Raw genomic sequence first — 42,261 nt, 5'->3', positions numbered from 1 at the left:
GCGCGGGGACGGGGTAGGCGCCGTGGGTCGCGTGGTTGGCCGGGTCGGAGGCGGCGCCGTGGGCGGCGCCGTGGGCGGCGCCGTGACCGGCGCTGTGGGCGGGCGGGCGCCGGTAGGCGGCGGGACGGCTGGCGACCGCGTCGGCGTACCTGTTCCAGGTCTCCGCCTCGGCCGTGCGGCCCTGCCCGCTCAGCAGCGTCGCGAGGTTGCGCATGGCGGCCGGGTCGCCGGCCTGGGCGGCCTGCCGGTACTGCCGCTCGACCAGCGCCTCCGCCTCCCCCTCGGCCAGCGCGGGCGCGGGGGTGCCGGGCCGGGGCCGCGCGGGCGCGGTGCCCCGCGCCGGTGCGGGCCGGCGGACGTCGCTGGAGATGAGCCGGTCCAGCAGGGTCTGGGCGGACGGACGGTGCGCGGGGTCCTTGGCCAGGGCCGTGCGGACCGCGGCGAGGAGCGAGCCGTCCAGCCCGGACAGGTCCGGCTCCCCGCTGACGATCTGGTGGATGACCGCCGGGAGCGAGTCGCCGCCGAAGCACGGCCTGCCGGTCGCGGCGAACGCCACGGTCGCGCCCCAGGCGAACACGTCGGACGCCGGGCCGGCGCCCCGCCCGTCGAGCTGCTCGGGCGCCATGAACGCGGGCGAGCCGACGATGCCGCCGGTCGCGGTGAGCCGCGTGCCGTCCAGGGACCGGGCGATGCCGAAGTCGATGACGCGCGGCCCGAACGTCGACAGCAGCACGTTGGCGGGTTTCAGGTCGCGGTGGACGACGCCGGCGTCGTGGATCGCGGTCAGTGCGGTGGCGATCCCCACCGCGACGGCCTCCAGGTCGGCGCCGCGCAGCGGGCCGTCCTTGCCGACGGCGGCCCTGAGGCTCGGCCCGTTGACGAACTCGGTCACGAGGTAGGGCGGGTCCGCGGCGGGGTCGGCGTCCAGGACCGGCGCCGTGCAGAACGGCCGGACCCGCTGCGCCGCCGACACCTCGGCCTCGAACCGCGCCCGGTACCGCCGGTCGGCGGCGAACTCGCGCCTGATCACCTTGATGGCGACCTTGCCGCCGCGGTCGTCCAGCCCGGCGAACACCGTGCCCATGCCGCCCTCGCCGATACGGTCCACGACCCGGTAGGGGCCGATGTGTACGGGCAGGTCAGGCTGCGACACGGAGGCGTTCTCCTCGGGGACGGGACCTCGGCCCCACAAGCCTGGCATATCGGGATGCCCGCACGGGGGCGCCCTTTCCATGCCGAAGATCTTTCGAGGTCTTTCGTCAGCACATACTTACGAGTATGGTTTCCGTACTATGGAGTATGGCGAGGAGATCGTGCGGCGGGTGCGGGAGCTGGCGCCGGTACTGGGCGAGCGGGCCCGCGCGGCCGAGGAGGCGCGGCGGCTGTCCGACGAGACCGTCGCCGACCTGGCCGGGACCGGGCTGTTCCAGATGCTCGTGCCGGAGCGGTTCGGCGGGGGCGAGCAGGGGTTCGGCGCCATGGTGGCGGCGTGCCGGGAGATCGGCGCGGGCGACGCCTCGGCGGGCTGGCTGAGCGTCATCTACACGCTGCACAACTGGATGATCGCCCTGCTGCCGGAGGAGGCGCAGCGGGAGGTCTGGGCGGACCGGCCGTACGCGCTGGTGCCCTGCACCCTCGCGCCGAACGGGACGGCCGAGGCCGTCGGCGGCGGGCACCGCGTCACCGGGCGCTGGTCGTGGGGCAGCGGGGTCATGCACGCCGACCACGTGATGGTCATGGCGCTGGTCACCGTGGCCGACTCGATCGAGCCGCGGCTGTTCCTGCTGCCGCGCGAGGACGCCGAGGTCCACGACGTGTGGCACACGAGCGGGATGCGCGGCACCGGCAGCAACGACATCGAGATCAAGGACCGGTTCGTGCCGTCGCACCGGTCGGTGCCGCTGGCCGACCTCACCGAGGGCAGGTCCCCCGGTTCGCAGGTCCATGACGGCGCGCTCTACCGCGTCCCGCTCGTCCCGGTGTTCGCGCTCACCGGGGCGGCGCCCGTGCTGGGGGTGGCCGAGGGCGTGCTCGCCCGCTACGCGGAGCGGATGCAGGGACGGGTGATGGCCTACACCGGCGTGAAGCAGCGCGACCTGATGAGCGGCCAGATCCGGCTGGCGAAGGCCACCGCGGACCTGGCCGCCGCGCGCCTCCTGCTGGAGGACGCGGTGCGCCACCTGACGGAGACCTACGAGTCGGGCGGCGGCTATGGGATCGCCGATCGCGCCCGGTCCCGGCTGGTGGCGGCGCACGTGGCGGGCGTCGCCCGTACGATCGTGAACGAGCTGTGCGCGTTCGGCGGGGCGAGCGTCCAGTTCACGGACTCCCCTTTCCAGCGCGCGCAACGCGACGTGAACACGATCTCGGCGCACGTGGTCTTCGACGCCGACGCCACGTACGCCCTGTACGGCAGGACCGCGCTGGGAATGGACCCCGATCCCATGACCCTGGTCTGAACGGAGAGCGGTGGGCGGGACGACGAGCCGGGCGCGCGTGGCCCGGCGGGACTGGATCGAGGCGGCCTACCAGGAGCTGGCGCGGGCCGGCGAGCGCGGGGTCGGGATCAACGCGCTGGCCGCGCGGCTCGGCGTCACCAAGGGCAGCTTCTACTGGCACTTCAAGGACCGGTCGGAGCTGATGCGGGCGCTGCTGGACCGCTGGGCGCACGAGCGCACCGACGAGGTCCTCGCCCTCGCACTGGGCAGCACGCCCGACCCGCGGGAACGGCTCCGGCGCATCCAGGCGCTCGGCCGCGAGGTCGCGCCGGTCGACTGGGCGATGCGGCTGTGGGCCCAGCACGCCCCGGACGCGGAGGAGGCGGTACGGCACGCCGACCGGGCGCTGCTGGGCCACATCACCGCGTGCCTGGACGAGCTGGGCTTCGCCCCCGGCGAGGCCCGGCTCCGCGCGCTGCTGATGCTGCGGGCGTGGGTCGGCGGCTACCTCGTCCCGTCCCCGGACGAGGGCGAGGCACCCGGCGCCGACCGGACGCTCGATATCTTCCTGGCGGACCGCGCTATTTCCTGATTTCGCCGGATCGGTCTTGCGCCCGACCCGACCCTGAACTGTAGTCTGGACAGGTGTCCAGAACAACCGATCGCTTGCTTCTGCTGGACGGGCGGCTGACCCCGAGCTCGGGTGGCGGCGCCTTCGAGACCATCGATCCCGCCAACGAGGACGTGCTCGGCACGGCCGCCGACGGCACCCCGGCCGACATGGACCGCGCGATCGGCGCCGCCCGCCGCGCGTTCGACGAGACCTCCTGGGCCGCGGACCCCGCGTTCCGCGTCCGCTGCCTGCGGCAACTCCGGGAGGCGATGCGGCGGCGCTCCGACGAGCTGCGCGAGCTCACGATCCGGGAGGTCGGCGCGCCCCGGTTCCTGACCTTCGGCGGCCAGCTGGACGCGCCGGTGGACGACCTCGGCTGGTTCGCCGGACTCGCCGAGTCCTACGAGTGGGAGCGCGACCTCGGCCGGGCCGAGCCGATGGGCATGCCCAGCCACCGGCGGATCCGCCGGGAGGCCGTGGGCGTCGTCGGGGCGATCACCCCGTGGAACTTCCCGCACCAGATCAACCTGGCCAAGCTGGGCCCCGCGCTCGCCGCGGGCAACACGGTGGTGCTCAAGCCGGCGCCCGACACACCCTGGTGCGCGGCGGTCCTCGGCGAGATCATCGCCGCGGAGACCGACATCCCCCCGGGCGTCGTCAACGTGGTCACCTCGTCCGACCACGGACTGGGCGCGCAGCTCGTCGAGGACCCGCGCGTCGACCTGGTGACGTTCACCGGTTCCACCGCGACCGGCCGCACCGTCATGGCGAGCGCGGCCGCCACCCTCAAGAGGGTCTTCCTGGAGCTGGGTGGCAAGTCGGCGTTCCTCGTGCTGGACGACGCCGACCTCAAGGCCGCCTGCTCGTACGCGGCGTTCTCCGGCATCGCCCACGCCGGGCAGGGCTGCGCGATCACGACCCGGATCCTCGTCCCGCGCGCGCGGTACGACGAGGCCGTGGAGATCACCGCCCGGTCGCTGGCGAAGCTCGGCGCCGGCGACCCCGACGACGACCGGACGATCTGCGGACCGGTGATCTCGGCGCGGCAGCGCGACCGCATCGAGGGCTACCTGAGGCTGGCCGTCGAGGAGGGCGGGTCGTTCGCCTGCGGCGGCGGCCGGCCCGCGGGCCGGGACAAGGGCTTCTGGATCGAGCCGACCCTCGTCACCGGGCTGACGAACGACTCCCGCACCGCCCGCGAGGAGATCTTCGGCCCGGTGCTCGTGATCATGCCGCACGACGGCGACGACGACGCGGTCCGCATCGCGAACGACTCGCCGTACGGGCTGTCGGGCGCGGTGCACGGCGGCGACCTGGAACGGGCGCGGGCGGTCGCGGGGCGGCTGCGCACCGGGACGGTCAGCGTGAACGGCGGCGTCTGGTACAGCGCGGACGTCCCGTTCGGCGGCTACAAGCAGTCCGGCATCGGCCGCGAGATGGGCGTGGCCGGTTTCGAGGAGTACCTGGAGACCAAGGCGATCGCGGAGGGTGTATGAGCGAGCCGGAGGGCGCGGCGCGGTACTCATTACACCGCGCCGACCTACCTCGACTTCGGAGCGCCGGGAGCGAGGAACGAGCGACCAGAGCGACGAGGGAAGGCGGCGCCGAAAGGCGCCCGGAGGCTCGCGGAAAGCAGGGTGTATGAGGTTCGAGGGCAGGGTGGCCGTCGTCACGGGGGCCGCGCAGGGGATCGGGGAGGCGTACGCGCGGGCGCTGGCGTCCGAGGGCGCCTCCGTGGTCGTCGCCGATGTGGACGAGCGCGGGCAGGCGGTCGCCGACGACATCAAGGGCGTCTTCGTGCGGACGGACGTGTCCGACCCGGCGTCGGTCGAGGCGATGGCGGCGGTGGCCGTGGAGCGGTTCGGCGGCATCGACCATCTCGTCAACAACGCCGCCATCTTCGGGTCGATGAAGCTGGACTTCCTCTTCACCGTCGACTGGGACTACTACAAGAAGTTCATGTCCGTGAACATGGACGGCGCGTTGCTGTGCGCGCGCGCCTGCTACCCGCACATGCAGGAGCGCGGAGGCGGCTCGATCGTCAACCAGTCGTCCACCGCGGCGTGGCAGTACTCCGGCTTCTACGGCCTGGCCAAGGTCGGGGTCAACGGGCTCACCCAGCAGCTCGCGCACGAGCTGGGAAGCATGAACATCCGGGTGAACGCGATCGCGCCGGGCCCGATCGACACCGAGGCGAACCGCAAGGCCGTCCCGGGCGGCATGTCGCAGAAGATCGTCAAGGAGAAGATGGCGCTCAAGCGGATGGGCACGCCCGAGGACCTGGTCGGGATGTGCCTGTTCCTGCTGTCGGACGAGGCGTCCTGGGTCACCGGGCAGATCCTCAACGTGGACGGCGGCGAGGTGTTCAGAGCGTGAGCGAAGCGAACCGGGGGGGCGTGAGCCCGGAAGGGGGGCGGAGCGTCGGGTTCATCGGGCTCGGGCAGATGGGCGCGCCGATGGCGCAGCATCTCACCGGGCGCGGCCTCGTCGTCCACGACGCCCGCCCCGAGGCGGTCGCGCCGCTGGTGAAGGCGGGGGCGCGGGCGGCGCGGAGCGTCGCCGAGGTGGCGGCCGCCTGCGAACTGGTGTCGATCATGGTCCGGGACGACGCCCAGGTGGCCGAGGTGGGCGAGGAGGTCATCGCCGCCGCCCGCCCGGGGACGGTCCTGGCGATCCACTCGACGATCCGCGCGAAGACCGCCGAGGACCTGGCCGCGCAGGCGCGGCGCTACGGCATCGAGGTCGTGGACGCGCCGGTCAGCGGCGGCTTCATGGGGGCGAGCGCGGGCAGTCTCGCGGTCATGGTCGGCGGGACGGACGAGGCGTTCGAGCGCTGCCGGGAGCCGTTCGGCGACTGGGCCGACCTCGTCCTGCACATGGGCCCGGTCGGCGCGGGCACGCGCACGAAGCTGGCCCGCAACCTGCTGCACTTCGTGTCGTTCACCGCGGCTGCCGAGGCGCAGCGGCTGGCGGAGGCGTCGGGGGTGTCGCTGCGCAAGCTCGGGCGGGTCGTCCGGCACTCCGACGCGATCACCGGCGGGGCCGGGTCGATCATGCTGCGGCCGACGACCGCGCCGATGGAGCCGGACGACGACCTGTACGACATCCTGCGCCACACCCGGGATCTCGGCGAGAAGGACCTGTCCCTCGCCCTGGAACTGGCCGGCGAGCTGGGGGTGGACACCCCGTTCGCCCGCCTCGCCCTGGAGCGTTTCGGTGCGGGCCTCGGCCTGACGGGAGACACGGATGACTGACAAGGACGAACGGCGCGCACGCGGCCTGGAGATGATGCGCAAGGTCTACGGGTGGGAGATCGAGGACGCGCCCGGCGAGTTCTTCGGCATCACCGTCGACCACCTCTTCGGCGACATCTGGACGCGTCCGGGGCTGAGCATGCGCGACCGGCGGCTGCTCCTCATCGGCGTCCTGGCCGGCCAGGGGCTGAACGACGTCCTCGACATCCAGATTCCGGCGGCACTGGCCAACGGCGAGCTGTCCCCGGACGAGCTGCGCGAGATCGGCGTCTTCCTGACCCACTACGTGGGCTGGCCGCTCGGTTCCAGGCTGAGCGTCCAGATCGACACCCTCATCGCCAAGCACGCGAAACGCGCCGCCCGCGAGGCCGACTAGAGCCGGTCGGCACCCCGCTAGACGATCGAGGGGGACGGATCGGGCATCAGCATCGGCCCGGTCACCCGGAACCGGTCGACGCCCCGCCTGGTGAGGCTGACGCGGAGGTCGATCCAGCCGGGCTGGGAGGCGCCGTCGCAGTCGTACGTCCCGGGCGTGGGGAAGTGCAGGTCGCCGACGGACAGCTTGGCACCGCGCACCCGCACCGGCAGCAGGATCCGCGACCCGGCGGCCAGCGGGGCGACGGAGCAGCCGCCGACGTCCCGGCCGCGCGCCCCGCTCGGCACCGCCACCGGGGCCGGCGGGGCGCACCCGATGATCCCCGGATGCCCGCCGGAGTCGTGGACGCCGGCGGAACGGCCGACGGCGAGCACGTCCACCGCGATCACATCGCCGGGTTCCGCGCCGACCACCACGAGTGGTCCGCACAGCAGGATGTGCTCACCGGGCTCGCGCCCGGGGCACTCCATCCGGACGGAGCCGCCGGTGATGACCTCCGCCACGCCCGGGATATCGGGATGCCAGTGGTCGTGGCCGAGGACGTCCCGGGTTCCGGGGTCTGCGAGGTCGAACAGGGTGGATGAGGACATCGGAGGACGCTCCTTGCATCGGAACACGCGGACGATCTGATCCTGCCGGGCGGCTGTTTCGGCCCGGTTTCCGTGCCCTGAAGCCCGCGTTAGATCGGACGGGGACCATCGGAGAACCCGGCCGCGCCGGGAACCCGGCCTCCGGTGCGGGCGTCGAAGGTCCATGGGTGGTCGCGCTTTCGTTCCGGCCGCGACGATGCTGGTCCTCGCCGGAGCGGCCGGATGCACCGGCTCCCCCGGTACCGCGGACGGGCCGGGGCCGGCACCGGTACGGCTCGTCGCCTACGACGACTGCGCCGCGCTCCACGAAGGGCTGCGTGCGGCGACCGCCGACCGGGTCGGCCCGCACGGGCTGAGCGACGGCCCGCCGCCGGCCGGCCTGCCGGAGGGCGGCCTCGCCCTGAAGGGCCCGCGGGCCGCCGGCGCGGCGCCCGGTGAGCCGCCGCGGCACTCCACCACGAACGCCCACGAGAGGGGCGCGGACGAACCCGACCTCGTCAAGACCGACGGCCGCAGGATCGTGACGATCGCCCGCGGGGACCTCGTCCTCATCGACCCCGCGACGCGCAAGGTCACCGACACCCTGGACCTGCCCGGCAGGGGCGTCCGCGGTGCGGCCCGGCTGCTGCTCAGCGGCGACCGGGTCCTCGTCCTGGACGAGGAGTCCCCGGTGGTCCCGCTCCCCCGGCGGCCGGCGCCGGGCGCCGGGAGCCCGCCCATGCCGCGGCCCCCGGGACCCACGACGCGCCTGACCCTCGTCGACGTCTCCGCCGCCCCGCGGATCGTCGGCACGATGACGAGCCACGCCGACTACCTGGACGCGCGGCAGAGCGGCGGGACCGTACGGGTCGTGCTGAAGTCCGTGCCCGACATCCACTTTCCCGGCGGCAACGGCGTGCGGGAGGCCACCGAGGCGAACCGGAGAGCCGTGGTGACGGCCCCGCTCGACGCCTGGCTCCCGGTGTTCCGCGTCGAGAGCGGCGGCCGGTCGAGCGACCACCGGGTGCCGTGCGACCGGGTCAGCCGACCGGCCTCGTACGCGGGTTCGACCATGCTGAGCGTGCTGACATTCGATCTCGCCGAAGGGCTCGGCGACCCGCAGGCGATCGGCGTCACCGCGGACGGCGGCACCGTCTACGGCAACGGGAGGAGCCTGTACGTCACCGCCACTCCCCCGGACGCGGCCCTGTGGCGGCCGCGCGGGAAGCGGTCCGAAGCACGCACCGACGTGTACAGGTTCGACGTCGGCGGCGCGGGCCGCCCACGCTACGCGGCGTCGGGCTCGGTCAAGGGCTTCCTGCTCAACCAGTACTCCATGTCGGAGCACGGCGGAAAGCTGCGCCTGGCGACGACCACCGGCCGGTTCGCGGCTGACGGCCGGTCGTCGCAGAGTTCGGTGCACGTCCTGGACCAGGCCGGGTCCCGCCTGCGGCAGACCGGACGCATCGACGGGCTCGGCAAGGGCGAGCGGATCTACTCCGTCCGCTTCATCGGGTCCACCGGCTACGTCGTGACGTTCCGCCAGGTCGACCCCCTGTACGTGCTCGACCTGAAGGACCCGCGCCGCCCCCGCCTCACCGGCGAACTGAAGATCCCCGGCTATTCGGCCTACCTGCATCCCACCAAGGACGGGAACCTCCTCGGTGTCGGGCAGGACGCCGACCGCACCGGCCGGACACAGGGCCTGCAGGTCTCGCTCTTCGACGTCTCCGGCGCGCAGCCCCGCAGGGTCGGCAACCACACGCTGCCCGGAACGACCTCGCAGGCGGAGTTCGAGCCGCACGCCTTCCTGTACTGGCCGGACTCCGGCCTGACCGTCATCCCCGTGCACGCCCGGGACGGCGGAACGGCCGAGGCCCTCGCCCTCAAGGTGACCGCCTCGTCCATCACCAGACTCGGAACCGTCCGCCACCCACCCGGCGACCGGGGCGCCGGCATCGACCGCTCCTTGATCATCGGCGACACCCTATGGACGTTCTCCGACCACGGCACCCGCGCGACCAACGCCACCACACTGAAGACGTCCACCTGGCTGCCCTACAACTAACCCCGCCCCACCAGCGACCTCAGCCACGCACGCGAGCGCGTGACCTGACCGGTGCGGCGAAGCCGAAGGCGAGCCGCACCGGTCAGATCGCGAAGCGATGCCGCGCTCGCACAGGTCAGGTCACGTAGCGAGCGCTAGCGAGCGAAGTGGGCCTGGCCTGCAATAAGTTCAGCGCAGGCCGGTGGAGCGCTTGACGGCCGTCTGGATGAGCCGGTCGACCAGTGCCGGGTAGTCGAGCCCGGTCGCGGCCCACATCTGCGGGAACGCCGACGCGGGGGTGAAGCCCGGCATGGTGTTGATCTCGTTGAGGATCCACCCGCCGTCGGGGGTGCGGAAGAAGTCGACGCGGGCGAGGCCCTCGCAGTCGAGCGCGTCGAACGCCTGCACGGCGATGCGGCGGACCTCCTCGATCGCCGCGGGGGGCAGGTCCGGCGGGATGGCCATGCTGGTGGAGCCGTCGAGGTACTTGGTGTCGAAGTCGTAGAAGTCGTGGTCGCCCGCCATCAGCACCTCGGCGGGGAGGCTCGCCTCGGCGGGGCCGTCGTCCAGGCCCTGCAGGACGCCGCACTCGATCTCGCGGCCGTCGACCGCGGCCTCGACGATCACCTTCGGGTCGTGCTCGCGGGCGGTCTCGACCGCCGCCTCCAGGTCGGGCTCGCCGGTGACGCGGGTGATGCCCATGCTCGACCCGGCCCGGGCGGGCTTGACGAACACCGGCGTGCCGTCCGCGAGCCCCAGTTCCTTGATCTCGTCGATCTTGCGCTTGCGTTCGCGCCGCCATTCCCGGTCGCCGACCAGGACGTACGGGCCGACGGGCAGGCCGCGCGCCTGCCAGACCAGTTTCATGAAGCCTTTGTCCATGCCGACGGCGCTCGCCAGCACCCCGGCGCCGACGTAGCGGACGCCCGCGAGGTCGAGGAGCCCCTGGATCGTGCCGTCCTCCCCGTAGGGGCCGTGCAGCAGCGGGAGGACCACGTCCACGTCGCCGAGCGTCTCCGGGACCCGGCCGGGTTCGACGACCAGGAGACCGCGGTTGCCGGGGTCGAACGGCAGCGCGAGGACGCCGCCCGCACCGGTCACCTCGGGCAGCCGGCCGCCCTCGATCGCGAGCGGAAGGTCGGCGGGCGGCAGCACCCAGCGCCCGTCGCGGGCGATGCCGATCGGCACCACCTCGTACCGGTCCCGGTCGATGGCGGCCATCACGGCCCCCGCGGTGACGCAGGAGATCGCGTGCTCGGAGCTGCGTCCGCCGAAGACGACGGCCACGCGGATCTTCGAATCCTGGGACATGACGTCCGACCCTATCGGTGATCAGCCCGGGCGGGCCAAGAGCGGTTCCGGGACGGCGGTCCCGCCGGCCGGTCCGGGTGCCGTCACAGCCCGTACCGTTCGGGTTTCGGGGAGCGGGAGATCAGCGAGATCGCCGCCTCCTTGATCGGCATGCCGTGGTGCAGGACGGCGGTGACCGCCTCGGTGATCGGCATCTCCACGTTGTGCTTGCGGGCCAGCTCCATCACCGCCTCCGCCGACTTGACGCCCTCGGCGGTCTGCTTGGTGACCGAGATGACCTCGTCCAGCGTCATCCCGCGGCCGAGGTTCTCGCCGAAGGTGCGGTTGCGCGACAGCGGGGACATGCACGTCCCGACGAGGTCGCCCATCCCGGCGAGCCCCGCGAAGGTGTGCTCGTCCGCGCCGAGCGCCGCGCCCAGCCGGGCGATCTCGGCGAGGCCCCGGGTCATCAGCAGCGCCTGCGTGCTGGCGCCGAAGCCGAGGCCGACCGCCATGCCGACGCACAGCGCGACGATGTTCTTCACCGCGCCGCCCAGCTCGCAGCCGACGACGTCGGTGGAGGTGTAGACGCGGAAGTACGGCGTCATCGTCGCGGCCTGCAGGCGCCGCGCGGCGTCCTCGTCGGCGCAGGCCGCGACCGCCGCGCCGGGCTCGCCGCCCGCGACCTCGCGGGCCAGGTTCGGCCCGCAGAACACCCCGACCCGCTCCGCGGGGACGTTCGCGACCTCGCCGATGACCTCCGACATCCGCCGGGACGTGCCGAGCTCGACGCCCTTCATCAGGCTGACGAGGACCGCGTCCGGCGGCAGCAGCGTCAGCCAGGCGCCGAGGTTGTGCCGGAGGGTCTGCGCCGGGACGGCCAGCGCGACGAAGTCGGCGCCCGCCAGGGCCTCGGCCGGGTCCAGGGTGGCGCGGACGCCGGCGGGCAGCGTGACGCCCGGCAGGTAGTCGGGGTTCTCGTGCCGCTCGTTGACCGCCTCCACGACCTCGGGGCGGCGGCCCCACAGGACGACCTCGCCGCCGGCGTCGTGCAGCAGCTTGGTGAACGTCGTCCCCCAGGACCCGGCCCCCATCACCGCGGTGCGGTACGTCACGAGTCGGCCGCCTTAGGGTCGCCGGTTCGGGGTCGCGCCGCCTCGGGGACCGCCGGTTCGGGGACTGCGGGCTCGGGGACCGCGGGCTCGGGGACCGTCGGCTCGAACGCCCCGCCCCCCGCCGCCCGGGCGGCGCGGCGCCGCTCCTCCAGGACCAGGTGGTGGTCGTAGCGCTCCGCGGGCGGCTCCTCGCCGCGCAGTTCGCCGAGCAGGCCGGTGATCGCCGCCATGATGTCGTCGGTGGCGGCCCGCAGCGTCTCCTTCGTGAGCGGGCGACCCGCGTACGGCGACAGGTCGACGGGCGGCCCGGCGGCGACCTTCATCGTCTTGCGCGGGAACGGGTGGAACCCCTTCCTCAGCCGCCCGGCGAGGCCCGTCCGCGCGCCCTTCCCGTAGGGCATGAGCTCGTGCGCTCCCCAGTTCGCCACGGGGACGACCTGCGCGCCGGTCTTCAGCGCCATCCGCGCCACGCCGGTCTGGCCGGTCATGGGCCACAGGTCGGGGTCGCGGGTGCAGCTGCCCTCCGGGTAGAACATCAGGCATTCGCCGTCCCGCAGGGCCCGCTCGGTGTCCGCCAGGGCGAGCGACGCGTCGGCCCGGTCGCGGTGGACGGGGATCTGGCCCGTGCCGCGCAGGACGGCCCGGATGAACCGGGTCTCGAAGAGCGTCGACTTGGCCAGGTAGACGGGGTAGCGGCCCGACGCGTACACGAAGTGGGCGAGCGCGAGGGGGTCCGCCTCGGAGATGTGGTTCGCGGCGATGATGACGCCGCCCCGGCCCGGCACGTTGCCCCGGCCGCGCCAGTCCCGTTTCAGCAGCGCGAGAAGCAGCGGGCGCAGGATGACGATCGTGAGCTTCCGCCAGGCCGGCGAATACCCGTGGCCCATGCCCCGTCTCCCCTCCTCAGTCGATCCCTGAGCGAACGCAGGGTGCCCACAAGTGTCGCGGGTGCGTACGCATAGTGTCGAGTTGCCATGTCTACATCACGAAGCAGCGCGTCTCATCTCCAGTGGTCGCTCGTGGTGCCGGTGAAGGTGCTGGCCCGGGCGAAGACCCGCATGTCCGCGGCGGCGGGCCCATACCGCGAGGACCTCGCGCTGGCGGTGGCGACCGACACGGTCGCCGCGGCGCTGCGCTGCGACCGGGTCCGCACCGTGATCGTTGTCACCGACGATCCCCTCCCCGCCGCCGAGCTGGCCGCCCTCGGCGCCCTCGTCGTGCCCGACGTGCCGGACGCCGGCCTGAATCCGGCCCTCGTCCACGGCGCCGGCCGCGGCCGCGAACTGGCCCCCGGCACCGGCATGGGCGCCCTATCAGCCGATTTGCCCGCTTTGCGACCTCTTGAACTCGCCCGTGTGCTCGACGCGGCCTCCGCGGCGCCGGAATCCTTCGTCCCGGACGCGGCCGGCATCGGCACGACCCTGTACACGGCCCGGCCCGGCGTCGCGTTCTCCCCGGCCTTCGGCGGCGAGTCCCGCGCCGCCCACCGGGCCCGCGGCGTCCGCGAGATCCTGCTCCCGGGCACCGACAGCGTCCGCCGCGACGTCGACACCGTCGACGACCTCAGGGCCGCCCTCGCCCTCGGTGCCGGCCCCCGCACCACCGCGGTGGCGGCCCGCCTGCCCGCCTTCGCCTAAGGTTCGGGTATGCAGGCGACGGTGAAGGTCTTCGATGCCTCGACGCGGTCGGGGAGCGTGCTTCTCGACGACGGGACGGAGCTGCCGTTCGACGGTGCGGCGTTCGCGGCGGGCGGGCTGCGGCTGCTGCGGCTCGGCCAGCGGGTGAACCTCGCGATGGACGGCGACCGCGTCTCGGTCGTGACGCTGTCGACCTTCCCGCTGCCGCCGCGGGACTGAAGGCCGCCCGATACGGCAGCGCCCGGGACCGTCAATGGCACGGTCCCGGGCGCTGTCGCGGTGAGGCTACTTCTTGCCTGCCACCAGGTTCTTGAAGTCCGCCCCGGCCTTGAACTTCGGCACGGACGTCGCGGGAACCTCGATGGTCTTGCCCGTTGCGGGGTTGCGGGCCGTACGGGCAGGCCGGTCGGCCTTCTCGAACGAACCGAACCCGGTGATCGCGACCTTGTCGCCCTTGGCGACGGCGTTCTGGATCGCCTCCAGGATGGCGTCGACGGCCTCGGCTGCGGCCTTCTTGCTGCCCAGCCGGTCAGAGATGGCGTCGACCAGCTCACGCTTGTTCATGGGTTACTCCTCTGTTCCCCCCTTGCCCGAACGAAACTAAGGGACCCTCAGCATGGACACAATCACCTGCACGCACGAGTTGGCGTGTCGCTGGCGTTTTTGTCGCACTCGCCCCCGTCTCGCCGGGTGACCGGACCGGATCCGGCCACTGCGCACGCTAACCGACGTCGGGCGTCTCTTGGAAATCGGCGAGGAACGTCTCCAGCCTGCGGGCGGCCAGTCCGGTGTCCCGTTTCGCGAGATCGGTGATCGCCAGGAGGTGCCGGATGAGGCGCTGCCGGTCCTCGGGGGGCAGCGGCGCGACGGCCCGGTGAGCGTCCCGCAACCGCCGTGCGAGCAGCGTCAACTCAGGGTCGTCCCACTCAGGCTGTGTTCTCATGCAGTGCTCTCCTCCTTCGGGCCTGGCGGCCCTCCATCGTCGAGAACTGCGTGCGATCGCGGTGTTCACTGCATTGCCCTTGGCGTCGGGCCCAGGGGCCCTCCTTCGGCGGGCACTGCGCGCGATCGCTGCATCGCTCCGGCTCGCCCGGGGGCTCGCTGCGCGATCAGGTTTCTCGCAAGCTCGAAACCTGCCTTCGGACGCGATCGCGACGATTGAGGTCGGCGCGTGGTTGCGGCGGTGGCTGCTGTTGGTGGTTCCCGAGCATGCTAACCGGGGCCAGAGACCTCTCGGTCTCTGGCCCCGGGCCCTGCGCGATTCAGACGGTGGTGGGGAACCAGTCCCTGCGGGTGGACTCGTACTCGTCGATGGTCTCGGCGTGGCGGAGGGTGAGGCCGATGTCGTCCAGGCCCTCCATGAGGCGCCAGCGGGTGTAGTCGTCGATCTCGAACCGGGCGGTCACGCCGTCCCAGCGGACCTCGCGGTTCTCCAGGTCGACGGTGACCTCCAGGGCGGGGTCCTTCTCGATCCGCGACTGGAGATCCTCGACCTGCTCGCCGGTGAGGACGACCGGCAGCAGCCCCATCTTGGTGGAGTTGTTGCGGAAGATGTCCCCGAAGCGCGGCGCGATGACGACGCGGAAGCCGTACTGCTGCAGGGCCCAGACGGCGTGCTCGCGCGACGACCCGGTGCCGAAGTCGGGGCCGGCGACCAGGATGCCGGCGCCCGCGTACTGCGGCTGGTTCAGGACGAAGCCCGGGTCCTCACGCCAGCCGGAGAACAGGCCCTTCTCGAAGCCGGTGCGGCTGACCTGCTTCAGCCAGACCGCCGGGATGATCTGGTCGGTGTCGACGTTGCTGCGGCGCAGCGGGACCGCGCGCCCGGTGTAGGTGGTGAAGGCTTCCATCGTGGTCTCCCTCAGAGGTCGGTGTCATTCTGGGGGGACGACCCCCCCAGGCCCCCCGGCGGCTGCGCCGAGGTCTCGGGGGGCGGTCAGGCGGCCGGTGACGGCGGTGGCGGCAGCCACGGCGGGCGACACCAGGTGGGTGCGGCCGCCGGGCCCCTGCCGGCCCTCGAAGTTGCGGTTGGACGTGGAGGCGCTGCGCTCGCCGGGCGTGAGCTTGTCGGGGTTCATCGCCAGGCACATCGAGCAGCCCGCCTCGCGCCATTCGGCACCGGACGCGGAGATGACCTCGTCCAGGCCCTCCTCCTCGGCCTGCTTCTTGACCTTCATGGAGCCGGGGACGACCAGCATCCGGACGCCTTCGGCGACCTTGCGGCCCGCCAGCACTCCGGCGACCGCGCGGAGGTCCTCGATGCGGCCGTTGGTGCAGGAGCCGACGAAGACGGTGTCGACCGTGATGTCGCGGAGCGGCGTCCCCGCGGTCAGGCCCATGTACTCCAGGGCGCGCTCGGCGGACTGCCGCTGGACCGGGTCCTCGAAGGACGCGGGGTCGGGCACGGACGCGCCGAGCGGCAGGCCCTGGCCGGGGTTGGTGCCCCAGGTGACGAACGGGGTCAGCTCGGCCGCGTCGATCACGACCTCCCGGTCGAAGACCGCGTCGTCGTCGGTGCGCAGCGACGTCCAGTACTCGACGGCCCTGTCCCAGTCCTCGCCCTGGGGAGCGTGCGGGCGGCCCTTGATGTACTCGAACGTGGTCTCGTCCGGCGCGATCATCCCGGCGCGGGCCCCGGCCTCGATGGACATGTTGCAGACCGTCATGCGGCCCTCCATCGACAGCGAGCGGATCGCCTCGCCGCGGTACTCGATGATGTGGCCCTGGCCGCCGCCGGTGCCGATCCGCGCGATGATCGCGAGGATGAGGTCCTTGGCGGTGACGCCCTCGGGCAGCGCGCCCGCGACGGTCACGGCCATGGTCTTCGGCTGGATCTGCGGCAGCGTCTGGGTGGCGAGGACGTGCTCGACCTCGCTGGTGCCGATGCCGAAGGCGAGGGCGCCGAACGCGCCGTGCGTGGACGTGTGCGAGTCGCCGCACACGACCGTCATGCCGGGCTGGGTCAGGCCGAGCTGCGGGCCCATGACGTGGACGATGCCCTGCCCCGCGTCGCCCATCGGGTGCAGCCGGATCCCGAAGTCGGAGCAGTTCTTGCGCAGCGTCTCGACCTGGGTGCGCGACACCGGGTCGGCGATGGGCTTCAGCAGATCTGTCGTCGGGACGTTGTGGTCCTCGGTCGCGATCGTCAGGTCGGGGCGCCGGACCGCGCGGCCCGCCATCCGCAGCCCGTCGAACGCCTGCGGGCTGGTGACCTCGTGCACGAGGTGCAGGTCGATGTAGAGGAGGTCCGGCTCACCCTCGGCGCGCCGTACGACGTGCGCGTCGTACACCTTTTCGGCCAGTGTTCGGCCCATCACTCCCACCTCACCTGCTGAACGAATCGTCGGCGCCCCATCGCGCCGTGGTCCGGGTCACCTCGACTTGCATCTCAAATTACGAGACGGCAATATCAAGACATGGACAACTCTAGCGGAGTCGGCGTACTTGACAAAGCCGTGCTCGTGCTGAACGCGCTGGAGGCGGGCCCGGCCTCGCTCGCCCAGCTCGTCCAGACGACCGGGCTGGCACGGCCCACGGCCCACCGGCTGGCCGTCGCGCTCGAGCACCACCGCCTCGTCCATCGTGACACGCAGGGCCGCTTCATCCTCGGCCCGAGACTCGCCGAACTCGCGGTCGCCGCCGGCGAGGACCGCCTCCTCGCGATCGCCCAGCCGATCCTGGCGCAGCTGCGCGACCTCACCGGCGAGAGCGCGTCGCTGTTCCGCCGCCAGGGGGACGTCCGGGTCTGCGTGGCCGCCGCCGAGCGCACCAGCGGTCTGCGCGACACCATCCCGGTCGGCGCGGCACTTCCGATGACGGCGGGGTCGGCCGCGCAGATCCTGCTCGCCTGGGAGGAGCCCGACCGGCTGCACCGCGGGCTGCGCAACGCCAAGTTCGAGGCCGCCACGCTGGCGTCCGTCCGGCGGCGGGGGTGGGCGCAGAGCGTCGGCGAACGCGAGCAGGGCGTCGGTTCCGTGTCCGCCCCGATCCGCGGCGCGGGCGGCCGGGTGATCGCAGCGGTGTCGGTGTCCGGTCCGCTCGAACGCCTCAGCCGCTCCCCCGGCCGGCTGCACGCCGCACCGGTCGCGGCGGCGGCCGAGAAGATCTCCGAGGGCATGCGCCGTACCGCGTCGTGACCCCGAACCGCTGACCGGGAGGCCGGATGGACATCGATGAGCCCGCGCTGCGCGAAAGGCTCGGGCGGCTCACGCTTGAGCAGAAGGTCCACCTGCTCACCGGGGACGGTTTCTGGACACTTCGCGCCGTCCCCGAGATCGGGCTGCGGCGGATCGTCATGTCGGACGGCCCGAGCGGCATCCGCGGCACGCGCTGGGACGAGCGCGACACGAGCCTGCTCTTCCCCAGCCCCACCGCGCTCGCCGCGACCTGGGACCCGGAGCTCGCGGAGCGGATCGGGCGGCTGAACGGCGCCCAGGCGCGCGAGCGGGGCGTGCACGTCCAGCTCGCGCCGACGCTGAACCTGCACCGGACCCCGCTCGGCGGGCGGCATTTCGAGAACTACTCCGAGGATCCGCTGCTCACCGCCCGCATCGGTGCCGCGTTCGTCCGGGGCGTCCAGTCCGCGGGCGTCGCGGCGACGGCGAAGCACTTCGTGGGGAACGACTCCGAGACGTCCCGGATGTCCTACGACGCGCGCATCGGCGACGCGGCGCTCGACGAGCTGTACCTGCGGCCGTTCGAGGAGGCGGTGAAGGCGGGCGTGTGGGCGGTGATGGCCGCCTACAACGGGGTGAACGGCGCGCCCATGACCGAGAACCGGCCGCTGCTGACGGACGTGCTGAAGCGGCGCTGGGGCTTCGACGGCGTCGTGGTGTCGGACTGGACGGCGATCCGCTCGACCGAGGAGAGCGCCAACGCCGGCATGGACCTGGAGATGCCGGGCCTGCCGGCCAGCCCGTGGCGGGACGAGCTCGTCCGGGCCGTCCGCGACGGCCGGGTCACGGAGGAGTCGATCGACGACAAGGCGCTGCGCGTGCTGCGGCTGGCCGCCCGGGTCGGCGCCCTTGAGGGCTTCCCGGAGCCGCCGTCGGCGACGACGCCCGCCGACGCCCGCGCGCGGTTGCGCGACGCCGCCGCCAGGGCGGCGGTGCTGCTCCGCAACGAAGGCGTCCTGCCGCTGGCGGCTCCGCGCAGGTTCGCCCTGATCGGGCCGAACGCGGTCCGGTTCAGCGCGCAGGGCGGCGGCAGCGCCCACGTCAATCCCGAGCACGTCGTGTCACCCGTGGAGGGACTGCGGCGAGCGCTGGGCGACGGCACCGAGCTGACCGTTCACCCGGGTGTGCATCCACATGAGCGGCTGGCGCCGATGCCGCTGACCCTGGTGACCGATCCCGGGACGGGCGAACGCGGTGTGCGGCTTGAGTTCCTCGACGCCGAAGGTGCCGTGCTCGGCTCCGAACTCCGCCTGGCAACGCATTTCGTCTTTCTGGGCGGGCCGCCCAGGGGCACGGTTCAGATCGTCGTCCGTGCGCGGATGACACCGGCAGATGATGGCGTCCACACGTTCGCCGTCACCGGAACGGGCGATTTCGAACTGCGGGTGGACGGCACCCCCACGGCCGTGACGCTGGCGCCCGGCCGCGGCGACCCGGCCGAGGCACTGATGCGCCCGCCCGAGCACCGCGTCCAGGCGGAACTGCCGGCGGGCCGTCCGGTCACCGTCGAGCTGCGGCACACCCGCGTGCCGGGACGGTTCGCGACGGTGTTCGGCCTCGGCTACCGCGAGCCGCACCTGCCCGAGGACGACGAGCTCGCCGCCGCCGTGGCCGCGGCCCGCGACGCCGACGCCGCCGTCGTGATCGTCGGGACGAACGACGACGTGGAGAGCGAGGGCTTCGACCGGACGTCCCTCGCCCTGCCCGGCCGGCAGGACGAACTGGTCTCCGCCGTCGCCGCCGCCAACCCGCGGACGGTCGTGGTCGTGAACGCGGGGGCGCCCGTCCTGATGCCGTGGCGGGACGAGGTGGCCGCGATCCTGTGGGCCTGGCTGCCGGGCCAGGAGGGCGGTGACGCGATCGCCGACGTCCTGACCGGCGCGGCGGAACCGGGCGGGCGGCTCCCCACGACCTTCCCGGCGTCCGACGACCGCGTCCTGTCGCCCGTTCCCGCCGAGGACGGCACCCTCCACTACGCGGAGGGGACGGCCATCGGATACCGGCACTACGCGCCCGACCAGATCGCGTATCCGTTCGGGCACGGCCTCGGCTACACGACGTGGGAGTACGGACCGGTCACCGTCGTCGGCGGGGTGGCGGAGGTGACGGTGCGTAACACCGGCGACCGCCCCGGCCGGGAGACCGTCCAGCTCTACGCGGTGTCCGGCGGGACGGCCGGGCCGCTGGCGGGCTTCGCGGTCGCCGAGGCCGCCCCCGGCGAGTCGGTGACGCTCCGCATCCGGCTGGACGAGCGCGTCCGCTCGGCCGCCGACCTCGAAATCACCACAACCCGGACAGACATTGGATAGTGCCGGTCTCCGGGCGGCCCACCCGGATAGCGTTGCACGTCCGGTCGAGAAGGGTACGCGGTGCAGATCTCCGAGCTCAGCGATCGCAGTGGCCTGACGGTCCAGACGATCAAGTTCTACATCCGGGAGGGCCTGCTCCCGAAGGGCTCGGCGGTGAGCGCGACGAGGTCGGAGTACGACGCGCGGCATCTGGAGCGGCTGCGCCTGATCAGCGCCCTGCGCGACGTCGGCGACCTCCCGGTCTCGGCGATCCAGCAGATCATCGCGGCCATCGAGGACGACCGCGTCAGCCTGCACCAGCTGTTCGGCACCACGCAGTACGCCATCGGCCCGCACGTCGCGGCACCGCACGACCCGCACTGGCGCGCCGCCCGCGAGGACGTGGACGCGCTCGTCCGCGAGCTCGGCTGGAACGTCGGCGACCGCGCCCCCGCCCGCGACCTGCTCGCCCACACGTTCGTGGCGCTGCGCCGCCTCGGCTTCCCGATCACCCTCCGCGACCTGCGCCCGTACGTGCAGGCCGCGGCCGAGGTGGCCGAACACGAGATCGACCGGGTCGCCGACGGGACGCCGCGCGCCCGCGCGGTGCACTCGCTGCTGGTCTCGACCGTCCTGTACGAGCAGGTGCTGACCGCCCTGCACCGGCTGGCCCAGGAGGACGCCTCGTCCCGCCGATTCGGCCGGAACTGAACGTCCCCGTTACCGGGTGTTCGCCTCCGGACACGGGAGGCCATGCCGCCTGCGCATGCCTGCCGTGCGAAGCCTTCGCTGGTGACATGGCCGCCCGGCGCCTACCGTCGGTCACGCCACCCCGTCGCATCCGCAGAAGCCCGCCTGGAGGACCTCCCATGCGCGTCAAGATCGGCAATCCCGCCACCGTGCCCGCGCCGCCGAACACCGCCTACTCCCACACCGCCTACGTGACCCAGGGCCCGATGCTGTACGTGTCGGGGCAGATCGCACTGGACGAGAACGGCGAGATGGACGCACCGGGCGACATCACCCGCCAGTCGGAGGTGATCTTCTCGCTGCTGGAGCGGATCCTCGCCGCGCACGGCGCCGGGTTCGGGGACGTCGTCAACATCCGCTCCTTCCTCACCGACCTCGACCTCCGCAGGGGGTACGGGGCCGTCCGCGCGAAGTACTTCACCGGCCCGCCGCCCACGAGCACGACCGTCGAGGTGCCGCGCCTGTTCCACCCCGACGCCCTGCTGGAGGTCGAGATCGTCGCGGCCGTCCCCTAGTCGCGCAGTTCCCCGGCGGCGTCCCGCAGGTCCGCGAGGAACGCGGTGACGGCCGGGGACCTGCGGGCATGGCGCCCGACCGCCGCGTAGACGGACCGGCGCGGCGCGTCGGACGCCACCGCGCACAGGACCACCCCCTCCCGCGCCGCCGCCGACGCGGCGAGGGCGGGCACGAGCGTGACACCGAACCCCGCCGCGACCAGGCCGAGCTTGGAGATCCACTCCGCGACCCGCAGCGGGGTCTCCGGGACGAACCCGGCGGTCTCGCAGCGGACGCGCAGCGCCGCGACGGCCTCGGGGTCGTCGGCGACGATCCACATCTCGTCCGCGAGGTCGCCGAGCGCGACGCGGCCGCGGCCGGCGAGCCGGTGCCCGCTCGGCAGCGCGACGAGCAGCGCGTCGTCGGCGAGCACGACCAGGTCGTCGGCGGCGATCGACGGGAGCTTGTACGTGCTGACCACGGCCATGTCGAGGTCGCCCGCCTCCAGCATGGGCAGCAGCCGCTCGGTCGTCCCCTCGCGCAGCACCGGCCGCACCCCCGGATGGCGGGTCCGGAACCGGGCGAGCGCGCGGGGCACCAGCGCGGCGTTGGCGGTGGGGAACGCGCCGATCCGCAGCGTCCCGGTGTCGAGGCGGCGCAGCCCGTCGAGCGCGCGGGCGGTCTCGGCGAGCCGGTCGAGGAGGCCGCGGGCGTGCGGCAGCAGGTGCTCCCCCGCGGGCGTCGGGCGCACACCCCGGGCACCGCGTGCGAACAGTTCCACGCCGCACACGTCCTCCAGCGCCGCGATCTGCCGGGAGACGGCCGACTGCGTGTAGCCCTCCGCGGCCGCGGCGGCGGTGAACGAGCCGAGTTCGGCGACGGCGACGAACGTACGCAGCAGGACCGGGTCGAGGGCTTCGGCGCGCACACACGCAGCATACGAGGGCCGGATAGGGTCGCCGCATGCCGGAGAGCCGCCCGTTCGTCAGCCTGGCGACCGATTTCGGCGCCGCCTACACCGCGATCTGCGCGGGGGTCGTCTACACGATCGCGCCCGCCGCGAACGTGCTCGTGCTGAGCGACGAGATCACGCCGTTCGGCGTCCGGGAGGGCGCGATGCTGCTCCGCCAGGCGCTCCCGTACCTGCCGGTCGGGGTCCATGTGGGGATCGTGGATCCCGGCGTCGGCACGTCCCGGCGTCCCGTGGCGATCGAGACCCGGCGCGGTGACCTGCTGGTCGGCCCGGACAACGGCCTGCTGGTGCCCGCCGCCGGCGCGCTGGGCGGCGCCGTCCGGGCGCACGCTCTGGAGAACCCGGCGTACCGGCTGCCCGCGGTGTCCGCCTCGTTCCACGGGCGGGACATCTTCTCCCCCGCCGCCGGGCACCTCGCCACCGGCGTCGACGTGGCGGACCTCGGACCCGCGGTCGAGCCGCTGCCGCTGGACGTCCCGTCGCCGGTGGTGGGCGACGGGGAGCTCACCGCCCCCGTCCTCTACACCGACCGTTTCGGGAGCCTCGTCCTCGGTGCGGGGCCCGGCGACCTGACCGCCGCGTTCGGCCCCCTCCCCCATGGGACGCCGCTCGACGTCGTGTGGGCCGCCCCCGCGCCCGGGTCCGCGCGGGCCACGTTCGAGGAGACCTTCGGCGGCGCCGCCCCCGGCGAGCCGCTCGTCTGGATCGACTCGTCCGGACGGGTCGGCCTCGCGGTCAACCAGGGCTCGGCCGCCGAGGCCCTCGGCCTGGCGGGCACCGAGACCATCACCCTGCGCCGCCCGTAGGACCGCCTCTGCGGGAGACTCGTCGCCGTGGAAGATCTCGATGTGGTCGCCTGGGTCCAGGTGTCGGGCGACCGGATGCTGGCCGTCCGCTCCCGCGGCCGTGACCTGCTGTACCTGCCCGGCGGGAAGCGAGAGCCGGGCGAGGACGACTGGTCGGCCCTGTCCCGCGAGGTGCGCGAGGAACTCGGCCTGGAACTCGAAAGGACGTCCTTCCGGGAGCTGGGCGTCGTCCGCGCGCCGGCCCACGACCAGCCGGCCTTCTCCCACGTGCGCATGGCGTGCTTCACCGCCGGCCACCGGGGCGCGATGGCCCCCGCCGGCGAGGTGGACGAGTACGTCTACGTCGGCCGCGCCGAACGCCACCTCCTGGCCCCCGCGGCCCAGGCGGCACTCGACCTCGCCGCCGACAACGGTCTGCTGAGCTGACCAGTCGGAGAACATCCGGAAACCCTTACCAGGCAGTACCGGACGGACCGTTAGCCAACCTGACAATGACCTCAATGCCGCTGTCAACATCCCCCGGATCGACATTCGCGCAGGTGAACCTACTAGGATGCCGCGGTCAGTCAGAGAAGGCTTACGGGGGTCTGTATGGCAGAGGTCCATCACTTTTCCTACGGGCTGCTCACACCGGTGGCCGCCTACCTCATGTCGTTCGTCGGGTCGCTGCTCGGCCTGCTGTGCACCGCCCGGGCGCGGGCCGCCACCGGCCGCTCGCGCGCCTCCTGGCTGGGGCTCGCGGCACTGGCCATCGGCGGAACCGGCATCTGGGTCATGCACTTCGTCGCGATGCTCGGCTTCACCGTCGAGAACCACGAGATCCGCTACGACGTGCCGCTCACCCTGCTGAGCTGCGGGACGGCGATCGCGGTCGTCGCGATCGGGCTGCTCATCGTCGGGTTCGCCGGCGCCCGCACGCCCGTGATCATTCTGGGCGGCCTCATCATGGGCGCCGGCGTGGCGAGCATGCACTACACCGGCATGACGGCCATGAACATGTCCGGGCACATCGAGTACCAGCCCGTCCTGGTCGGCCTCTCCGTGCTGATCGCCCTCGTGGCGGCCACCGCGGCGCTCTGGTTCAGCCTCATGGTCAAGGGCCTGTGGGCGACCAGCGGAGCCGCCGCGATCATGGGCCTCGCGGTGGCGGGCATGCACTACACCGGCATGGCGGCGATGCGCGTCACCATGCACGAGGGCATGGCGGCCCCGGCGGGCGCACGCCCCATCGACTTCCTGCTGCCGCTGCTGGGCGGCGTCGGCGGAGTGTCGATCATCCTGCTGGTCATCATCGCGATGGCGCCGAGCGAGGAGGAGATGCGGGTCGAAGCCGAACTGCAGGAGCGCATCCAGGCCCGGCAGCGGGGCGAGGTCCCGCGCGCACCGGCCGACCCCGTCGCGCCGCCGCCGAGCCGGTCCGCCGGCCAGTGGTTCGACGGCGGACCGGGCCGATGACGTCGCGGCCCGCCGAGCGCTCCCCTTAGCCGGGACCGGGGCCGGCCCCTACGCCCGGCGCGGTACCGGGGCGGGCGGCCGGTGGCCGGACGCCGTGACCGGGTGTCTCTCGGCGGCCGATGCCGGGGCGCCTGCCGTACCCGCAGCATCATCGGCATGACGGACATGACCGCGGCGCGGCGGCGGCCCGGTCCTCCGGCCGCCGCCGCGCCTTGCAGCGTTCCGCCCCGGTTCAGGCGCCTTCCTCGCCGGGCTCCCCGCGGTCCGGACGGGGCTCGCGCTCCGTGCCGTCGCTCCGCCGCCGGTCGGCGGCCGCCGCGGCGAGGATCATCTCGTCCACGACCCACCGCGCCTCCGGGGACAGGTCGACGAGGGCGCGCAGCACCTCGGGCCGGATGATGCCGCGTTCCACATCGCAGCGCAGCGCCTTGAGCGTGAGGTCGTCGCCGATGGGGTCGGACTCGCTGGGGAAGCCGAAGAACCCGATCGGCACACCGAAGAACGTGGCGAGCGCGGTGAGCGTTTTGAGCTGCGGGTTCTCCTGGCGTCCCGTGCGCAGCTTCCACACCGTGGTGGACGAGATGTCCGCGCCGGTGGCACGGGCGATGGCGGCGGCCGTCTCCACGTTGTTGCGCGGCGCCCCCGCGTGGGCAGGCCACAGATTGCGGATCAGCCACTCGACCTTCTCGGCCAGTGACGCCCCCGGCGGCACCTCGTGTATGCGATCGCGCATCGTCCCCCTCCCACCGACCTCAGTGACTTTAGTTGACCACAGCGGTGCCGCCCGGCCAATGACACGCCGCTCCCTCTCAGGTCCCGGGTCCCCTCCCTCTCTGCGGTGAACTTCGCAAAGCAGCATTGCAAAGACTCTTTGCAACTCCTAGCGTCCCGGACATGAAGGAACAGCCGGCACCGGAGGTGCTCACCGATCCGCGGCAGGTGCGCCTGCTCGCGCACCCGCTGCGGCGGCGGATCGCCGAGATCATGCGGCGCGGTCCCGTCTCGGCCACGACCCTGGCCCGCGAGCTGGGCCAGAGCACCGGTTCGACGAGCTACCACCTGCGGCAGCTCGCCAAGCACGGGTTCGTGGAGGAGGTGCCGGAGCGGGCGCGCGGCCGGGAGCGCTGGTGGCGGGTGGTGCCCGCCGACCGGCGGATACCGCCCTACCGCGAGCAGCCGCCGCGGCTGCGCGAGGCGGTCGAGGAACTGACCCGCCTGGAGTTCGCGAACGAGCTCGACATGCTCACCCGCTACCAGCGCGCACGTGACGAGATGGGCCCCTGGGCCGACGCGCTGCTCTTCTCGTTCTCCACCGTCACGCTGACGCCGGAGCAGGTGCGGCCCTTCTTCGAGGAGTACATCGCGCTCATCTACCGCTACAAGCGCGCCGACGACGACCCGCCGCCGGACGCGCGCACCCTCCACGCCAGGTTCCTGGCGTTCCCGGAGGTCTAGAGCCCGGACCGCCGAGTTGCCGCTCGGCGGCCCGGACGGGCGGAGGCCCGCATCACCACGCCGTACGGCGTGTTCGCACGCGACACGAGTCCCCAACGAAAGGAGAGCACTCCATGCTGCTCTCGCGCAAACGCCTGCTCACCTGGGCGGTCCTGTCGGCCTGGGTCGTGATCACGATCCTGGCCGCCCCTGCGGCGAGCCGGCTGCCCGACGTCGTCGAGGCCGATTCGTCCGCCGAACTCCCCCGGGGCGCGCAGTCGACCCGGGTGGCCGAGCTGACGTCCCGGTTCCCCGGTGGCGAGATCGCCCCCGGCATCATCGCCTACGTCCGCCCCTCGGGAATCACGCCCGCCGACCGCGCCGAGGCCGAGGCCGACCGCCGCGCCCTCGCCCCCGTCGCCGCCGCGACGATCGCGCCGCCGCAGCCGTCGCGCGACGGCAAGGCGCTCATGCTGACCGTCCCGCTGGCCGACGACGACACCCTCACCGACAGGGCCGGGACGCTCCGCGACACGTCCCGGGCCGGGGCGCCGCCGGGCCTGGAGGTCCGCCTGACCGGCCCGGCCGGCGCCGCGCTCGACGTGGGCGACGCCTTCGAGCGCATCGACCGGCCGGTCCTTCTCATCACGATCCTGGTCGTCACGGCCGTCCTGCTGCTCACCTACCGCAGCCCGCTCCTGTGGCTGCTGCCGATCGTGAACGCGGCGATCGCGCTCCAGGTCGCGGGCGCGGTCGTCTACCTCCTCGGCGAGCACGCCGGCCTCTACGTGGCGGACGGGATGTCCACCATCCTGAACGCGCTCGTCTTCGGCATCTCCACCGACTACGCGCTGCTGCTCCTCGCCCGCTACCGGGAGGAACTGCGCCGCCACCCCGACCGGCACCGCGCGATGGCCGCCGCCCTCCGCCGCGCCGCCGCCCCGATCGCCGCGTCCGCCGCGACCGTGTCGCTCGGCCTGCTGTGCCTGCTCGCCGCCGACATGGGCTTCAACTACGCGCTCGGCCCGGTCGCCGCCATCGGGGTGCTCGGCGGGCTCGCCGTCGTAATGTCCCTGCTGCCCGCCCTGCTCGTCGTCCTCGGCCGCTGGATCTTCTGGCCCCGCATCCCCCGGTACGGCGACACGCCGCCCGCCCGCGGCGCCTGGGACCGCATCGGCCACCGCATCGCCGCACGTCCCCGCCTGGTCTGGATCGGCGGCCTCGCCGTCCTCGGCGCGCTCTCGACAGCCGCCCTGGGCATCAGCACCGGCCTGGACCGCGCCGACTTCCTCACCACCACGCCCAGCTCCACGATCGGCGAACGCCTCTTGGCCGAGCACTACCCGGGCGGTCAGGGACGGCCTCTGCAGGTGATCAGCGAGCGGTCCGACACGGCCTCGGTGACCACCGCCCTCCAGAACTCCACCGGCGTCGCCCGCGTCGGCGACCCATCGCCCTCCGAGGACGGACGCCTGGCGAGACTCGACGTCGTCCTCGCCGACCCTCCCGACAGTGACGCGGCCGAGAACACCGTCCGCGCCCTGCGCCAGCGGATCCCGGACGCCACCTTCGGCGGGAGCACGGCCAGCGAGATCGACCTCGCCGACGCGCAGTCCCATGACCGCCGCGCGGTGATCCCGCTCGTCCTCGGAGTGGTCCTCCTCATCCTGATGGTGCTGCTCCGGGCCCTCGTCGCCCCGCTCCTGGTGGTCGGCACGGTCGTCGCGTCCTACTTCGCCGCGCTGGGCGCGTCCTGGCTGCTGTTCCGGTACGCCTTCGGCTTCCCGGCACTCGACGCACAGGTCGCCCTCATGGGCTTCCTGTTCATGGTGGCGCTCGGCGTGGACTACAACCTGTTCCTCGTCTCCCGCGTGCGCGAGGAGGCGCGACGGACCGACCACCGCAGCGGCGTGCTCCGCGGCCTGGCCGTGACCGGCGGCGTCATCTCCAGTGCGGGCCTGGTACTCGCGGCCACGTTCGGGACCCTGGCCGTCATGCCCGTCACGATGATGGTGCAGATCGGCGTCCTGGTATCCCTGGGCGTCCTCCTGGACACCTTCTTCGTCCGCTCCATCATCGTCCCGGCGCTGGCCCTGGACGCCGGCCCCCGCTTCTGGTGGCCCGCGAGGTATCACATCGCCGGCACGGGCGACTCCGAAAGGCCACCTTCCGCCCGGTGACCTCCCGCGAGCCGGGCGTCCGCCAACATGAGGTGGACGCCCGGCTAGCGAGAGGTCGCATCCATGTATCTGCCCGACGACGACCGGCGATGGGACGAGCACAGCGGCGGTTCCGGCCACGACGACCCCGAGTGGTCGCACAGCGACGAGGACAAGGCGCTCAGCTACTGGCGGACGCTGGACGACAATGGCCGTGCCGTGCTCCGCCACCTCTTCGGACGGCGAGGGCAGCAGATCCACTGCACCGAACTCGTGACGGAACTCGGCCTTGCCCCCGAGGGGAAGAAGAACCCGCCGAACGTCGTCGCGGGCGCCCTGAACCAGGCGGGCCAGGCGAACAGGGCGACGGGCCGCCGCTACCCCTTCCGCTGGTGGTCCGGGGAAGGCGGCGCCTACTACGGCGTCAAGCCGAGCACCGCCGCCATCTTCGAAAGGGCCCTGTCCGCCGACCACGTGAAGCAGAATCCCGGTCAGGTAATCGCCTTCGCGACACCCGGCAACGACGTGCAGAAGTTCATCGAGCATCTGGGCGACACCCTCGCCGACACGGACGTGCGAATGGCCCTGGGCTCGGCGTGCACCACCGCCGTGAAGGCCGTCCAGCACCTCGTCGCGGCCCTGCAACTCCCCTACGACGCGGCAGAGGGATGGCGGGAATTCTTCGACCATCTGGACGAAGGCACATCGCTGCGCCGCTGCGTCATCATCACCGACGCGTGCCAGATGCTCGAACACGAGGACCCCGAAACGTGGCGCGAGTTCGTCACGTCCCTGCACGGCGGCCCCCACTGCCTGGGCGGTGGCTGGTCCACCCTGGTCCTGCTGGACGACTCGTTCGCCTGGGAGGACTGGACCTTCAAGACGACCACCGACTTGCACCCGTCCGGCTGACACACGATCCACGGAGGAACGGTCCGGGGCCTCCCCCCGCCCCGGCCGTCGACCGACCTTCGACCCGACCGAACATTAACAGCACGCGACCATTCGATTACTGATAGTTTGCTCGCCATGCCAACGAGTGAACACGAGCTGCCGCTGGAAATGGTCCGCAACCGGCCGCAGCTCGTCCCGACGATCCTGCGGACCGTCTTCGGCCTGGACATGCCCTACGCCGAACCGGCCACGCTGACCTCCGAGTCCTACGCGGACCTGAACCCCGCCGAACTGCGCTGCGACGCCACCGTCCTGCTGGACGACCCCGAAACGCCCACCCACGGCGTCGTCGTGGAATCGCAGCTCCGTTTCAAAGCGGACAAGCTCTACAGCTGGCCCGCCTACCTGGCCCTGCTGCGCAACCGCCGCAAGTGCCCGGTGACGCTCCTGGTGTTCTGCCGCGACCAGGCCGGCGCCCGCGCCTGCGGCGCCCCGATCGACATGGGCCACCCCGGGTGGGTCCTCACGCCCCTGACCGTCCACCCCGGCCTGCTCCCGCCCATCACCGACACCGAAGAAGCCCGCCGGCTCCCCGAACTCGCCATCCTCGGCGCCCCCGCCCACGCAAACCCTGACGGCCCCCACACCAAAGCCGTTCTGACCAGCGTGAAGGCCGCCCTCGATGAAGTACATACCCAAGGCGGCGACAACGGTCGGTTGTACTATGACTACCTGATGACACAGCTCTGCGAGTCCGCGCGCAAGGTCCTGGAGGGGACGATGAACATCGCCGACTACGAGTGGCAGTCGGACTTCGCCAAGACCCACCAAGCCGAAGGCGAAGCAAGAGGCGAAGCCATGGGCGAAGCCAAGTCGGTGCTCCTCTTTCTGAGCGCCCGAGGCATCGACGTGCCCGACGACATCCGCGAACGCGTTACGAGCTGCACCGACACCGAACAACTCGACCGGTGGGTCAAGCGTGCCGCCGTCATCAACACCGCCGAAGATCTCTTCGACTGAGCCACGCCGACATTCGCCTGCGGTGATTCCGGCCCAATCACCGCGGGCTGAGGCGAGCGTGACCGCTCAGGCGGGACCGAGCAGGTCCCACCGGTTGCCCGCGATGTCGAGGAACACGACGACCCGCCCATAACTCTCTGTACGCGGCGAACCGACGAACTCGACACCCGCGGCCGTCATACGTTCATACGCGGCATCGAAGTCATCCACCCGGAGAAAGAACCCCACGCGGCCGGCGACCTGATCCCCGACGACTGCGCCCTGACGCGCCCCGTCCGCACGGGCGAGCAGAATCCCCGTCTCAGCCCCCGGCGGCCGAACCACGACCCACCGCTTGGCGCGTCCGTCATTGGTCAGCGCGGCCGAGTCCTCGACCACCTCGAACCCGAGCGCACCGGTGAAGAACTCGATGGCCAGGTCATACTCGTCCACGACGATGGTGACCAGATCCATCCGCACAGCCACAGCGTACGCCCGCCCCGTCCGAGCCTCCCGCACGGACATCGCCCGAGGTGCTGCGTGCGGGCCCGCAGGTACCGGGTGCCCTCCTCGCCGGAGTGGCTGCGCAGGACGACGGTTCGCGGGGGCAACTCGCTCATGACCCCGAGTCTGCCGCACCCCTTTCTGGACAGATGTCTGATCTACTGTCTATATTGCGGGGCGGTACACCTTTTGGAGGGACCCGATGCCCAGCCGGTACGAACGTCTGAGCCGTGCGCAGCTCGCCACGCTGGTACCGGAGCTGCTGCTCATCGGTCACCTGATCGACCGGGCGGGGATGCCGTTCTGCCTGGAGGCATGGGGTCAGGACGAGATGGCCCAGATCGCCATCGAGGAGTGGGCGGGCGCCAGTCCGATCTACACGCGGCGCATGCAGAAGGCGCTCAGGTTCGAGGGTGACGACGTGCCCACGATCTTCAAGGGCATGCAGCTGGACATCGGAGCGCCGCCGCAGTTCATGGACTTCCGCTACAGCGTGACCGACCCGCAGCATGGGGCGTTCCATCTCGACCATTGCGGGGCGCTGCTGGACGTCGAACCGATGGGTCCTTCCATGGTCAAGTACATGTGCCATGACATCGAGGACCCCACGTTCGACGCCACGGCCGTGGCCACCAATCCCAGGGCGCAGGTGCGGCCGATCCACCGGCCGCCGCGGGAGCCGGCCGACCGTCATCCGCACTGCTCCTGGACGGTGGAGATCGACCCTGCCTTCCCCGGTGTCGAGGCGATCCCCGCTCTGGCGGTCAACCAGCGTTCGCACGCGGCCACGATCGTTCTTGATGACATCGATCCAGCCGAGGACGGGCTCGGTGACTACAGCGGGCCGCTCGTCGACGACCTTGACTTCGGCACCTTCTCGCACTCGGCGCTGGTCCGGATGGCGGATGAGGTCGTGCTGCAGCAGCACCTGCTGAACCTCTCGTTCCAACTGGCCGTGCGGGAACGCGCGGCGGGCGACGAGGACGTCTTCCGGCGGGTCTCGCTGAAGCAGCTCATCGGGCACGCCGGTGTGGCCGCCGAGCGTCTGCACCGGGCGCTGGGGTTGTCCGATACGCCGGAGGACGCGGCCCAGGTCGTTGAACTGCATCCGCTGATGAACCCGATGCCGTACGTCCGGTTCAGCCGGGATGGGGACTCGGTCACGGTGTCGCAGTCCCCGGCGCATCAAGACGGCGGGTGGCTTCCGCTGTGCACACCCGAGAGCCCCGACGCGCTGCGGGCGATCGTCCGCGCGGTGAACCCCTACCTGGACGTCGAGATGAGCGGCACCGCGACCGAGTGGACGGCACGGGTCGTGCTGACCGACACCGCCGCCCCGGAGACCGGAGAGGTCGCGGTCACCAAGATCAGCAAGGGCGCCGCCTTCCGCTTCGAGCCGCGCCGATCCCTGCCGATCTTCGTGAAGTGAGTGGCGGGACCCGGGCTCAGGCGAACTTCGCGTTCTCCCGCGCGGCTAGGAAACCGTCGAGTTCGGCCCGCTGCGCACCGTCGAAGGCGTTTCTGGGGAGGAACGCCGCGATCTGCCGGTTGACGAAGAGCAGCCAGAACTCCGGCGTCGCCTCGACCCGGCTGAACATGGACCACTTCATCATGGTGGTGGACTGGTCGGTCCGCGTCTCGTACCCGTCGTCGGTCACGCGCAGCGTCGTGGGCACGCAGAGGTAGTCGAGCTGCTTCCTGGCGATCCGGCGGACCGCCCAGGTCGCCGCCATCGGACCGGCGACCGCCGCGACGAGCATTCCGGCGCCCATGATGACGGAGCCGACCAGGAAGCACACGGTCCCCGCCACGGCCAGGACGGACCACAGAGCCACGTAGAGGATTCTGAGCTGCCGCCTCAGGCCGAGGTGAAGCGCTCGCGCCACCTCCTCGGGAGTGGCTTCGTATTGCAGGGTGATGTCCATCTTCGCCGCCTTGATCCGATGCGCCGGTCATTCTTTCCGAGCCCGCCGACGACGGCAACCTAGGTCTGCGCGGGGACGTGTGGCGGGTGACGAGGATGTCGTCCGGCGGCTCGCGCTGAGGCAGCCCATCGGGCACGCCGGTGTGGCCGCCGAGCGTCTCGGCTACGCCGCCCAGCGGTGGCGCGTCGCCTGACCGGCGGCGCCCGCCGTCGTGCGGCTGCCCGGGGGCAGCCGCACGACGGGCACGTCCAGCACGAGCGGGCTAGGACGCGGAGCGGGCTCTCCGCCGGATGCCGGTCAGGCGTTGCAGGGCGATGAAGGCGAACAGCAGGACGCTGATGGCGATGCGCGTCCACCATGAGCTGAGCGTGCCCTCGAAGGTGAGCATGGTCTTGATGACGCCCAGGACGAGAACGCCGAGGAGGGTGCCGACCACGTATCCGGTTCCGCCGGTCAGCATGGTGCCGCCGATGACGACGGCGGCGATGGCGTCCAGTTCCATGCCGACGGCGTGCAGCCCGTCGCCGGACAGGGTGTAGAAGGCGAACAGGACGCCGCCGAGGGCGGAGCAGAACCCGCTGATGGCGTAGACCTGGATCTTGGTGCGGGCGACGGGCAGGCCCATGAACAGCGCGGACTGCTCGCCGCCGCCGATCGCGTAGACGTTGCGACCGGTCCGCGTCCAGTGCAGGACGTACACGGCCACGGCGAAGGTGACCAGCGCGATGATGGCCCCCGCGGAGACGCGGACGCCGCCGGGCAGCGCGACCCGGTTCAGCGCGACGGTGTCGAAGAAGCCGTTCTCGATGGAGATCTGCTTCTCGCTGATGGTGAAGCACAGGCCGCGGGCGAGGAACATCCCGGCGAGGGTGGCGATGAAGGGCTGGATCTCGAAGACGTGGATCACGTAGCCCATGGCGGCGCCGAACAGGGTTCCGACGAGCAGGACGGCCAGGATCACCACCGGGCCGGGCAGGCCGAGCCGGGACGTCCCGACCGCGCACAGCATGCCCGACAGGGCGACGACCGACCCGACCGACAGGTCGATCCCGCCGCTGAGGATGACGAACGTCATGCCGATGGCGACGACCAGCAGGAAGGCGTTGTCGATGAACAGGTCCGCGAAGACCTGGGCGGTGCCGAAGTTCTCGTAGCGCAGCGCCCCGGTGGCGAACGCCAGGACGAACAGGCCGAACGTGACGAGGACCGGGACGTGCCGGCGGTGCACCGCGGGCACGGCGAGGGCGGTGGTCATGCAGGGACCTCCACTTTCTTGTCCGCGGACGGCGGGTCCGTGGGCGGCGGGACGGGTCCGCCGGTACGGCGGCGGCCGACCTTGGCGCGGAAGGCCGGGGACTGCAGCAGGCACACGAACGTGACGACGGCGGCCTCGAACACCAGCGTGGTGCGCGGCGGGATCCCGGTCGTGTAGATCGTCGTGTTGAGGGTCTGGATGATGAGCGCGCCGACGACGGTGCCCGCGATGGAGAACCGTCCCCCGGTGAGCGCGGTGCCGCCGAGCACCACCGCGAGGATCGCGTCGAGCTCGATCCACAGCCCGGCGTTGTTGCCGTCGGCCGCGGACACGTCCGAGGAGATCATCCACCCGGCGACGCCCGCGCACATGGCGCAGAACACGTAGCCGAGCACGATCAGCCCGGACGCGCGGATGCCGACGAGCCGGGACGCCTCGGCGTTGCCGCCGACCGACTCCAGCAGCAGCCCGAGCGCGGTCCGGCGGGCGAGCACGGCCGCGGCGGCCACGGCCGCCAGCACGATCAGGACCGCGACGGGCAGCCCCGCCAGGTGCCCGCCGCCGATCTCCCGGTATCCCGAGTCCCGGTCGATCGTGATGATCTGCCCGCCGGTGATCAGCTGGGCGATGCCGCGCCCGCCGACCATGAGGATGAGCGTCGCGATGATCGGCTGGATTCTCAGCCGGGTGACGAGGAGCCCGTTCCAGAGCCCGAGCGCCAGGCACAGGCCCAGGCTCAGCGCGAGCGCGCCGGCCAGGCCCTGCCCCTCGCTGATCAGGTAGCAGGCCATCGCGCCGCTGATCGCCACCACCGAGCCCACCGACAGGTCGATGCCGCCGGTGGCGATGACCATGGTCATGCCGAGCGCGACCATGATCAGCGGGGCGCCGAACCGGAGGATGTCGATCAGGCTGCCGTACAGGTGGCCGTCCCGGACCCGGACGGCGAGGAAGCCCGGCGTGACGACCGCGTTGACGACGAGCAGCAGCACGAGCACCGCCACCGGCCAGAAGAGCCGGTGCCTGGTCAGCCGCGCGAGGTTCGCCCGGTTCACAGCGTGCACGGGGTTCATGATGCTCCGTTCGCGATCGTCTCGAGGAGCCGCTCCGGGGTGAGGGATCCGTCGTTGGCGAGCTCCGCGACGAGCGTGCGGTCCCGCAGCACCTCGACCTTGTGCGAGAGCCGCAGGACCTCCTCCAGCTCGGCGGAGATGAACAGCACGCCGATACCGTCGCCGGCGAGCGCCACGACGAGCTTCTGGATCTCGGTCTTGGCGCCGACGTCGATGCCGCGGGTCGGCTCGTCCAGGATCAGCAGCCGAGGCTGGGTGATGAGCCAGCGGGCGAGCAGTACCTTCTGCTGGTTGCCGCCGCTGAGGTTGCGGACCGGCGTGCCGGGGGACGGCGGCTGGATCCGCAGCTTCCGGATGTACTCGCCGACGAGCTCGTCCCGGCGCCGCGGGGGCAGCGGCCTCGTCCAGCCGCGGGCGGCCTGGAGCGCGAGGACGATGTTCTCCGCGACCGTCAGGTCCATGACCAGGCCGTCGGCCTTGCGGTCCTCGGGGCAGAACGCGATGCCGTGGTCGATCGCGGCGCGCGGCGTCCGCAGCGCGACGGTCGCGTCGTCCACCCGGACGCGGCCGGTGTCGGCGGCCTCGGCGCCGAACACGAGCCGGGCCAGCTCCGAGCGTCCCGAGCCGAGCAGCCCGGCCAGGCCCACGACCTCGCCCTCGTGGATCTCCAGGTCGACCGGCGTGAGCGCCCCGGTCCGCCCGGCGCCTTCCAGGGCGAGCAGCCGCTTCCCGCGCGTGATCGCGGGGGCGGCCTCTTCGAGCTGCTCCAGGTCGTGCAGTTCCTGGCCGGTCATCCGGGACACCAGGTCGAACCGGCCGAGCTCGCCGATCGGGTACTCCCCGACCAGCCTGCCGTTGCGCAGCACGGTGACCCGGTCGCAGATCTCGTAGATCTGCTCCAGGAAGTGCGAGACGAACAGGATGGCGACACCGTCGTCGCGCAGCCGCCGCATGACCCCGAACAGCCGCTCCACCTCGCCCCGGTCGAGGCTGGACGTCGGCTCGTCCAGGATGAGGACCTTCGCGTCCAGGTCGATGGCCCGGACGATCGCGATGAGCTGCTGGACGGCGAGGGACTGCGCGCCGAGGGGGGCGGTCACGTCCAGGTCCAGGTCGAGCCGGGCCAGCAGCTCGGCGGACCGGCGCCGCACCCGCGCCCAGTCGATCCGGCCGAACCTGCGGGGCTCACGGCCGATGAAGATGTTCTCCGCCACCGACAGGTTGGGGCAGAGGTTGACCTCCTGGTAGACGGTGCTGATGCCGAGCCGCTGGGCGTGCGGCGGGTCATGGACCTGCCGCTCCGCGCCGTCCAGCGTCATCCGGCCCTCGTCGGCCTGGTACACGCCCGTGAGGACCTTGATCAGCGTGGATTTCCCGGCGCCGTTCTCGCCCATGAGCGCGTGGATCTCTCCCGGGAACAGCCGGAAGGCCACGCCGTCGAGCGCACGGACCCCGGGGAACTGCTTGGAGATGCCGGTGACCTCCAGGACGGGCTCGGTCACGATGCCCCCTCCCCTGTCTTCCTGGTCTCGTCATGACGGATCCCGCCGGGCCCGCGGGCCGCGCGTGGCGGCCGCGGGCGCGGCGGGAGTCCCGGGTCAGTACTTGCGGCTGGGGAGGGCCTTCTTGGCGGCCTCCTGGTCGAAGACCGTCTCCTCGGTGACGATGCGCCGTTCGACGGGCTGGTCCTCGTGCACCTTCTTGACGATCTCCATGAGCTGCCCGCCGAGCAGCGGGTTGCACTCCACGATGAAGTTGATCTTGCCGTCGGCGAGGGCCTGCATCCCGTCGCGGACGGCGTCCACCGTGATGATCTTGATGTCCTCGCCGGGCTTCTTCCCGGCCTCCTCGATCGCCTGGATCGCGCCGAGCCCCATGTCGTCGTTGTGCGCGTACAGGACGTCGATGTCCTTGTGCGCCTTCAGCAGGGCCTGCATGACCTCCTTGCCCTTGGCGCGGGTGAACTCGCCGGACTGCGAGGCGATCACCTTCATGTTCGGGTTGCTCTTGATGACCTCCTCGAAGCCCTTCTTCCGGTCGATCGCGGGCGCCGCGCCGACCGTCCCTTCGAGCTGGACGATGTTCACCGGCTCGTCGGAGTCCTTGTACTCGTCGACCAGCCACTGGCCGGCCTTCTTGCCCTCCTCGACGAAGTCCGAGCCGAGGAACGTCACGTACATGGACGCGTCGGAGTCCACCGCCCGGTCGGTGAGCACGACCGGGATGCCGGCCGCCTTCGCCTCCTTGAGGACCGCGTCCCAGCCGGTGACGACGACCGGGGAGAAGGCGATGACGTCGACCTTCTGCTTGATGAAGGACCGGATCGCCGCGATCTGGTTCTCCTGCTTCTGCTGCGCGTCGGCGAACTTGAGGTCGACGCCGGCCGCCGCGGCCTCCTCCTTGATCGACTTGGTGTTCGCCGTCCGCCAGCCGCTCTCGGCGCCGACCTGGGAGAACCCCAGGGTGATCGAGCCGGAACCGCCGCCGGAGCCGGAGCCGGAGTCACCGCAGGCCGTCACGGCCGTCAGGGCGAGCGCCGCGCCAGCGGCGGCGGCGAGGATTCTTCGCTTCATCGGGGGGTTCTCCTTCGAGGGGTGGGACGTGGGACGGTCAAGTGTGTGTTAGCGCTAACATCATGCGCGGCGGACACGGACGGGCGGACGGCGGATCAGGCGCGGACGGCCGCGGTGCTCTCGCGGACGATGAGTTCGGGGCCGACGAGGCGCCGGCCGGGGGCGCCGTCCGCGGCGGGACGGCCGATGCGGTCCATCAGCAGGCTGAAGGCGTGCCGCCCGATCTCGCCGAAGTTCTGCCGGACGGTGGTGAGGGGCGGAGAGAAGTACGGGGACTCGGGGACGTTGTCGAAGCCGACGACGCTGACGTCCTGCGGGATCCGGCGGCCCGCCTCGCGCAGCGCGCGCAGCAGGCCGAGGGCCATGGCGTCGTTCGCGGCGAACACCGCGGTGACGGACGGGTCACGGGCGATCATCCGGCCCAGGTCGTAACCGGACTGCGCCGACCAGTCCCCCACCAGCCAGGCGGGCTCCCGGCGCCGCCCGGCCGCCAGCGCCGCGCGCCAGCCGGCCACCCGGCCGTCCGCGTCGACCCAGTCGGCCGGCCCGGACAGGTGCCAGACCGTCTCGTGCCCCATGTCGAGGAGGTGGCGGGTGGCCCGCACCGCCCCGACGTGCTGGTCGACCGCCGCCAGCGGGAAGGGCAGTTCCTCCGCGGCGCCGACCACAACGATCGGCAGGTCCGGGGGGAGGTCGCGCAGCCCCTCGGCCGCCGACACGTGCGGCGCCACGATGATGATGCCGTCGACCGCCTGGCCGCGCAGCCGGTCGACGGCCTCCTCGATCGACCGGCGGGTCAGCGCGCTCAGGCTGACGATGCTGATCAGGTAGTCGTGCTCGCGCGCCACCCGCTCGATGCCGTACACGGTGGAGGCCGGCCCGTAGAGCGTGGTGTCGAAGCTGACGACGCCGAGGACCCCGGACCGCCCCGTCACCAGGACCCGTGCGGCCACATTCGGCCGGTAGTCCAGGGCGCGGACGGCGGCGAGCACCCGGGCGCGGGTGGAGGCGCGGACCTTCTCGGGCGAGTTGAGGACGCGGGAGACCGTCATGGCCGAGACGCCGGCCAGCGCGGCCACGTCCTCCATGAGGGCGCGACGCCCCTCGGCCGGGCCCCGACCGGCCGGACGCCGCCCCGTCGACTCGCCCATCGTGCCTCCATGCTCCCAACACGCTTGGCGAGAATGTTTGCGATAACGCTGTGCCGTGTCAATACCCCGGAGACCGGAACATGCGGCGGATCGTCCCTGGAACAGGGAAATGTGGCCCACGCCTGCGACCGGACGCCCCCGTCTCGCTCAACCCATTGACGCCGGAAACCGATAGCGCTAACAAGCCGGTCGCCGTAGGAGTGCCTACCCGGGGCGGCCGCCCCGACCATCGCGCACGATCTTGTGGCCTCATCGGGCCGTTCCGGTTCCACGGGGCGGCGCCGGGGCCCAGGATGGACTCCTGATCGCTACGTACGAGGAGGCTTGATGACGGAGGACGCGGCGCTGGACCGGATCGACACGAGCGTTCCGCATTCGGCGCGCATCTGGAACTACTGGCTCGGCGGCAAGGACAACTACCCGGTCGACCGCGCGGCCGGCGACCAGTACCGGGAGACGTTCCCGGGGGTGGTGGACGTCGCCCGCGCGTCCCGCCTCTTCCTGACGCGTTCCGTCCGGTACCTCGCCGCCGAGGCGGGCATCCGCCAGTTCCTCGACGTGGGGACGGGCCTGCCCACCGTGGACAACACCCACGAGGTCGCCCAGCGCGTCGCCCCCGACGCCCGCATCGTCTATGTCGACAACGACCCGCTGGTGCTCGTCCACGCGCGGGCGCTGCTCACGAGCACGCGGGAGGGCGTCACCGACTACGTCGAGGCCGATCTCCACGACCCCGCCCACATCATCAAGATCGCCGAGCGGACGCTCGATCTCGGCCGTCCCGTCGCCCTGATCCTGAGCGGGATCATGGGGCACGTCCCGGACGGGGACGAGGCCCGCTCGATCGTCCGGGCGCTGCTGGAGGCGCTGCCGTCCGGCAGTTACCTCTCGCTCAACGACGGCACGAGCGTCGTCGCCGGAGGGGCGATCGAGGACGCGCAGGAGGACTACAACGAGGGCGGCGCGGTCCCGTACCAGCTGCGTTCGCCGGAGGAGATCGGCCGCTTCTTCGAGGGTCTGGAGCTGGTCGAGCCGGGGCTGGTCTCGTGCCCGCTGTGGCGCCCGGAGTCGGCGGCCCTCGAAGACCCCGCCCCGGTCGACGCGTTCGGCGCCGTGGGCAGAAAGCCGTAGCGGGGACAAAAGAAAAACCGCAGATCATCGATCTGCGGTTCCACGGTACCCCCGAGCGGATTCGAACCGCCGTTACCGCCTTGAGAGGGCGGCGTCCTAGGCCACTAGACGACGGGGGCCGGACTGTCGCACCCGGGCGATCTCCCGCTCGGGCCTGCCCCACCTTACCGGACTCACCCCACCACCTCGAACCGATTTCCACCCGCCCCACAAGATTCCGACCACAAGTCGATGACGCCGAGTCGTTCTTGGACGTCGCAGATGGAGGCATTGGGCGCAGACCGCAACCCACGGTGAGGGCGAAGCCCGAACATCGGGGGTTCCAGGGGGTCGCCCCCCTGGAAGACACCACGGAAAGGCGAAGCCGGCCAAAGGCCGTCGAGTAGGAAGTACCCCCGAGCGGATTCGAACCGCCGTTACCGCCTTGAGAGGGCGGCGTCCTAGGCCACTAGACGACGGGGGCGCATGTCCGCGGAAACGGACGCAGCTGGGGTACCAGGACTCGAACCTAGACTAAGTGAACCAGAATCACTCGTGCTGCCGATTACACCATACCCCAGTGAGGTACGAGCGCCCGTTCCGTTTCCGGCCGGTCGCTCGCGTCCCGATGAGAATACAGGACCTTGCGACCGCGACCAAAACGAATAGCGCGGGAGGTCAGGCGCGTCGCGCCGGGGAGCGGTCAGGGGGTGTCGCCGGGCGCCCCGAGGTGGCGCCGTCCCCAGTCGACGAGCGGGCGCAGGCGGCGCCACGCCTCCCTGATCCTCGGCACCACCTCCGGCGTCCGCATCCACGGGTCGGCGGGCCAGCCTTCATGCGCGTAGAGCGAGCGGTGGCGCAGGAGTTCCAGGCGCGGATGGTCGGGGGGCGTGCCGCGGGGACGGGTCTTGAGCCGGTCTCCGGCGATCTCCATCCCGGCGGCGCGCAGTTCGTCCACGATGGCCTGGAGCTCGCCGCCGGACGTGCCGGAGCCGGCGGCGTCCCGGTAGCGGCGGAGCTGCTCGGGGGTCGGGGCGTACATGCCGCCCGCGGCGAGCAGCCCGTCCGCGTCGACCTGGACGTAGAAGCCCTCGCTCGTATGGCCGCCCTGGTGGGTCTTGTAGGGCGTCTTGTCCTTGCTGAACCGGAGGTCGCGGTACGGGCGGAAGAGCTTGACCGCGCCGAACTCGTCCTCCAGTTCGGCGCACAGCTCGGCCATCGGTTCGCGCACGTGGCGTTCGTACGTGTCCTTGTGGGCGGCCCAGTAGGACTTGCTGTTGTCGGCCTGCAGCCCCTCGTAGAACGCGAACGTCTCGTCGGTGAAGCCCTTGAACTTCACGGCTCCCCCCTCAGTCGCGGGCGATGACCCGGTTGGTGAGGCTGCCGACGCCGTCGATGGTGACCGTCACCTCGTCCCCGATGTCCAGCGGCCCGACCCCGGCCGGGGTGCCGGTGAGGATGACGTCGCCGGGCAGCAGGGTCATGACCTGGCTCACGTACTCGACCAGGGCGGGGACGTCGTGCAGCAGGTGGGACGTGCGGGAGTCCTGCCGGACCTCGCCGTTGACGGTGGTGGAGATCGCCAGGTCGGCGGGGTCGGCCTCGGTCTCGATCCACGGGCCGAGCGGGCAGAACGTGTCGAATCCCTTGGCGCGCGTCCACTGCCCGTCCCTGGCCTGCAGGTCCCGGGCGGTGACGTCGTTGGCGCACGTGTAGCCGAGGACGACCTCGGCGGCGCGGGACGCCGGCACCTCGCGGCACATCCGGCCGATGACGACGGCCAGCTCGCCCTCGTAGTCGACCTGCTCCGACAGCTTCTGCGGGTACATGATCGCCTCGCCCGGACCGATCACGGCGGTGGACGGCTTGGAGAACAGCATCGGCTCGGCCGGCGCCTCGCCGCCCATCTCCGCCGCGTGGGCGGCGTAGTTCTTGCCGATCGCGATGACCTTGCTCGGCAGTATCGGCGCGAGGAGCCGGACGTCGGCGAGCGGGAAACGCTGCCCGGTGAACGTCAGCTCACCGAACGGATGGGCCGCGATGGCGGCGACGGTGTTCTCCTCCACCACGCCGAAGGCCATGCCGTCGTCGGTGGAGAACCTGGCGATACGCATGGTCGAAAGCCTAGTGCGTCGGTCAGAAGCCGCACGCCTTGCCGTTGAGCTTGCAGCCCTCCGGGGTGGTCGTGGCGCCCGCCGCGCCGAACTGGACGTCCCACGTGCCGCCGGGCGGGATCGCGGGGGCGTCGTCCAGGTTCTTGATCTCGACCTTCTCGCCGCCCTTGGCGAGCTTGGCGCCCCAGATGTTCTTCACCTCCGCGCCGGGGGTGGTGAACGTCAGTTCCCAGGTCTTCATCGGCTCGTCGGTGCGGTTGGTGATGATCATCCGGCCTTCGAAGTACCCCTCGTCCTGCTGGACGAGCTGGTAGGTGATGCCGGTGCCCCGCAGCACCGGGCCGATCGGCGCGGTGGGCACCGGCGGCGACGCGGGCTGCTGACCGGGGGCGCCTTCCGGAGGCGCGGCGGGAGCCCCGCTTGCCGGGGGCACGGCGGGCGCTCCGCTCTGCGGCGGGCCGCCGGACGGCGCCGGAGCCGGGCCGCCGCCCTCGGTCGCCGGGGCGGACGCCGCCGGTGAGGTGCCCGCGCCGGCCTTGTCGTCCTTGCCACCCCCGTTGGTCAGCAGCAGCACCGCGACCCCGGCGGCGGCGAGGAGCACCACCAGTCCACCGGCCAGCGCGACCAGCAGGAGCGGGCCCTTCGACCTCGACGGGCCGGACGGCGGCACTCCCCCGGACGGCGAGGCGGCCGACGGCATCGTCCCCTGCGGCGGCGCCTCGGGCACCGCGTACGCGAACGCCGCGCCCGGCGCGGCGGGGCTCGGCGGGTCGGGGCTCGGTGGGGCGG

General features: G+C 72.1%; 43 protein-coding genes and 3 tRNA genes. 22 read left to right on the top strand and 24 right to left on the bottom strand.

Features of this window, described 5'->3' with window-relative positions:
• The coding region (locus E1289_RS16350) for a serine/threonine-protein kinase (protein WP_165970495.1) at window positions 1–1,153 on the bottom strand (1,153 nt) is incomplete at its 3' end.
• 139 nt (window positions 1,154–1,292) lie between these two features.
• Between E1289_RS16350 and E1289_RS16345 the strand changes: the two genes are divergently transcribed.
• The 6 genes from E1289_RS16345 (at window position 1,293) to E1289_RS16320 (ending at window position 6,681) form a co-directional block, all read left to right on the top strand.
• A complete protein-coding gene (locus E1289_RS16345; protein ID WP_165970494.1) occupies window positions 1,293–2,459 on the top strand; it encodes an acyl-CoA dehydrogenase family protein in 1,167 nt (388 codons plus the stop codon).
• Window positions 2,460–2,469: 10 nt separating this feature from the next.
• Window positions 2,470–3,030 (top strand): TetR/AcrR family transcriptional regulator, encoded by a 561-nt coding sequence (locus E1289_RS16340; RefSeq protein ID WP_131980935.1) that lies wholly within the window; start codon window positions 2,470–2,472, stop codon window positions 3,028–3,030.
• Window positions 3,031–3,083: 53 nt separating this feature from the next.
• Entirely contained in the window at window positions 3,084–4,547 is a 1,464-nt protein-coding gene (locus tag E1289_RS16335; protein ID WP_131980933.1) for an aldehyde dehydrogenase, read from the top strand.
• 145 nt (window positions 4,548–4,692) lie between these two features.
• The gene (locus E1289_RS16330; protein WP_131980931.1) at window positions 4,693–5,427 is read left to right on the top strand and encodes an SDR family oxidoreductase; all 735 of its coding nucleotides are present in this window, start codon (window positions 4,693–4,695) and stop codon (window positions 5,425–5,427) included.
• Window positions 5,424–6,305, top strand: a complete 882-nt coding sequence (locus tag E1289_RS16325; RefSeq protein WP_243712856.1) for an NAD(P)-dependent oxidoreductase — start codon at window positions 5,424–5,426, stop codon at window positions 6,303–6,305. Before E1289_RS16330 ends, E1289_RS16325 begins: the two co-directional genes overlap by 4 nt.
• A complete protein-coding gene (locus tag E1289_RS16320; protein WP_131980929.1) occupies window positions 6,298–6,681 on the top strand; it encodes a carboxymuconolactone decarboxylase family protein in 384 nt (127 codons plus the stop codon). The genes E1289_RS16325 and E1289_RS16320 overlap by 8 nt, the downstream gene beginning before the upstream one ends.
• Window positions 6,682–6,698: 17 nt before the next feature.
• On the opposite strand, the gene E1289_RS16315 is transcribed toward E1289_RS16320, so the two are convergent.
• Entirely contained in the window at window positions 6,699–7,271 is a 573-nt protein-coding gene (locus E1289_RS16315; RefSeq protein ID WP_131980927.1) for an acetamidase/formamidase family protein, read from the bottom strand.
• Between the two features lie 163 nt (window positions 7,272–7,434).
• Between E1289_RS16315 and E1289_RS16310 the strand changes: the two genes are divergently transcribed.
• A complete protein-coding gene (locus E1289_RS16310; RefSeq protein WP_131980925.1) occupies window positions 7,435–9,318 on the top strand; it encodes a beta-propeller domain-containing protein in 1,884 nt (627 codons plus the stop codon).
• A 168-nt stretch (window positions 9,319–9,486) separates the two neighbouring features.
• On the opposite strand, the gene E1289_RS16305 is transcribed toward E1289_RS16310, so the two are convergent.
• From E1289_RS16305 to E1289_RS16295, 3 genes are all read right to left on the bottom strand, one after another.
• Window positions 9,487–10,608, bottom strand: coding sequence for a D-alanine--D-alanine ligase family protein (locus E1289_RS16305; RefSeq protein WP_131980923.1), 1,122 nt, complete (start codon window positions 10,606–10,608; stop codon window positions 9,487–9,489).
• 83 nt (window positions 10,609–10,691) lie between these two features.
• On the bottom strand, window positions 10,692–11,681 hold the full coding sequence (locus E1289_RS16300; protein WP_131980945.1) for an NAD(P)H-dependent glycerol-3-phosphate dehydrogenase: 990 nt from the start codon (window positions 11,679–11,681) through the stop codon (window positions 10,692–10,694).
• A 17-nt stretch (window positions 11,682–11,698) separates the two neighbouring features.
• Entirely contained in the window at window positions 11,699–12,589 is an 891-nt protein-coding gene (locus E1289_RS16295; RefSeq protein ID WP_131980921.1) for a lysophospholipid acyltransferase family protein, read from the bottom strand.
• Between the two features lie 87 nt (window positions 12,590–12,676).
• On the opposite strand from E1289_RS16295, the gene cofC reads away from it, so the two are divergent.
• Together cofC and E1289_RS16285 are read left to right on the top strand one after the other, a co-directional pair.
• Complete coding sequence (gene cofC, locus E1289_RS16290) at window positions 12,677–13,339, top strand: 2-phospho-L-lactate guanylyltransferase (RefSeq protein ID WP_131980919.1); 663 nt, start codon at window positions 12,677–12,679, stop codon at window positions 13,337–13,339.
• 9 nt (window positions 13,340–13,348) lie between these two features.
• Window positions 13,349–13,558 (top strand): hypothetical protein, encoded by a 210-nt coding sequence (locus tag E1289_RS16285; protein WP_131980917.1) that lies wholly within the window; start codon window positions 13,349–13,351, stop codon window positions 13,556–13,558.
• 66 nt (window positions 13,559–13,624) lie between these two features.
• Here the strand turns inward: E1289_RS16285 and E1289_RS16280 are convergent, their stop codons facing one another.
• The 4 genes from E1289_RS16280 to leuC all read right to left on the bottom strand — a co-directional run bounded on the left by E1289_RS16280 (window position 13,625) and on the right by leuC (window position 16,653).
• Window positions 13,625–13,903, bottom strand: a complete 279-nt coding sequence (locus E1289_RS16280; RefSeq protein ID WP_021598708.1) for an HU family DNA-binding protein — start codon at window positions 13,901–13,903, stop codon at window positions 13,625–13,627.
• A gap of 157 nt (window positions 13,904–14,060) precedes the next feature.
• Window positions 14,061–14,282, bottom strand: coding sequence for a hypothetical protein (locus E1289_RS16275; protein ID WP_131980914.1), 222 nt, complete (start codon window positions 14,280–14,282; stop codon window positions 14,061–14,063).
• Between the two features lie 319 nt (window positions 14,283–14,601).
• Window positions 14,602–15,189 (bottom strand): 3-isopropylmalate dehydratase small subunit, encoded by a 588-nt coding sequence (gene leuD / locus E1289_RS16270; protein WP_131980912.1) that lies wholly within the window; start codon window positions 15,187–15,189, stop codon window positions 14,602–14,604.
• 24 nt (window positions 15,190–15,213) lie between these two features.
• Complete coding sequence (leuC, locus tag E1289_RS16265; RefSeq protein WP_131980910.1) at window positions 15,214–16,653, bottom strand: 3-isopropylmalate dehydratase large subunit; 1,440 nt, start codon at window positions 16,651–16,653, stop codon at window positions 15,214–15,216.
• A gap of 102 nt (window positions 16,654–16,755) precedes the next feature.
• Between leuC and E1289_RS16260 the strand changes: the two genes are divergently transcribed.
• The 4 genes from E1289_RS16260 to E1289_RS16245 all read left to right on the top strand — a co-directional run bounded on the left by E1289_RS16260 (window position 16,756) and on the right by E1289_RS16245 (window position 21,067).
• Window positions 16,756–17,475, top strand: a complete 720-nt coding sequence (locus E1289_RS16260; RefSeq protein WP_131980908.1) for an IclR family transcriptional regulator — start codon at window positions 16,756–16,758, stop codon at window positions 17,473–17,475.
• A 26-nt stretch (window positions 17,476–17,501) separates the two neighbouring features.
• Window positions 17,502–19,823 carry a glycoside hydrolase family 3 C-terminal domain-containing protein gene (locus tag E1289_RS16255; protein WP_131980906.1) on the top strand — a complete coding sequence of 774 codons (2,322 nt, stop codon included), beginning with the start codon at window positions 17,502–17,504 and terminating at the stop codon, window positions 19,821–19,823.
• A gap of 60 nt (window positions 19,824–19,883) precedes the next feature.
• Window positions 19,884–20,513: a MerR family transcriptional regulator gene (locus tag E1289_RS16250; protein ID WP_131980904.1), complete on the top strand. Its 630-nt coding sequence runs from the start codon at window positions 19,884–19,886 to the stop codon at window positions 20,511–20,513.
• A gap of 158 nt (window positions 20,514–20,671) precedes the next feature.
• Complete coding sequence (locus tag E1289_RS16245) at window positions 20,672–21,067, top strand: RidA family protein (protein ID WP_131980902.1); 396 nt, start codon at window positions 20,672–20,674, stop codon at window positions 21,065–21,067.
• On the opposite strand, the gene E1289_RS16240 is transcribed toward E1289_RS16245, so the two are convergent.
• Window positions 21,064–21,975, bottom strand: coding sequence for a LysR family transcriptional regulator (locus E1289_RS16240; protein WP_243712855.1), 912 nt, complete (start codon window positions 21,973–21,975; stop codon window positions 21,064–21,066). The two genes, E1289_RS16245 and E1289_RS16240, sit on opposite strands and share 4 nt — an antisense overlap.
• A 35-nt stretch (window positions 21,976–22,010) precedes the next feature.
• Between E1289_RS16240 and E1289_RS16235 the strand changes: the two genes are divergently transcribed.
• The 3 genes from E1289_RS16235 to E1289_RS16225 all read left to right on the top strand — a co-directional run bounded on the left by E1289_RS16235 (window position 22,011) and on the right by E1289_RS16225 (window position 24,281).
• A complete protein-coding gene (locus E1289_RS16235; protein ID WP_131980900.1) occupies window positions 22,011–22,826 on the top strand; it encodes an SAM-dependent chlorinase/fluorinase in 816 nt (271 codons plus the stop codon).
• 27 nt (window positions 22,827–22,853) lie between these two features.
• The gene (locus E1289_RS16230; protein WP_131980898.1) at window positions 22,854–23,252 is read left to right on the top strand and encodes an NUDIX domain-containing protein; all 399 of its coding nucleotides are present in this window, start codon (window positions 22,854–22,856) and stop codon (window positions 23,250–23,252) included.
• A 165-nt stretch (window positions 23,253–23,417) separates the two neighbouring features.
• Complete coding sequence (locus E1289_RS16225) at window positions 23,418–24,281, top strand: MHYT domain-containing protein (protein ID WP_131980896.1); 864 nt, start codon at window positions 23,418–23,420, stop codon at window positions 24,279–24,281.
• A gap of 232 nt (window positions 24,282–24,513) precedes the next feature.
• Here E1289_RS16225 and E1289_RS16220 read toward each other — a convergent pair whose 3' ends face one another.
• Entirely contained in the window at window positions 24,514–25,014 is a 501-nt protein-coding gene (locus E1289_RS16220) for an XRE family transcriptional regulator (protein WP_131980894.1), read from the bottom strand.
• A 161-nt stretch (window positions 25,015–25,175) separates the two neighbouring features.
• On the opposite strand from E1289_RS16220, the gene E1289_RS16215 reads away from it, so the two are divergent.
• From E1289_RS16215 to E1289_RS16200, 4 genes are all read left to right on the top strand, one after another.
• Window positions 25,176–25,736, top strand: coding sequence for a helix-turn-helix domain-containing protein (locus E1289_RS16215; RefSeq protein WP_131980892.1), 561 nt, complete (start codon window positions 25,176–25,178; stop codon window positions 25,734–25,736).
• A gap of 113 nt (window positions 25,737–25,849) precedes the next feature.
• On the top strand, window positions 25,850–27,895 hold the full coding sequence (locus tag E1289_RS16210; RefSeq protein ID WP_131980890.1) for an MMPL family transporter: 2,046 nt from the start codon (window positions 25,850–25,852) through the stop codon (window positions 27,893–27,895).
• A gap of 63 nt (window positions 27,896–27,958) precedes the next feature.
• Window positions 27,959–28,786 (top strand): DUF6416 domain-containing protein, encoded by an 828-nt coding sequence (locus E1289_RS16205; RefSeq protein ID WP_131980888.1) that lies wholly within the window; start codon window positions 27,959–27,961, stop codon window positions 28,784–28,786.
• A 117-nt stretch (window positions 28,787–28,903) separates the two neighbouring features.
• The gene (locus E1289_RS16200) at window positions 28,904–29,788 is read left to right on the top strand and encodes a hypothetical protein (RefSeq protein WP_131980886.1); all 885 of its coding nucleotides are present in this window, start codon (window positions 28,904–28,906) and stop codon (window positions 29,786–29,788) included.
• A gap of 66 nt (window positions 29,789–29,854) precedes the next feature.
• Here the strand turns inward: E1289_RS16200 and E1289_RS16195 are convergent, their stop codons facing one another.
• Entirely contained in the window at window positions 29,855–30,247 is a 393-nt protein-coding gene (locus E1289_RS16195; protein ID WP_131980884.1) for a VOC family protein, read from the bottom strand.
• Between the two features lie 226 nt (window positions 30,248–30,473).
• Between E1289_RS16195 and E1289_RS16190 the strand changes: the two genes are divergently transcribed.
• Window positions 30,474–31,700, top strand: coding sequence for a hypothetical protein (locus tag E1289_RS16190; protein ID WP_131980882.1), 1,227 nt, complete (start codon window positions 30,474–30,476; stop codon window positions 31,698–31,700).
• 16 nt (window positions 31,701–31,716) lie between these two features.
• On the opposite strand, the gene E1289_RS16185 is transcribed toward E1289_RS16190, so the two are convergent.
• The 6 genes from E1289_RS16185 to E1289_RS16160 form a co-directional block, all read right to left on the bottom strand.
• Window positions 31,717–32,106 carry a YcxB family protein gene (locus E1289_RS16185; RefSeq protein ID WP_165970493.1) on the bottom strand — a complete coding sequence of 130 codons (390 nt, stop codon included), beginning with the start codon at window positions 32,104–32,106 and terminating at the stop codon, window positions 31,717–31,719.
• A 352-nt stretch (window positions 32,107–32,458) separates the two neighbouring features.
• A complete protein-coding gene (gene yjfF / locus E1289_RS16180) occupies window positions 32,459–33,451 on the bottom strand; it encodes a galactofuranose ABC transporter, permease protein YjfF (RefSeq protein WP_131980878.1) in 993 nt (330 codons plus the stop codon).
• Entirely contained in the window at window positions 33,448–34,515 is a 1,068-nt protein-coding gene (locus tag E1289_RS16175; RefSeq protein WP_243712854.1) for an ABC transporter permease, read from the bottom strand. Before E1289_RS16175 ends, yjfF begins: the two co-directional genes overlap by 4 nt.
• A gap of 5 nt (window positions 34,516–34,520) precedes the next feature.
• Window positions 34,521–36,026 (bottom strand): sugar ABC transporter ATP-binding protein, encoded by a 1,506-nt coding sequence (locus tag E1289_RS16170; RefSeq protein WP_131980874.1) that lies wholly within the window; start codon window positions 36,024–36,026, stop codon window positions 34,521–34,523.
• 96 nt (window positions 36,027–36,122) lie between these two features.
• On the bottom strand, window positions 36,123–37,097 hold the full coding sequence (locus tag E1289_RS16165) for an ABC transporter substrate-binding protein (RefSeq protein WP_131980872.1): 975 nt from the start codon (window positions 37,095–37,097) through the stop codon (window positions 36,123–36,125).
• 95 nt (window positions 37,098–37,192) lie between these two features.
• A complete protein-coding gene (locus E1289_RS16160) occupies window positions 37,193–38,248 on the bottom strand; it encodes a LacI family DNA-binding transcriptional regulator (RefSeq protein ID WP_207928997.1) in 1,056 nt (351 codons plus the stop codon).
• A gap of 327 nt (window positions 38,249–38,575) precedes the next feature.
• Here E1289_RS16160 and E1289_RS16155 point away from each other — a divergent pair, with 327 nt between their 5' ends.
• Window positions 38,576–39,379 carry an SAM-dependent methyltransferase gene (locus tag E1289_RS16155; protein WP_131980870.1) on the top strand — a complete coding sequence of 268 codons (804 nt, stop codon included), beginning with the start codon at window positions 38,576–38,578 and terminating at the stop codon, window positions 39,377–39,379.
• 46 nt (window positions 39,380–39,425) lie between these two features.
• On the opposite strand, the gene E1289_RS16150 is transcribed toward E1289_RS16155, so the two are convergent.
• The 6 genes from E1289_RS16150 to E1289_RS16125 form a co-directional block, all read right to left on the bottom strand.
• A tRNA-Glu gene (locus E1289_RS16150) sits at window positions 39,426–39,498 on the bottom strand.
• A gap of 271 nt (window positions 39,499–39,769) precedes the next feature.
• A tRNA-Glu gene (locus E1289_RS16145) sits at window positions 39,770–39,842 on the bottom strand.
• Window positions 39,843–39,866: 24 nt separating this feature from the next.
• Window positions 39,867–39,938: transfer RNA gene (locus E1289_RS16140), tRNA-Gln, on the bottom strand.
• Between the two features lie 123 nt (window positions 39,939–40,061).
• Window positions 40,062–40,697 carry a DUF2461 domain-containing protein gene (locus E1289_RS16135; RefSeq protein ID WP_131980868.1) on the bottom strand — a complete coding sequence of 212 codons (636 nt, stop codon included), beginning with the start codon at window positions 40,695–40,697 and terminating at the stop codon, window positions 40,062–40,064.
• Between the two features lie 10 nt (window positions 40,698–40,707).
• Complete coding sequence (locus E1289_RS16130; protein ID WP_131980866.1) at window positions 40,708–41,472, bottom strand: fumarylacetoacetate hydrolase family protein; 765 nt, start codon at window positions 41,470–41,472, stop codon at window positions 40,708–40,710.
• 22 nt (window positions 41,473–41,494) lie between these two features.
• Window positions 41,495–42,261: cellulose binding domain-containing protein (locus E1289_RS16125; protein ID WP_207928996.1), on the bottom strand; the 767-nt coding region annotated here is incomplete at its 5' end.

This window comes from Actinomadura sp. 6K520 (genome assembly GCF_004349245.1).
Lineage (GTDB): Bacteria > Actinomycetota > Actinomycetes > Streptosporangiales > Streptosporangiaceae > Spirillospora.
Note: the sequence above shows the minus strand (reverse complement) of the source record. Positions and strands in the feature narration are given on the sequence as shown.

Excerpts from the sequence above, each read along its gene's own strand:
- E1289_RS16160 (WP_207928997.1), bottom strand. The coding sequence starts at position 38,248 with ATGGGCGAGTCGACGGGGCGGCGTCCGGCCGGTCGGGGCCCGGCCGAG.
- E1289_RS16190 (WP_131980882.1), top strand. The coding sequence starts at position 30,474 with ATGCCCAGCCGGTACGAACGTCTGAGCCGTGCGCAGCTCGCCACGCTG.
- E1289_RS16295 (WP_131980921.1), bottom strand. The coding sequence starts at position 12,589 with ATGGGCCACGGGTATTCGCCGGCCTGGCGGAAGCTCACGATCGTCATC.
- E1289_RS16245 (WP_131980902.1), top strand. The coding sequence starts at position 20,672 with ATGCGCGTCAAGATCGGCAATCCCGCCACCGTGCCCGCGCCGCCGAAC.
- E1289_RS16205 (WP_131980888.1), top strand. The coding sequence starts at position 27,959 with ATGTATCTGCCCGACGACGACCGGCGATGGGACGAGCACAGCGGCGGT.
- E1289_RS16210 (WP_131980890.1), top strand. The coding sequence starts at position 25,850 with ATGCTGCTCTCGCGCAAACGCCTGCTCACCTGGGCGGTCCTGTCGGCC.
- E1289_RS16310 (WP_131980925.1), top strand. The coding sequence starts at position 7,435 with ATGGGTGGTCGCGCTTTCGTTCCGGCCGCGACGATGCTGGTCCTCGCC.
- E1289_RS16275 (WP_131980914.1), bottom strand. The coding sequence starts at position 14,282 with ATGAGAACACAGCCTGAGTGGGACGACCCTGAGTTGACGCTGCTCGCA.
- E1289_RS16235 (WP_131980900.1), top strand. The coding sequence starts at position 22,011 with ATGCCGGAGAGCCGCCCGTTCGTCAGCCTGGCGACCGATTTCGGCGCC.
- cofC (WP_131980919.1), top strand. The coding sequence starts at position 12,677 with ATGTCTACATCACGAAGCAGCGCGTCTCATCTCCAGTGGTCGCTCGTG.
- E1289_RS16320 (WP_131980929.1), top strand. The coding sequence starts at position 6,298 with ATGACTGACAAGGACGAACGGCGCGCACGCGGCCTGGAGATGATGCGC.
- E1289_RS16215 (WP_131980892.1), top strand. The coding sequence starts at position 25,176 with ATGAAGGAACAGCCGGCACCGGAGGTGCTCACCGATCCGCGGCAGGTG.
- E1289_RS16220 (WP_131980894.1), bottom strand. The coding sequence starts at position 25,014 with ATGCGCGATCGCATACACGAGGTGCCGCCGGGGGCGTCACTGGCCGAG.
- E1289_RS16260 (WP_131980908.1), top strand. The coding sequence starts at position 16,756 with ATGGACAACTCTAGCGGAGTCGGCGTACTTGACAAAGCCGTGCTCGTG.
- E1289_RS16330 (WP_131980931.1), top strand. The coding sequence starts at position 4,693 with ATGAGGTTCGAGGGCAGGGTGGCCGTCGTCACGGGGGCCGCGCAGGGG.
- E1289_RS16200 (WP_131980886.1), top strand. The coding sequence starts at position 28,904 with ATGCCAACGAGTGAACACGAGCTGCCGCTGGAAATGGTCCGCAACCGG.
- E1289_RS16345 (WP_165970494.1), top strand. The coding sequence starts at position 1,293 with ATGGAGTATGGCGAGGAGATCGTGCGGCGGGTGCGGGAGCTGGCGCCG.
- yjfF (WP_131980878.1), bottom strand. The coding sequence starts at position 33,451 with ATGACCACCGCCCTCGCCGTGCCCGCGGTGCACCGCCGGCACGTCCCG.
- E1289_RS16300 (WP_131980945.1), bottom strand. The coding sequence starts at position 11,681 with ATGGGGGCCGGGTCCTGGGGGACGACGTTCACCAAGCTGCTGCACGAC.
- E1289_RS16285 (WP_131980917.1), top strand. The coding sequence starts at position 13,349 with ATGCAGGCGACGGTGAAGGTCTTCGATGCCTCGACGCGGTCGGGGAGC.
- E1289_RS16305 (WP_131980923.1), bottom strand. The coding sequence starts at position 10,608 with ATGTCCCAGGATTCGAAGATCCGCGTGGCCGTCGTCTTCGGCGGACGC.
- E1289_RS16315 (WP_131980927.1), bottom strand. The coding sequence starts at position 7,271 with ATGTCCTCATCCACCCTGTTCGACCTCGCAGACCCCGGAACCCGGGAC.
- E1289_RS16225 (WP_131980896.1), top strand. The coding sequence starts at position 23,418 with ATGGCAGAGGTCCATCACTTTTCCTACGGGCTGCTCACACCGGTGGCC.
- E1289_RS16155 (WP_131980870.1), top strand. The coding sequence starts at position 38,576 with ATGACGGAGGACGCGGCGCTGGACCGGATCGACACGAGCGTTCCGCAT.
- E1289_RS16165 (WP_131980872.1), bottom strand. The coding sequence starts at position 37,097 with ATGAAGCGAAGAATCCTCGCCGCCGCCGCTGGCGCGGCGCTCGCCCTG.
- leuC (WP_131980910.1), bottom strand. The coding sequence starts at position 16,653 with ATGGGCCGAACACTGGCCGAAAAGGTGTACGACGCGCACGTCGTACGG.
- E1289_RS16280 (WP_021598708.1), bottom strand. The coding sequence starts at position 13,903 with ATGAACAAGCGTGAGCTGGTCGACGCCATCTCTGACCGGCTGGGCAGC.
- leuD (WP_131980912.1), bottom strand. The coding sequence starts at position 15,189 with ATGGAAGCCTTCACCACCTACACCGGGCGCGCGGTCCCGCTGCGCCGC.
- E1289_RS16255 (WP_131980906.1), top strand. The coding sequence starts at position 17,502 with ATGGACATCGATGAGCCCGCGCTGCGCGAAAGGCTCGGGCGGCTCACG.
- E1289_RS16130 (WP_131980866.1), bottom strand. The coding sequence starts at position 41,472 with ATGCGTATCGCCAGGTTCTCCACCGACGACGGCATGGCCTTCGGCGTG.